Origin of the sequence: Streptacidiphilus carbonis, from assembly GCF_000787775.1 — a bacterium.
Classification (GTDB): Bacteria; Actinomycetota; Actinomycetes; order Streptomycetales; family Streptomycetaceae; genus Streptacidiphilus; species Streptacidiphilus carbonis.
Map to the genome: position 1 here is coordinate 46507 of NZ_BBPM01000017.1, position 56908 is coordinate 103414.

General features: G+C 70.9%; 50 protein-coding genes, 1 tRNA gene and 1 pseudogene (1 of these 52 cut by a window edge). 29 read left to right on the plus strand and 23 right to left on the minus strand.

The window, feature by feature from the left end:
* Positions 1-217: 217 nt before the first annotated feature.
* The 5 genes from TR46_RS15775 (at position 218) to TR46_RS15795 (ending at position 5687) form a co-directional block, all read left to right on the plus strand.
* The gene (locus TR46_RS15775) at positions 218-901 is read left to right on the plus strand and encodes an SCO2322 family protein (protein ID WP_042400722.1); all 684 of its coding nucleotides are present in this window, start codon (positions 218-220) and stop codon (positions 899-901) included.
* A 6-nt stretch (positions 902-907) separates the two neighbouring features.
* Positions 908-2023, plus strand: coding sequence for an energy-coupling factor transporter transmembrane component T (locus TR46_RS15780; RefSeq protein WP_042400725.1), 1116 nt, complete (start codon positions 908-910; stop codon positions 2021-2023).
* Positions 2020-3753, plus strand: coding sequence for an ABC transporter ATP-binding protein (locus tag TR46_RS15785; RefSeq protein ID WP_042400728.1), 1734 nt, complete (start codon positions 2020-2022; stop codon positions 3751-3753). The genes TR46_RS15780 and TR46_RS15785 overlap by 4 nt, the downstream gene beginning before the upstream one ends.
* Positions 3750-4634 carry an ECF transporter S component gene (locus TR46_RS15790; protein ID WP_042400732.1) on the plus strand — a complete coding sequence of 295 codons (885 nt, stop codon included), beginning with the start codon at positions 3750-3752 and terminating at the stop codon, positions 4632-4634. Before TR46_RS15785 ends, TR46_RS15790 begins: the two co-directional genes overlap by 4 nt.
* Before the next feature lie 237 nt (positions 4635-4871).
* Positions 4872-5687, plus strand: a complete 816-nt coding sequence (locus tag TR46_RS15795; protein WP_042400735.1) for an alpha/beta fold hydrolase — start codon at positions 4872-4874, stop codon at positions 5685-5687.
* Positions 5688-5746: 59 nt separating this feature from the next.
* Here the strand turns inward: TR46_RS15795 and TR46_RS15800 are convergent, their stop codons facing one another.
* Entirely contained in the window at positions 5747-6916 is a 1170-nt protein-coding gene (locus tag TR46_RS15800; protein ID WP_042400737.1) for a steroid 3-ketoacyl-CoA thiolase, read from the minus strand.
* 226 nt (positions 6917-7142) lie between these two features.
* Here TR46_RS15800 and TR46_RS15805 point away from each other — a divergent pair, with 226 nt between their 5' ends.
* The 3 genes from TR46_RS15805 (at position 7143) to TR46_RS15815 (ending at position 11772) form a co-directional block, all read left to right on the plus strand.
* Positions 7143-8375: a cytochrome P450 gene (locus tag TR46_RS15805; protein ID WP_042400741.1), complete on the plus strand. Its 1233-nt coding sequence runs from the start codon at positions 7143-7145 to the stop codon at positions 8373-8375.
* Between the two features lie 256 nt (positions 8376-8631).
* On the plus strand, positions 8632-10656 hold the full coding sequence (locus TR46_RS15810) for an MFS transporter (RefSeq protein WP_042400744.1): 2025 nt from the start codon (positions 8632-8634) through the stop codon (positions 10654-10656).
* 111 nt (positions 10657-10767) lie between these two features.
* Positions 10768-11772 carry a peptidoglycan-binding domain-containing protein gene (locus TR46_RS15815; RefSeq protein ID WP_052432846.1) on the plus strand — a complete coding sequence of 335 codons (1005 nt, stop codon included), beginning with the start codon at positions 10768-10770 and terminating at the stop codon, positions 11770-11772.
* A gap of 40 nt (positions 11773-11812) precedes the next feature.
* Here the strand turns inward: TR46_RS15815 and TR46_RS15820 are convergent, their stop codons facing one another.
* Entirely contained in the window at positions 11813-12382 is a 570-nt protein-coding gene (locus tag TR46_RS15820; protein ID WP_042400941.1) for a TMEM165/GDT1 family protein, read from the minus strand.
* 348 nt (positions 12383-12730) lie between these two features.
* Between TR46_RS15820 and TR46_RS15825 the strand changes: the two genes are divergently transcribed.
* The 4 genes and pseudogenes from TR46_RS15825 (at position 12731) to TR46_RS45055 (ending at position 16219) form a co-directional block, all read left to right on the plus strand.
* Positions 12731-13717: an aldo/keto reductase gene (locus TR46_RS15825; protein WP_042400746.1), complete on the plus strand. Its 987-nt coding sequence runs from the start codon at positions 12731-12733 to the stop codon at positions 13715-13717.
* Between the two features lie 303 nt (positions 13718-14020).
* Complete coding sequence (locus tag TR46_RS15830; RefSeq protein ID WP_052432847.1) at positions 14021-15643, plus strand: glycosyltransferase family 39 protein; 1623 nt, start codon at positions 14021-14023, stop codon at positions 15641-15643.
* A gap of 4 nt (positions 15644-15647) precedes the next feature.
* Positions 15648-16022: pseudogene (locus tag TR46_RS44280) on the plus strand (DUF1697 domain-containing protein); the annotation flags it as partial.
* Between the two features lie 65 nt (positions 16023-16087).
* Complete coding sequence (locus TR46_RS45055; RefSeq protein WP_269084261.1) at positions 16088-16219, plus strand: hypothetical protein; 132 nt, start codon at positions 16088-16090, stop codon at positions 16217-16219.
* Positions 16220-16375: 156 nt separating this feature from the next.
* Here the strand turns inward: TR46_RS45055 and TR46_RS15835 are convergent, their stop codons facing one another.
* Entirely contained in the window at positions 16376-16867 is a 492-nt protein-coding gene (locus TR46_RS15835) for a MarR family winged helix-turn-helix transcriptional regulator (protein WP_369405993.1), read from the minus strand.
* A gap of 82 nt (positions 16868-16949) precedes the next feature.
* On the opposite strand from TR46_RS15835, the gene TR46_RS15840 reads away from it, so the two are divergent.
* Positions 16950-18410 carry a DHA2 family efflux MFS transporter permease subunit gene (locus TR46_RS15840; RefSeq protein WP_042400748.1) on the plus strand — a complete coding sequence of 487 codons (1461 nt, stop codon included), beginning with the start codon at positions 16950-16952 and terminating at the stop codon, positions 18408-18410.
* 25 nt (positions 18411-18435) lie between these two features.
* Here TR46_RS15840 and TR46_RS15845 read toward each other — a convergent pair whose 3' ends face one another.
* Genes TR46_RS15845 through TR46_RS15855 form a run of 3 tightly spaced genes read right to left on the minus strand, consistent with a single transcriptional unit; the run spans position 18436 to position 20535 of the window.
* Positions 18436-19035 (minus strand): methylated-DNA--[protein]-cysteine S-methyltransferase, encoded by a 600-nt coding sequence (locus TR46_RS15845; protein WP_052432848.1) that lies wholly within the window; start codon positions 19033-19035, stop codon positions 18436-18438.
* Positions 19036-19080: 45 nt separating this feature from the next.
* Positions 19081-19779 carry a class I SAM-dependent methyltransferase gene (locus tag TR46_RS15850; protein ID WP_042400752.1) on the minus strand — a complete coding sequence of 233 codons (699 nt, stop codon included), beginning with the start codon at positions 19777-19779 and terminating at the stop codon, positions 19081-19083.
* A 36-nt stretch (positions 19780-19815) separates the two neighbouring features.
* Positions 19816-20535 carry an SDR family oxidoreductase gene (locus tag TR46_RS15855; protein WP_042400755.1) on the minus strand — a complete coding sequence of 240 codons (720 nt, stop codon included), beginning with the start codon at positions 20533-20535 and terminating at the stop codon, positions 19816-19818.
* Between the two features lie 114 nt (positions 20536-20649).
* Between TR46_RS15855 and TR46_RS42340 the strand changes: the two genes are divergently transcribed.
* The 4 genes from TR46_RS42340 (at position 20650) to TR46_RS15870 (ending at position 24074) form a co-directional block, all read left to right on the plus strand.
* A complete protein-coding gene (locus tag TR46_RS42340) occupies positions 20650-20799 on the plus strand; it encodes a hypothetical protein (RefSeq protein WP_161790141.1) in 150 nt (49 codons plus the stop codon).
* Between the two features lie 123 nt (positions 20800-20922).
* A complete protein-coding gene (gene tuf, locus TR46_RS15860; protein ID WP_042400758.1) occupies positions 20923-22116 on the plus strand; it encodes an elongation factor Tu in 1194 nt (397 codons plus the stop codon).
* Positions 22117-22259: 143 nt separating this feature from the next.
* Positions 22260-23372, plus strand: coding sequence for an LLM class flavin-dependent oxidoreductase (locus TR46_RS15865; RefSeq protein ID WP_042400951.1), 1113 nt, complete (start codon positions 22260-22262; stop codon positions 23370-23372).
* Between the two features lie 54 nt (positions 23373-23426).
* Positions 23427-24074 carry an FMN reductase gene (locus TR46_RS15870; protein WP_236655344.1) on the plus strand — a complete coding sequence of 216 codons (648 nt, stop codon included), beginning with the start codon at positions 23427-23429 and terminating at the stop codon, positions 24072-24074.
* A gap of 7 nt (positions 24075-24081) precedes the next feature.
* On the opposite strand, the gene TR46_RS15875 is transcribed toward TR46_RS15870, so the two are convergent.
* The gene (locus tag TR46_RS15875) at positions 24082-24636 is read right to left on the minus strand and encodes a YbaK/EbsC family protein (RefSeq protein ID WP_042400764.1); all 555 of its coding nucleotides are present in this window, start codon (positions 24634-24636) and stop codon (positions 24082-24084) included.
* A gap of 404 nt (positions 24637-25040) precedes the next feature.
* Between TR46_RS15875 and TR46_RS39480 the strand changes: the two genes are divergently transcribed.
* Both TR46_RS39480 and TR46_RS41135 read left to right on the plus strand, forming a co-directional pair.
* A complete protein-coding gene (locus TR46_RS39480; protein WP_161790142.1) occupies positions 25041-26024 on the plus strand; it encodes a thymidylate synthase in 984 nt (327 codons plus the stop codon).
* A complete protein-coding gene (locus TR46_RS41135) occupies positions 26021-26959 on the plus strand; it encodes a dCTP deaminase domain-containing protein (protein WP_152626516.1) in 939 nt (312 codons plus the stop codon). Before TR46_RS39480 ends, TR46_RS41135 begins: the two co-directional genes overlap by 4 nt.
* A gap of 575 nt (positions 26960-27534) precedes the next feature.
* Here TR46_RS41135 and TR46_RS15880 read toward each other — a convergent pair.
* The 5 genes from TR46_RS15880 to TR46_RS15900 all read right to left on the minus strand — a co-directional run bounded on the left by TR46_RS15880 (position 27535) and on the right by TR46_RS15900 (position 34095).
* Positions 27535-28425 (minus strand): aminoglycoside phosphotransferase family protein, encoded by an 891-nt coding sequence (locus TR46_RS15880; protein WP_042400767.1) that lies wholly within the window; start codon positions 28423-28425, stop codon positions 27535-27537.
* 154 nt (positions 28426-28579) lie between these two features.
* Positions 28580-29608 carry an aldo/keto reductase gene (locus TR46_RS15885; protein ID WP_042400770.1) on the minus strand — a complete coding sequence of 343 codons (1029 nt, stop codon included), beginning with the start codon at positions 29606-29608 and terminating at the stop codon, positions 28580-28582.
* Positions 29609-29775: 167 nt separating this feature from the next.
* A complete protein-coding gene (locus TR46_RS15890) occupies positions 29776-31029 on the minus strand; it encodes a sugar ABC transporter substrate-binding protein (protein WP_042400772.1) in 1254 nt (417 codons plus the stop codon).
* Positions 31030-31573: 544 nt separating this feature from the next.
* The gene (locus tag TR46_RS15895) at positions 31574-33544 is read right to left on the minus strand and encodes a S9 family peptidase (RefSeq protein ID WP_042400775.1); all 1971 of its coding nucleotides are present in this window, start codon (positions 33542-33544) and stop codon (positions 31574-31576) included.
* 107 nt (positions 33545-33651) lie between these two features.
* Positions 33652-34095, minus strand: a complete 444-nt coding sequence (locus TR46_RS15900) for an Lrp/AsnC family transcriptional regulator (RefSeq protein WP_042400779.1) — start codon at positions 34093-34095, stop codon at positions 33652-33654.
* A 168-nt stretch (positions 34096-34263) separates the two neighbouring features.
* Between TR46_RS15900 and TR46_RS15905 the strand changes: the two genes are divergently transcribed.
* Positions 34264-35562: an amidohydrolase family protein gene (locus TR46_RS15905; protein WP_042400782.1), complete on the plus strand. Its 1299-nt coding sequence runs from the start codon at positions 34264-34266 to the stop codon at positions 35560-35562.
* 123 nt (positions 35563-35685) lie between these two features.
* Positions 35686-36387, plus strand: coding sequence for a 2-phosphosulfolactate phosphatase (locus TR46_RS15910; protein WP_042400785.1), 702 nt, complete (start codon positions 35686-35688; stop codon positions 36385-36387).
* A 137-nt stretch (positions 36388-36524) separates the two neighbouring features.
* Here the strand turns inward: TR46_RS15910 and TR46_RS15915 are convergent.
* Positions 36525-36596 (minus strand) — tRNA-Val (locus tag TR46_RS15915).
* Between the two features lie 237 nt (positions 36597-36833).
* Here TR46_RS15915 and TR46_RS15920 point away from each other — a divergent pair.
* Both TR46_RS15920 and TR46_RS15925 read left to right on the plus strand, forming a co-directional pair.
* On the plus strand, positions 36834-38078 hold the full coding sequence (locus TR46_RS15920; protein ID WP_042400788.1) for a hypothetical protein: 1245 nt from the start codon (positions 36834-36836) through the stop codon (positions 38076-38078).
* Between the two features lie 70 nt (positions 38079-38148).
* Positions 38149-38370: an FmdB family zinc ribbon protein gene (locus TR46_RS15925; RefSeq protein ID WP_042400791.1), complete on the plus strand. Its 222-nt coding sequence runs from the start codon at positions 38149-38151 to the stop codon at positions 38368-38370.
* 58 nt (positions 38371-38428) lie between these two features.
* On the opposite strand, the gene TR46_RS15930 is transcribed toward TR46_RS15925, so the two are convergent.
* The 3 genes from TR46_RS15930 to TR46_RS15940 form a co-directional block, all read right to left on the minus strand.
* Positions 38429-39295 (minus strand): HAD family hydrolase, encoded by an 867-nt coding sequence (locus tag TR46_RS15930; protein ID WP_042400794.1) that lies wholly within the window; start codon positions 39293-39295, stop codon positions 38429-38431.
* Entirely contained in the window at positions 39292-41820 is a 2529-nt protein-coding gene (locus TR46_RS15935) for a phosphoribosyltransferase (protein ID WP_042400796.1), read from the minus strand. Before TR46_RS15935 ends, TR46_RS15930 begins: the two co-directional genes overlap by 4 nt.
* Positions 41821-41927: 107 nt before the next feature.
* A complete protein-coding gene (locus TR46_RS15940) occupies positions 41928-43106 on the minus strand; it encodes an HpcH/HpaI aldolase/citrate lyase family protein (protein WP_042400799.1) in 1179 nt (392 codons plus the stop codon).
* 295 nt (positions 43107-43401) lie between these two features.
* Here TR46_RS15940 and TR46_RS15945 point away from each other — a divergent pair, with 295 nt between their 5' ends.
* Positions 43402-44214 carry a TerD family protein gene (locus TR46_RS15945; RefSeq protein WP_042400803.1) on the plus strand — a complete coding sequence of 271 codons (813 nt, stop codon included), beginning with the start codon at positions 43402-43404 and terminating at the stop codon, positions 44212-44214.
* A 163-nt stretch (positions 44215-44377) separates the two neighbouring features.
* On the opposite strand, the gene TR46_RS15950 is transcribed toward TR46_RS15945, so the two are convergent.
* Entirely contained in the window at positions 44378-45085 is a 708-nt protein-coding gene (locus tag TR46_RS15950; protein WP_042400955.1) for a Tellurium resistance, read from the minus strand.
* Positions 45086-45371: 286 nt separating this feature from the next.
* On the opposite strand from TR46_RS15950, the gene TR46_RS15955 reads away from it, so the two are divergent.
* Complete coding sequence (locus tag TR46_RS15955) at positions 45372-46376, plus strand: DUF2637 domain-containing protein (protein WP_042400806.1); 1005 nt, start codon at positions 45372-45374, stop codon at positions 46374-46376.
* 80 nt (positions 46377-46456) lie between these two features.
* Positions 46457-47632, plus strand: coding sequence for an ROK family transcriptional regulator (locus tag TR46_RS15960; protein WP_042400809.1), 1176 nt, complete (start codon positions 46457-46459; stop codon positions 47630-47632).
* A gap of 13 nt (positions 47633-47645) precedes the next feature.
* On the opposite strand, the gene TR46_RS15965 is transcribed toward TR46_RS15960, so the two are convergent.
* The 6 genes from TR46_RS15965 to TR46_RS15990 form a co-directional block, all read right to left on the minus strand.
* The gene (locus tag TR46_RS15965) at positions 47646-48773 is read right to left on the minus strand and encodes a DUF475 domain-containing protein (RefSeq protein ID WP_042400812.1); all 1128 of its coding nucleotides are present in this window, start codon (positions 48771-48773) and stop codon (positions 47646-47648) included.
* A gap of 121 nt (positions 48774-48894) precedes the next feature.
* A complete protein-coding gene (locus TR46_RS15970; protein WP_042400814.1) occupies positions 48895-49473 on the minus strand; it encodes a TerD family protein in 579 nt (192 codons plus the stop codon).
* Between the two features lie 97 nt (positions 49474-49570).
* Positions 49571-50146, minus strand: a complete 576-nt coding sequence (locus TR46_RS15975) for a TerD family protein (RefSeq protein ID WP_042400816.1) — start codon at positions 50144-50146, stop codon at positions 49571-49573.
* Between the two features lie 141 nt (positions 50147-50287).
* Positions 50288-50746 (minus strand): peroxiredoxin, encoded by a 459-nt coding sequence (locus TR46_RS15980; RefSeq protein WP_042400818.1) that lies wholly within the window; start codon positions 50744-50746, stop codon positions 50288-50290.
* Positions 50747-50862: 116 nt separating this feature from the next.
* A complete protein-coding gene (locus TR46_RS15985) occupies positions 50863-51741 on the minus strand; it encodes a hypothetical protein (RefSeq protein WP_042400819.1) in 879 nt (292 codons plus the stop codon).
* Positions 51742-51865: 124 nt separating this feature from the next.
* Positions 51866-52312, minus strand: coding sequence for a DUF3052 domain-containing protein (locus TR46_RS15990; RefSeq protein WP_042400822.1), 447 nt, complete (start codon positions 52310-52312; stop codon positions 51866-51868).
* Between the two features lie 553 nt (positions 52313-52865).
* Between TR46_RS15990 and aceE the strand changes: the two genes are divergently transcribed.
* From aceE to TR46_RS16005, 3 genes are all read left to right on the plus strand, one after another.
* Positions 52866-55616, plus strand: coding sequence for a pyruvate dehydrogenase (acetyl-transferring), homodimeric type (gene aceE, locus TR46_RS15995; protein WP_042400826.1), 2751 nt, complete (start codon positions 52866-52868; stop codon positions 55614-55616).
* Positions 55617-55792: 176 nt separating this feature from the next.
* Positions 55793-56560 (plus strand): G1 family glutamic endopeptidase, encoded by a 768-nt coding sequence (locus TR46_RS16000; RefSeq protein ID WP_042400829.1) that lies wholly within the window; start codon positions 55793-55795, stop codon positions 56558-56560.
* 117 nt (positions 56561-56677) lie between these two features.
* On the plus strand, positions 56678-56908 hold the beginning of the coding sequence (locus TR46_RS16005) for a 2'-5' RNA ligase family protein (protein ID WP_236655345.1). Its footprint extends 309 nt past the window's final position; 231 of the gene's 540 nt are visible here — the first part of the coding sequence; its start codon is at positions 56678-56680; its stop codon lies beyond the right edge, outside the window.

Sequence of the window (56908 nt, forward strand, 5' to 3'; positions counted from 1 at the left end):
CGGCCCCGGCCGGGACCGGCGCGGCGAGCGCAACCGCCGCCGCCGCCACCACCACCACCACCACCACCACCACCACCGCTTCCGCTTCCGCTTCCGCTTCCGCTTCCGCCAAGAAGTCCTCCAGCAGCTTCAACCCCTGGTGGCTCCTCGGCGTCGGCCTGATCGCGGGCGCGGGCATCGGCATGTACATCAGCTTCAACCGGAGTAGGCGACGGGTATGACGGTACGTCGAAGTGGCACGGTGGCCGGACTGCTGGCCACCGCACTCCTCCTGGTCCTGGCAGCGGTCACCCCCGCCGCCGCCAGCAGCTACCGCTACTGGTCCTTCTGGCAGGGCTCGGGCAGCAACTGGACCTATCAGCAGGCAGGCCCCAACACCTACCGCCCGGCCGACGGCTCGGTCGACGGCTGGCGCTTCGGCGTCAGCGCCGACAGCGCGAGCGCGGCCAAGCCGGAAGCGGCCCCCGACTTCGCCGCCATCTGCGGCGGTACCCCCGCCGTCAGCGGCAAGAAGCGCGTCGCCGTGGTCATCGACTACGGCACCGCCGCGGAAGCGCCCTCCGGCTCCACCCCGCCCAGCACCACCCCGCGCAGCAGTTGCGCCGTCCTGGCCACCGACGCCACCTCGGCCCAACTCCTCGCTCAGGTGGCGCCCCCGCTGCGGTACGACAGCAACGGCATCCTGTGCGCCGTCGACGGCTACCCGAGGACCGGCTGCGGCGAGGTGGTCAGCGGCGCAGCCGCGACCAGCACCGCCACCGCGGCCGCCACCGGCAGCGCGACCGCCGCCCCCGCACCCGCCAAGTCCTCCAAGGGCGCAGGCTGGGTGATCGGCGCCGTGCTGCTCCTCGTCCTGATCGGGGCCGGGTACTTCCGGACCCGTCGCCGCAAGTCCGAGTAACCGACTGTGCCGCAGCGCAACCTGCACCCGGGCGCCTGGTGGCTCTGGGCCCTCGGCCTGGCCACCGCCGCCTCCCGCACCACCAACCCGCTGCTGCTGCTCCTGATCACCGCCGTGGCCGGCTATGTCGTGGCAGCCCGCAGGACGGACGCGCCCTGGGCCCGCTCCTACAGCGTGTTCCTCAAGCTCGGCCTCCTCGTCCTGGCCATCCGCATGGTGTTCTTCACCGTCCTCGGCTCATCGATCCCCGGTATCCACATCCTGTTCACGCTCCCGCAGATCCCGCTCCCCTCCTGGGCCCCGGGCGTCCAACTCGGGGGTCCGGTCAGCCTCGAAGGGCTGTGCTTCGCCCTGTACGACGCCCTGCGGCTGGCCGTCCTGCTGGCCTGCATCGGCGCGGCCAACGCTCTGGCCAACCCGGCCCGGCTGCTCCGCAGCCTGCCCGGCGCGCTGTACGAGGCCGGGGTCGCCGTCGTGGTCGCGCTCACCTTCGCGCCGAACCTGGTCGCGGACGTGGGCCGGCTCCGCGCCGCCCGCAGGCTGCGCGGCCGTACCGAGCGCGGCGCCAAGGCGCTGCTCACCGTCGGCGTCCCGGTTCTGGAGAACGCCCTCGAACGCTCCGTCAGCCTGGCCGCGGCCATGGACACCCGCGGCTTCGGCCGCACCGCGGACGTACCCACCGCCGTCCGCCGCACCACCGCAGCCCTCACCCTCGCCGGGCTGCTGGGCGTCTGCGTCGCCGCCTACGGCCTGCTCGGCGCGGACGGCAGCGTCTGGGCGCTGCCGCTGCTCATCGTCGGAGCGCTGGCAGCAGCCGGCGGACTGCTGCTCGGCGGCCGACGAGCCGTCAGAACCCGCTACCGCCCCGACCCCTGGGCCTGGCGGGAATGGACCGTAGCCGGCTGCGGTATCGCGGTAGCAGTGATCATGGTCAGTCTGGGCCCGGCCTTCGCCGACGCCCTCAATCCCCCAGCCGTACCGCTCGCGGCTCCCACGCTGCCCCTCCTTCCCGCAGCGGCGATCCTGGTCGGGCTGCTGCCCGCCGTCACCGCCCCCGTAGCACCCCGTGCCGCTTCCGTCTCCCGTCCAGCTTCCGTCTCCCGCTCGAAGGAAACCCCGTGATCACCTTCGAACAGGTCTCAGTCACGTATCCCGAAGCATCGCACCCGGCACTGACATCCCTCGATCTCACCGTCCCCGAGGGCGAGCTCTGCCTGCTGGTCGGCCCCTCGGGATCGGGCAAGTCCACCCTGCTGGGCACCGTCAGCGGCCTGGTCCCGCACTTCACCGGCGGCGTGCTGCACGGCCGGGTCACCGTCGCCGGACGCGACACCCGTACCCACCGCCCCCGCGACCTCGCGGACGTCGTCGGCACGGTGGGCCAGGACCCGCCGGCGCACTTCGTCACCGACACCGTCGAGGACGAACTCGCCTACGGCATGGAGTCCCTGGGCCTCGCCCCCGAGGTGATGCGGCGCCGGGTCGAGGAGACCCTGGACCTGCTCGGCCTCGCCGAACTGCGCAACCGCCCGCTGGCCACTCTCTCCGGCGGCCAGCAGCAGCGGGTCGCCATCGGCTCCGTACTGACGGTCCATCCGAAGGTCCTGGTGCTGGACGAGCCCACCTCGGCACTGGACCCCGGCGCCGCCGAGGAGGTCCTCGCCGTCCTCCAGCGCCTGGTCCACGACCTGGGCACCACGGTGCTGCTCGCCGAGCACCGGCTGGAACGCGTCGTCCAGTACGCCGACCAGGTCATCCTGCTCCCCGGCGGCGGCCAGGCGGCCCGCTTCGGCGAGACGGCCGACATCATGGCCGTCTCCCCGGTGCACCCCCCGGTGGTCGCCCTGGGACGGGCGGTCGGCTGGTCCCCGCTCCCCCTCTCGGTCCGCGACGCCCGCCGCCGAGCCGCCCCGCTGCGCGCCCGGCTGGCCGACCTGAAGCCCGCACCGGCGCCGTCACCGTCCGGACGATCCGCCGGGTCCGCTCCGTCCTCTGGGTCCGACGCGTCCACCGCGTCCACTCCGTCCGCTCCGTCCCCTTCGCCCGCTCCGGGCTCAGCCCTCGCCGACGTCACCGCCCTCGCCGTCCGCCGAGGCGGCGTTGAAGCCCTTCGCCGAGTGGACCTCACCCTCCATCCCGGCCAGATCACCGCCCTGATGGGCCGCAACGGAGCGGGCAAGTCCACCCTGCTCAACTCGCTCGTCGGACTGCACGCTCCCACCTCGGGCCGGGTCGACGTCGCAGGCCTGACCCCGCACAAGGCCAAGCCCGCCGTCCTGCTCAAGCAGGTGGGCCTGGTTCCGCAGGAACCCCGCGACCTGCTCTACTGCGACAGCGTCGGCGCCGAGTGCGCGGCCGCCGACCGGGACACCGGCGCAGCTCCCGGCACCTGCCGGGCCCTGGTCGAACGCCTGCTCCCCGGCATCCCGGACGCCGTCCACCCGCGCGACCTCTCCGAGGGCCAGCGGCTCACTCTCGCCCTGGCCGTCGTGCTCACCGCGCGACCCGGCCTGATCCTGCTGGACGAGCCCACCCGGGGGCTCGACTACGCCGCCAAGTCCCGCCTGGTGGACATCCTCCGCGACCTCGCCGCCACCGGCCACGGCGTCCTGCTGGCCACCCACGACGTGGAACTCGCCGCCGAACTGGCCCACCGCACCGTCATCCTGGCCGAGGGCGAGATCGTCGCGGACGGCCTGACACCCGAGATCGTCGTCTCCTCCCCGGCCTTCGCCCCCCAAGTCGCCAAGATCCTCAACCCGGAGCCCTGGCTGACGGTCCGCCAGGTCACCGAGGCGCTGGCAGGCAGCGAAGGCAGCCCAGGCAGTGTAGACATCGCAGGCCAGATATGAGTGCCGAGCGGAGCACCGACCGCCTCGCCCTCTCCCGCCCGGTCCCCCTCGGCCGCCGCTCCACCGCCATGCTGCTGCTGGTCTCCGCGATCGGCGTGGTCGGCTTCGGCTGGCCCCTGCTCGCCGCCCCCACCTCCGGCCTGGCCCATTCCGGCGACGCCCCCTGGCTGTTCGCACTGCTGCTCCCGCTGCTGCTCGCGGTCGTGGTCGCGCAGATCGCCGAGGGCCGGGTCACCACCGGCGGCCAGGCCGGGCTCCAGACCAAGTCCATCGCCCTGCTCGGCGTCCTCGCCGCAGCAGGCGCCGCACTCCGACCCCTGGGCGCGGGCACAGCCGGCCTGGAACCCACCTTCTTCCTGATGGTGCTCTCAGGACGGGTCCTCGGTCCAGGCTTCGGCTTCGTCCTCGGCAACCTCTCCCTTTTCGCCTCCGCCCTGCTGACCGGCGGCGTCGGCCCCTGGCTCCCGTTCCAGATGCTCGCCATGGGCTGGGTCTGCCTGGGCGCCGGCCTGCTACCCGCCCCCGCCACCCTGCGCGGCCGCCGCGAGTTGTGGACCCTGGCCGTATACGGGGCGGTCTCGGCCGAGCTGTACGGACTGGTGATGGACCTCCAGGGCTGGCCCTACATCGCCGGCCTGGGCACGGCCGTCTCCTACGTCCCCGGCGACCCCCTCGGCGCCAACTTCGCCCGCTTCCTCGCCTACCACTTCACCACGGCCCTGGGCTGGGACATCCCCCGTAGCCTCCTCACCGCCGTCCTCTGCCTCACCCTCGGCCACCCCCTCCTCGCCGCCCTCCGCCGAGCCTCCCGCCGAGCAGCCTTCGACGCCCCGACCACTTTCCGCCCGCCACCGCCGCCTCCGCCGCCGCCACTGCGTTGACGCCCCACGCCTGCAACGGCATTCGCCCTGACGCGACCTTGCCATTCACGCACCGATTTCCACCGAACCCCCGCCACTGGGGGGCGCACGCCCGGCCCCGCGCCCGGGCCCCCGCTTGTCGCTGCCTTGCGGCGGAGCCGCGAGACGGCGCATGTTTCGGAGGTCGGCCGCACCCCGGCAACTCGGCCGCGGAGGAATCCCGTGTCCCCCTCCCCGGCGCCTCCCTATGATCACCGCATGGCTACCGCTTCCCTGAACGGCGTCTCCGTCAGCTACACCGACGAGGGGGACCGCAGCGCCCCCGTCCTCCTCCTGATCCACGGGCATCCGTTCGACCGCTCCATGTGGGAACCCCAACTGGCAGCAGCCGTCGCGGCCGGGCGTCGCGTCGTCGCGCCCGACCTGCGCGGATACGGTGGGACGAGCGTCGTCCCCGGCGTGACCGGCTTCGAGGCGTTCGCCGCCGACCTGGCCGCCCTCCTCGACCATCTCGGCGTCGCCTCCGCCGTGGTGGGCGGGCTGTCGATGGGCGGTCAGATCGCCATGGAGTTCTGTCGTCTCCACGCGGACCGCGTCCAGGGGTTGATCCTCGCGGACACCTTCCCGCGCGCCGAGACCCCGGAAGGGAAGGTCTTCCGCAACAACCTGGCGGACCGCCTGCTCAAGGAGGGCATGGACGGCTACGCGGCCGAGGTGATCGACAAGATGGTCGCGCCGGCGACCATCGCCGCACGGCCCGAGGTCGCAGCGCACGTCCTGCGGATGATGCGTTCGACCTCGCCCGAGGGTGCCGCCGCGGCCCTCCGCGGGCGGGCCGAGCGGCCCGACTACTGCGAGCTGCTGAGCCGGACGGCCGTCCCCGCCTGGGTCGTGGTCGGCTCGGACGACACCTACACCCCGGTCAGCGACGCCGAGTTCATGCACCGGCAGCTGCCGCACTCCACCCTCACCGTCATCGAGGGAGCGGGCCACATGCCCAACCTGGAGTACCCGGCGGAGTTCAACGCCGCGCTGACCGCCTATCTGGAAGGCCCCGCCGCCTCCACCCGTTAGCCCTGGCGGCACCGGTGGCTCGGGTGGGCAGAAGAGACGACGGACCCGGCCTCCCCTGCTCAGATCCGCTGCAGGATCGTCCCGGTCGCCAGCGCGCCGCCCGCGCACATGGTGACCAGGGCGAACTCCTTCCCCGTGCGCTCCAGTTCGTGCAGCGCCGTGGTGATCAGGCGGGCGCCGGTCGAGCCGACCGGGTGGCCCAGGGCGATGGCGCCGCCGTTGACGTTGACCTTGTCCATGTCGGCCTCCATCACCTGCGCCCAGGACAGCACGACCGACGCGAAGGCCTCGTTGATCTCCACCACGTCGATGTCGGAGAGCTTCATCCCGGCCTTGCCCAGCACCGCCCTGGTCGCGTCGATCGGGCCGTCCAGGTGGTAGTGCGGGTCGGTGCCGACGACGGCCTGGGCGACGATGCGGGCGCGCGGGGTCAGCCCCAGCGCCCGTGCCGCGCGCCGGGACGCCCACATCACCGCGGCCGCGCCGTCGGAGATCTGCGAGGACGTGCCCGCCGTGTGCATCGCGTTGGGGAGCACCGGGCGCAGCCCGGCCAGCGCCTCCAGCGAGGTGTCCCGCAGCCCCTCGTCCCGGTCGAACAGGCGCCACATGCCGTGGCCGGCGAGCTGCTCCGCCTCGGTGGTCGGCACCTGCACGGCGTACGTCTCGCGCTTGAACCGCTCCTCGGCCCAGGCGTTGGCGGCGCGCTGCTGCGAGGCCTCGCCGAAGCGGTCCAGGTCGATACGGCTGAGGCCGCGCCGCCGCGCGATCCGCTCGGCGGCCTCGAACTGGTTGGGCAGGTCGACGTTCCACTCCTCAGGGAACGGGCGCCCGGGCCCGTGCGCGGAGGCGGCGCCGAGCGGCACCCTGGTCATCGACTCGACGCCGCAGGCGATGCCGACGTCGATCACCCCGGCCGCGACCATGTTGGCGACCATGTGGTTGGCCTGCTGCGAGGAGCCGCACTGGCAGTCGACCGTGGTGGCGGCGACCTCGTACGGCAGGCCCATCGCCAGCCAGGCGGTGCGGGCGGGGTTCATCGACTGCTCGCCGGCGTGGGTGACCGTCCCGCTGACGATCTGCTCGACGACGTCCGGCTGCACGCCCGTGCGGGCGAGCAGCTCCCTGAAGGTCTCCCCGAGCAGATAGCCGGGGTGGAGGTTGGCGAGGGCTCCGCCTCGCTTACCGATGGGGGTGCGCACTGCTTCGACGATGACGGGTTCAGCGGCCATGACTCGCCCTCCGGAAGCTCCGGCGCCCTCGGACGCCGGAGAGAACTGATACGCGTTCTAGTTCTGGCCACCTTTGTATTCGCCGTGAGCACTGTCACGCAAGGCTCTTGCGCGGACCAGAACTCCGCGGCGGTCCCAGGGCTTCCCCCCGGGAAGTCGCGGCACTACGGTCGTGGGTGTATCTGACGATGCGTCAGCTGACTCGTCGGTAGCTTTGGAGGCCCCGATGACCTGCCCGGCCCTGCCCGACGGCTTCGACTTCACCGATCCCGACCTCAACCAGCAGCGGGTCCCCCTCCCGGAACTCGCACTGCTGCGCAGCACCGCCCCGGTGCAGTGGATCGCCCAGCCGCACGGCACCACCGGCTTCGACGACGGGGGCTACTGGGCGGTGACCCGGCACGCCGACGTCAAGGAGGTGTCCGTCCACCCGGAGACCTTCTCCTCCAGCCTCAACACCGCGATCATCCGCTTCAACCCGGAGATCACCCAGGAGGGCAAGGACGGCCAGAAGCTGATCATGCTCAACATGGACCCGCCGGAGCACACCCGGCTTCGCCAGATCGTCCAGCGCGGGTTCACGCCGCGGGCGATCAACGCGATGCAGCAGGCGCTGCGGGACCGGGCCGAGCGGATCGTGGCCTCGGCGCTCAAGGAGGGCACCGGCGACTTCGTCCGCGACATCGCCTGCGAACTGCCGCTGCAGGCCATCGCCGAGCTGCTCGGGATACCCCAGCAGGACCGGGCCAAGATCTTCGAGTGGACCAACAAGATGGTCGCCTACGACGACCCGGAGCTGGCCGTCACCCAGGACGTCGGCATGCAGTCCGCGTTCGAGCTGATGATGTACTCGATGGGGATCGCCGAGGAGCGGAAGGGCTGCCCGGCCCACGACATCGTCACCCAGCTGGTCAGCGCCGAGGGGCAGGGCAACCTCAGCTCGGACGAGTTCGGCTTCTTCGTGCTGCTGCTGGCCGTCGCCGGGAACGAGACCACCCGCAACGCCACCAGCCACGGGATGCACGCCATGCTCACCCACCCCGAGCAGTGGGAGCTCTACAAGGAGCGCCGGCCGCAGACGGCCGCCGACGAGATCGTCCGCTGGGCCACCCCCGTGATGTCCTTCCAGCGCACCGCGACCCAGGACACCGAGCTCGGCGGGGTAGCCATCGGCGCTGGTCAGCGCGTCGGCATCTTCTACAGCTCGGCCAACAACGACCCCGAGGTGTTCGACCGCCCGGAGCACTTCGACATCCTCCGCGACCCCAATCCGCACCTGGGGTTCGGCGGCGGCGGACCGCACTTCTGCCTGGGCGCGAACCTGGCCCGGGTGGAACTGGACCTGATCTTCAACGCGATCGCCGACACGCTCCCGGCGATCCGGCTCGCCGGCGAGCCGCGGCGGCTGCGGTCCGCGTGGCTCAACGGGGTGAAGGAGCTGCCCGTCCGGTACGTGTAGCGGTGGGACCTCGGCTGCGGCATGTGCCGGGCCGACCGCGCAGTTCCCCGCGCCCCTGGGGGCTGCAACTGAACCACAGTGAGCAAGCTGCACCATCAGGGGCGCGGGGAACTGCGCGACAAACCATGCACACGCCGCGGCCAAAAGCGGGAGACTAGCCCGTTCGGACCCCACCGCAGGCAGCCCCGCTGCTCCGCTGAAAGCCTGATGACCGGTCCGTTCGGACCGCATCGGTACAGCGGACAGCGGAGGGTCGATGGCCCAGCAGCAGGCAACCGCGGGGGCGCCGGACAGAGCACCGATCGAGGAGAGCTCAGGCCGGGTCAGGCTGGTGTTCCTCGGCGTGATGCTGGGCATGTTCCTGGCCGCCCTCGACCAGACCATCGTCTCCACCGCGCTGCCCACCATCGTCGGCGACCTCGGCGGGGCCAACCACCTCTCCTGGGTGGTCACCGCCTACCTGCTCGCCGCCACCGCCACCACCCCGCTGTGGGGCAAGCTCGGCGACCTCTTCGGCCGCAAGTACGTCTTCATCATCTGCATCGTCATCTTCCTGATCGGCTCGGCCCTCTGCGGCGTGTCGCAGAACATGCTCCAGCTGATCATCTTCCGGGCCCTGCAGGGCCTGGGCGGCGGCGGGCTGATGGTGCTGGCCATGGCGGTCATCGCGGACGTCGTGCCGCCCCGGGACCGGGGCCGCTACCAGGGCGTCATCGGCGCCGTCTTCGGCGTCTCCTCGGTGGTCGGACCGCTGCTCGGCGGCTTCCTGGTGGACAACCTCAACTGGCACTGGGTCTTCTACGTCAACCTGCCGGTCGGCATCGTCGCGCTGTTCGTGATCGCGACAGCGCTCAAGGCCAAGAACCCGGACGTCCGCCCGAAGATCGACTACCTGGGCACCTTCCTGCTGGCCGCCGCCTCCACCTGCCTGGTCCTGATCGCCAGCCTCGGCGGCACCACCTGGTCCTGGAACTCCGTCGAGGTGTGGGGCTGTGCCGTCGGCGCGGCCCTGCTGATCGGCGCCTTCATCCTGGTCGAGCAGCGGGTGGACGAGCCGGTGCTGCCGCTGCGGCTGTTCCGCAACCCGGTCTTCACGGTCTGCTCGGGCATGGGCTTCGTCATCGGCCTGTGCATGTTCGGCGCGCTGTCCTACATCCCGCTCTACATGCAGGTCGTCAACGGCAACTCGCCGACCGTCTCCGGGCTGCGGCTGCTGCCGATGATGGCGGGCGTGCTGATCACCTCGATCGGCACCGGCCAGCTGATCAGCAGGACCGGGAAGTACAAGATCTACCCGATCATGGGCACCGCGCTGACCGCGGTCTCCCTGGTGCTGCTGGCCCAGGTGGACGACACCACCAGCGACACGATCATGGGTCTGTACATGCTGATCCTGGGTCTGGGACTGGGCCTGGTGATGCAGGTGCTGATCATCGCGGTGCAGAACGCCACCGACTTCTCCGACCTCGGCACCGCGACCTCCGGCGTCACCTACTTCCGCTCGATCGGCGGCTCCTTCGGCGCGTCCATCTTCGGCACCGTGCTGAACAACCAGCTGAACCACAAGATCAGCTCGGCCCAGGCGAACGGCACCCTGTCGCCGCAGTTCCCGGCGAAGGAGGTGCTGGCCGACCCGACCATCGTGCACAAGGCGCCCGCCGCACAGCGACCGCTGCTGGAGCCGTTCCTGCACATCTACGCCGTCTCGCTGCAGACGGTCTACCTGGTTGCGGCCGCGATCGCGGTGATCGCCTTCCTGCTGGCGCTGTTCCTGCGCGAGGTGCCGCTGCGCACCTCGACCCGTACCGCGGAGAGCGGCGAGGCGGCCGGACTGCCGACCTTCCGCACCTCGGCCGAAGAGATCGAGGGCATGGTCACCCGGCTCTCCAGCCGCGAGAACATCTGGGAGCGCTACGGGCGGGCCATCGACAGGGCCGGCCTCGACATCAGCGTGCCGATGGCCTACGGACTGTTCCGGCTGCACCACGCCGGTCCGGTGACGGTGGAGGAGATCTGCCGTCGCAACAAGTTCAAGGCGGACGAGATCCGGCCCAAGCTGGACGCCATGGAGCAGTCGGGACGGATCCGGACGGACCCGGACGGGACGATCCGGCTGACCCCCCAGGGCGACGAGGTCATCACCAAGCTCAGTGAGGCACGACTCGCCCTGCTCAACGAGAAGTTGGAGGGCTGGTCGCCGGAGCAGCACGCAGAGCTGGTGGCGATGCTGAGGGAGCTGGCGGACAACTCGATGGACGCCCCGGGACAGGTGATGAACTGACGCTCCCGGCGCCCTGACCGCGACCGCATCGTTGTTCTCGCTGGACACGGCTGCCACAGTGAACTGATGTCCTGCATAATCGTCCCCTGTTCGACTTGGCACAGGGAGCTGATGGTGGGACAGATCTGCGGCAGATGCGGCCTGGCGTTGTCGAGCGGCGGCTGCGGCTGCCGTCCGGACGACGCCGAGACGGCGGTGCTGCCGGTCATCGGCGGCCCTGAGCTGGTACGTCCCTACGTGCACCCGGCCGACGCCGCCGACAACGCCGAAGCGCGGAACGAACCGGCGGCCCCCGGGACCGCCCTCGAACCCCTGCTCCCGGCCGCCCGCTATCTGCCGGCCACCGCGCGGATGCCCGAACGGGGCGGCTCCGGGCATCACCGGGCCGAGCCGCGCGACAACCTGCCGGTGCTGCGCACCGCCCCGCTGCCGGCAGTCCGGCACCGCGCGGGCCCCCCGAGCGCGGGGCGGCGCAGACGGCGCGGTCTGCTGATCGCCGCGGGTGCGCTGGCAGTGGCCGGTCTGGGAACCGTGGCGGCAGCCGTCCCGCACATATTCAACGGCGGCACCACGGACCAGTCGCTGCCGGGGCCCGGGGTGACCGTGGCGATGGCCTCGTCGGACCCGGACACCGCCACCGCGGACGCCCCGTCCGCGTCCGCCGCCGCCACCTCCCCGTCGGCGGCGGCATCCGCCGCGGCGACCCGGCGCGCGGCGGCGCAGACCTCGACCTCCGCGCGTCCCGCACCGAGCTCGCCGCCCTCGCAGACCCGGTCGCAGTCGCAGTCGCAGTCGCGGAGCAGCAGCGCCTCGCCGAGCCCCACGCCGCCCAGCAGCACGCCGTCCGCCTCGGCCGCCGCGTCGGCGTCCGCCGCCCTGGCCGGCGGGTCGACCAGCCTCCAGTTCGGCGACTCCGGCTCGGCCGTGGCGACGCTGCAGTCGCAGTTGCGCGCGCTGTGGATCGACCCCGGCCTCAAGGTCGACGGCGACTACGGATCCCGTACCGAGCAGGATGTGGCGACGTTTCAGGTCTGGTTCGGCGTCCAGGGCGACCCCAGCGGCGTGTACGGGCCCAACTCCCAGGCCAAGATGGCCCAGCTGCAGCACCAGCACTGACCCGAGCCGACCCGCGCCGACCGCACCGGGCCGGGCGGCGTCAGCCGGTGATCGCACCGAACAGGCTGACGCCGGCCATTACGACCATGATGACGGCGGCCACCTTGGTGATCACCGCCAGCGGTACATGCTTCATCAGCTTCTGGCCGCCCACGATCGCGATCGCCGCCACCGCGCACAGCCCCAGCCAGGAGCCCAGGAACACGGACAGCGGGTCCGCGTACTTCGCGGCCAGGTTCGCGGTGGTGATCTGGGTCAGGTCGCCGAACTCGGCGATCAGCACCATCAGGAAGCCCGCCCCGGCGACCCGCCAGAACCCGGTCGACCTGGGCTCCTTCACCGACTCGTCGTCCTCGTCCTCCTCCTTCTGCAGGAGCAGCATCAGCGCGCCGCCGAGGAACAGCAGGCCGACGACCAGCTCCACCCAGCGCTGCGGCAGCAGGGTGAGCAGACTGCCGGCCGCGACGGCCAGCGCGGCGTGGACCGCGAAGGCGGCGGCGATTCCGGCGAAGACATAGCTCGCGCGGTAGCGGGTGCCCAGGACCAGACTGGCCAGCGCCGTCTTGTCGGGCAGTTCGGCCAGGAAGATGATGCCGAACGTGATCGCCATGATGGTGATGTTCACGGTGGTGTGCGTCCTTGGGAGGTCATGAGCGCTGCCCCGGCTTCATGATCCGTTCCCGGAGTCGCTTCGGCCCGGCAGGACTCGGGGCCGAAGACGTCCGCATCCGTCGGGGTACGACGAGGCGGACGGGGAACCTGGAGTGACTGCGCGGCCGAAGGTCTCACCAGCACCAGCCGCCGTTGGACGCTCAGCGGTGCCCCGGGCGCCGGGCGGCCCGCGTGGAGCGGGGCTGCCGGTATGTCGACGGTCCGGTGGGGGCTACTCCCCTTCGATCAGCGACAAGCCTACCTGACATGCTCGACAATCCATGCCCCCAAGGGTGAGGGTGAGGGTATGGAGTACACCTCACTCGGCCGCACCGGCCTGTCCGTGTCCCGCCTGTGCCTGGGCACGATGAACTTCGGCCCGCTGACGGCCGAGACCGAAGCCCACCAGATCATGGATGCCGCCCACGAGAGCGGCATCAACTTCTTCGACACCGCCAACGTCTACGGATGGGGTGAGAACAAGGGCCGCACCGAGGAGATCGTCGGGACCTGGTTCGCGCAGGGCGGCGGACGCCGCGAGCGGACCGTGCTGGCCACCAAGCTCTACGGCCGGATGGCCCCGGACGGGGCGGCCCACTGGCCCAACGAGGACAAGCTGTCCGCGCTGAACATCCGCCGCGCGGTGGACGCCAGCCTCAAGCGGCTGCAGACCGACTACATCGACCTCTACCAGATGCACCACGTCGACCGGGCGACTCCGTGGGAGGAGATCTGGCAGGCGATGGAGGTGCTGACCGCCCAGGGCAAGATCCTCTACGTGGGCAGCAGCAACTTCGCCGGCTGGCACATCGCCACCGCGCAGGCGGCCGCGGCCAAGCGCAACTTCCTCGGCCTGGTCGCCGAGCAGTCCCTCTACAACCTGCTGGCCCGCACCGTCGAACTGGAGGTGCTGCCCTCGGCCGAGTACCACGGCCTGGGCGTCATCCCCTGGTCCCCGCTCCAGGGCGGTCTGCTCGGCGGCGTGCTGCGCAAGGCCGGCGAGCAGGGCGGTCGCAGCGCCGACCGTGCCAAGAAGCTGTCGGCCGCCGAGCGCGACCAGCTGCAGGCGTACGAGGACTTCTGCGACAAGCTGGGCCAGGAGCCCGGCACCGTCGCGCTGTCCTGGCTGCTGCACCAGCCGACCGTCACCGCTCCGATCATCGGACCGCGCACCCCCGGCCAGCTCGAAACCGCCCTCAAGGCGGTGGAGGTCAAGCTGGACCAGAGCGACCTCGACCGGCTGGACGAGATCTTCCCGGGCCACCGCACCGCCCCGGAGGACTACGCCTGGTAGCCGTGGCCGACACGGCGGCGGCAGCACAGGAGACCGGTAAGAGCACCACAGCCCGTTGACGCCCCGACAGGTGTGCAACGGGCTGGTCCGGGAGCTGATCACGGCCTCCGGGCATGCCGGAGTCGGCCGACAGTGGCCGGCTCCGGCATTTCCATAGCGCACACACAGCCCGAGCGCCACGGTTCGCCCGTGTCATCGTTGTACGATCCGTCACGCCCGCCTACGTCATCGAGTCGGCGCATTCGACGATCACCGAGGTGGCGTGTGCCTCAGCAAGCAGATCTCAGCCTTCGGCCCCGGACCGTGAAGCGTCCCGGACCCGAATCCCGGCTGGCCCAGCGGACCGTGTGGGTGCTTCCCACCCTGGCGACGCTCCTCCTCGGCCTGTTCCAGTCGCCCCACCCCGAGCTGTGGCGGGACGAACTGGCGAGCGTCGACGCGTCCAGCCGCAGCATCGGCCAGCTGTTCGACCTGCTCGGCAATGTCGACGCCTCAACCGGCTTCTACTACGTGGTCCTGCACTTCTGGACGGCGGTGTTCGGCGACTCGCCGGCCGTCCTGCGGCTGCCCTCGGTGCTGGCGATGGCCGGCGCTGCCGCCTGTGTCGCGCTGACCGGCAGACGCCTCTTCGGGCGCTGGGCCGGGATCTGCGGGGGCCTGCTGTTCGCACTCGTCCCCAGCATCTCCCGGTACGGCCAGGAGGCCCGCGCCTACGCTTTCGCCGTCTGCGCGGTGGCCCTGGCCACCCTGCTGCTGCTCCGTGCGTTGGACGGCGCGACGGCACGGGTCCCGGACGAGCGGGCCCCGAGGATTCCCGAGCAGGGCCCGACGGACGTCCGCCGGAAGACGTCGTGGGGCCGCTGGGTCGGCTACGGCGCCGCGCTGCTGCTGATCGGGCTGTGCCACATCGTCGCGCTGGCCTGCCTGGCCGGGCATCTGGTGCTCCTGCTGCTGCACTGGCTCCGGACCCGCGACAACCGCGCGCTCCGCTGGTGGGCGGGCAATGTCGTGGCGGCCCTGGCGCTGCTGTCGCCGCTGGTGGTCCTCGGCCAGTCCCAGGTGGGCAACCAGCTCAACTGGCTGCAGGCGCCCAGCCTGGCGCATCCGGGGACGACCCTCAAGTGGATGCTCGCCTCGCTGTTCGCCTCGACCGGTGTCACCGTGCTCTTCCTCGTGCTGAGCCTGTTCGCGCTGCTGCTCCGGCGCCGCTACCGCGACCAGCTGCTCTTCGTGGTCGCGAGCGTGGTCCTGCCGATCCTCGCCATTCTGGTGATCTCCCGTCTGGGCACCTCCTACTGGCTCGGCCGCTATCTGATGTTCACCCTGCCGGCCTGGTCGGTCCTGGCCGGCGCGGGCACGATCGCGGTGGCACGGCTGCTCGCGGACCGGCTCGCCCCCGGCTCCCGCCGGGTCAGGCGACGCATCTTCGCCGGCGCCACCGCGCTGAGCGTCGCCGTCGCCGTCCTGGTCGGCTACTCGGACCAGGCCGCGATTCGCTCCTACACCTCGCACAGCGACACCCTGTACCCGAGGATCTGGCCGGGCTCCGACTGGGACTACCAGGGAGTGGCGCGGGTGCTGAAGCAGCACGCCCGATCCGGGGACGGCGTCTACTACGGCGGGTCCCCCATCTACTTCGCGGGCGCCGGCGTCGAGTTCTACCTCGACGGCGCAGTGCGGCTGGACCAGTTCCTGGTGACCCGACCGGCCGCCGAGACCGGCAGCTACAGCCCGGGCTACTGCACCGACGTCTCGGCCTGCGTCGCCAAGGCTCCCGACCGGGTGTGGCTGGTCACCGCACCCGACCGGCCGGGGCCGGAGGACTCGAAGGCCCTGCGTGCACTGCTGGGGTCGGGTACGTTCAAGGTCACCGCCCGGTACTCGATGGACAACGTGGTCCTGACCCTCGTGGAGCGAAAGGGCTGACACCATGGCCGACCGCACCGACCCCGGCCCGTACATCGCCTTCCTGCGGGCGGTCAACGTCGGCGGCCGCAAGGCGCCGATGGCCACGGTGCGTGAGCTGTTCGGCGAGCTGGGACTGAAGGACGTCCGCTCCTACATCGCCAGCGGCAACGTCTTCTTCCGACCGGCGGACACCGGGCGCGGCGCCGTCGACCGCTCCGCGCTGACCTCGTCCATCGAGGCCCAGCTCGCCGAGGGGCTCGGCTTCGAGGTGCCGGTGATGGTCAGGACCGCCGGCGAACTGGAGGCGGCCCTGTCAGCCGCCCCGTTCGACGGAATCGAGGTCGCCCCGGAGATCCGCCTGAGCCTGGCCTTCAGCTCACAGCCGCTGACGGGCCTTCAACTCCCGCAGCGCTCCCCAAGGGCGACTGGGAGATCCTCGGGGCGACCGCGGGGGAACTCTTCGTGGTCCTGCACCTGCCCAACGGCCGTATGGAGGGCAACCCGATGGCCTCCATCGAGAAGACCCTCGGCGTACGGCTCACCTCCCGCTTCCACCACACCGCCGCGAAGATCCTGGCAGCGGCCCGGGGGTAGCCGTTCGGCTCCGGCGTGTGCCTGGCAGGTCGCGCAGTGCCCCGCGCCGCTGATAGTGCGACTTACTCACCATGGTCCAGTTGCAGGACCATAGGGGCGCGGGGAACTGCGCGCCCAGCCCGGACGTCCCGCAGCCGAGCTCCGGCAGAAGTCCTGCTAACCCTCGACCGCCTCCCGGATCACAGCCAAAAGCTCCCGCAACCTCTCCCGATCCGCCGCATCCAACCCCCGCGTCGCCGCCGCCAGCGCCTCCCGGTCCACCGCCTCCGCCTCCAGGTGCCGCTCGCGGCCGACCTCCGTCAGCGTCAGCAGGAACGCCCTGCGGTCGACCGGGTGGCGCACCCGCGCCACCAGCCCCTCCCGCTCCAGACTGTCCACCACCGTGGTGGTGGTCCGCGCGGCCACGCCCAGCATCTCGCTGAGATCCCGCATCCGCAGCGGCTCCGGGGACGCCGCCAGCATCCGCATGGCCCGCACCCGGGCCACCGACGCGCCGCACTCCCGCAGCCGCGCGTCGGTGAAGGCGCGCAGCCGCACCGTGGTCGCGAAGAGCTCGTCCACCAGGATGTCGCTGCTGCCGGGTGCCTTCATCAGCACGCCCCTTTTCTGCATCCGCTTCTTGGCGCGAAAAATCTTGTGAGCACGCACATAGTGAGTATGCTCAGTACTATGTTCCTGCGCTGACACTGCCGTCACGATCATCCACCATGCGCCCACAGGACCGTTCCCCATGGCTCACCGCCACCTCAGCCAGCGCGTCGTCGTCCCCGTCATGTTCGTCGCCACCGTCTTCATCGTCATCGTGGACGGCGCGATCACCACCGTCGCCCTCCCCGCCATCGCCCGACAGTTCCAGCTGGCACCCGCCCGGCTGGACGCCGTGGTCGTCGTCTACCCGGTCTGCGTGGGAGTGGCCGTCCCCGCCTCCGCCTGGCTCGGCGACCGCTTCGGCGGCAAACGCCTGCTGCTGGCGTCGATGGCCCTCTTCGCCGCATCGTCCGCCCTGTGCGGGGCCGCAGGCAATCTCGGCACCCTGGTCGCCTTCCGGGCGCTGCAGGGCCTGGCCGGCGGACTGCTCACGCCCGTGGCCGGCGCCCTGCTGTTCCGTACCTTCTCGGCACGGGAACGGGTCCGCGCCTCCCGGGTGCTGATCTTCCCTCAGCAGATCGCCCCGGCCGTGGCCCCCATCCTGGGCGGAGTGCTGGTCGACGGCCTGTCCTGGCGCTGGGTGTTCTACGTCAACCTGCCGCTGGGGCTGGCCGCCGTGCTCTTCGGCCTCGCCTTCCTCGAACCGCACCGCCCCGAGCAGCACGGACCCGAGCAGCACGGCCGACGCCGCTTCGACCTGCCCGGACTGCTGCTCTCGGCCGGCGGTCTGGCCGGGCTGACCTACGGCATCTGCGCCGGCTCCGACCACGGCTGGACCTCGCCGGGCATCCTGCTCTCGCTGCTGACGGGGGCCGCCCTCCTCGCCGCCACGGTCCACGTCGAACTCCGCACCCGGGACCCGATCCTGCGGCTCACCCTGTTCCGCGACCGGCTGTTCCGCGACTGCAGCGTGATCTCGCTGATCGGGCTCATCCCCATCCTGGGGGCGATGTTCCTCGGCCCGCTGTTCATCCAGGACGCGCTGGGCGGCAGCGCGATGGACTCGGGCACCAGCACCTTCACCGAGGCCTTCGGCGTGCTGCTCACCGTGCAGGTCGCCGGGGCCCTCTACGCCAGGGTCGGGCCGCGCGCGATCATCGGCGGCGGGCTGCTGGGGGTGGCCGCCGTCCTGGTGCTCTTCTCCACCTGCGATCTGCACACCAGCCTGTGGACCTTCCGGCTCTACATGTTCCTGCTCGGCGTGGCCATGGGCGGGGTGTTCATGCCCACCACGGTGGCCTCGATGAGCACCATCTCCAAGGCCGACATGGCGCAGGCCTCGACCCTGAACACGGTCGTCCGGCAGACCGCGGGGGCCCTGGCACCCGCGGTGGTGACCACCCTGCTGGTCGCGGGCGGCTCCGGGGCAGCCGGCTCCGGCGGCGCCGGCCCCTCGGTGTCGACGTACCAGGACGCCTACCTGGTGCTCGCCGGGATCGCCCTGCTGTCGGCACTGTATGCGTTCACCTTGCGGGACGGCCCCGCCCGGCAGGCCGCGACCAGCGGAATCCCCGAGCCCGCCGAACCCGCGCCGGTGGGCTGACCCCCGCGGCTCCCGCGCCGACGTCTCAGCCGGGCCCGCCCCAGTCGAGCGTCGGCGCGAGGACCCCTTCCAGGGTCAGCAGCCAGCGCTTCACCTCCATGCCGAGCGCTCCTCCGCCGAACCCGCCGATGCCGTCCGCCGCCACCACGCGGTGGCACGGCACCAGCAGGAACAGCGGGTTGGAGCCCATGATCTGGCCCACCGCGCGCGCGGCCAGCCCGCCCTGGTCCAGCACATCGTCGAAGACGCCGCTGCGGGCGGCCAGTTGGCCGTAGGCGATGGTCTGCCCGTAGCGCACGGTCCGCTGCAGCGTCTGCAGCACGGACCGCTGCGGCCCGGCCGCCGTCGCACGCCAGTCGATCGGCAGGTCGAAGGCCTGCCGCCGCCCGGCGAAGTACTCCCCGAGCCGGGCGGCGACCAGGGCGGCCTTCTCCTCGTCCCCGGCCCGGACCGCGTCCGCCCGGCCCCCGTCAGCGCCGACGCCGTCGCCGAAGGTCATCCCGACCACCCCGCCGTCGGTTATCCCGACCCGGACCGCGCCGCTGGGCAACGGCGTCGGCACGGAGAACCACGACGCGGGTACGGATCCGGCGGAAACAGGCCCGGTGGAGACGGGAACGGACATGGGCGCGACCCCCTTCAGGCTCTCAAAGCCGCTGCAGCCACCACGCTACTTCGCGGCACTGACAACCGGCCGGGCCCGCACCCAGGTCCGGTCCTCGGTCAGGTAGGTCTCGACCGACAGCCCGGCTCCGGCCAGCGCCTCGGCGAAGGCCTCGTCGGTGAGCGGTCGGGAGAGGAACACCTGGGTCCAGGCCGCGTCCGGGAAGACATAGTCGAACTGGACCGACCGCACCCCGTCCCCCACCGGCTCGGACGAGGCCAGCCGGAAGACCGCCTTCCCGCCGTAGGCCGGACGTTCCCAGGGGGCCCTCTCGTGCCACCCCTCGCCCTCCTTCTGGAACAGCACGCAGCCGTCGTCGGCGACATACCGGCGGCAGGTGCGCAGCAGCCCCTCGCGCACCGCCAGGTCGCCCGCGTGCACCAGGAAGGAGGCGAGCATCACCACGTCGAAGCGCTCGCCGCCGAGGTCGAGGTCCTCGATCGGGCTGCGCACGGTCCTGGCCCCGTGCACCCGCTCCAGCATCTCCGCCGACTCGTCCACGGCCGTGACCGTGAAGCCGCGCTCCAGCAGCGGATGCGTCACCCGGCCGACGCCGCACCCCAGTTCCAGGATCGAGGCGCCGGCCGGGACCGCCGCCTCGATCACGTCCGGTTCCTCACCGATCGGCAGCCGCTCGTACAGCTCCACCGCGCAGCCGTCCGGGGTGATCGGCCCCGGCCCCGTGCCCGCATAACCGGTCCGCATCCGTCGAGTCGTCATGCAGGCCATCCCAACATGCCGTCAGTGGGTCTGGCCAGTGGGCCGGACCACGACCGTGTTCACCTCGACCCCGGCCGGCTGCCCGAGCGCCCACACCACCGCGTCAGCGATATGATTCGGCGTCAGCACCGGTCCTGCGGGCACCTCGTGGCTGGGGTGACTGCTCCAGAACGGGGTGTCCACCCGCCCCGGTGCGATCAGGGTGACGCCGACCCCGGAGCCGGTCACCAGCACCCGGGCGTTCTCCGCGAGCGAGGTGAGCGCCGTCTTGGAGACCGAGTACATGTTCCCCGGAGTGTTCTTGATCCCGGCGGTGCTGCCGATCAGGACGATCCGGCCGCCGCTGCGGGTCAGCTCCGGCAGCGCGGCCTTGATCAGCACGGCCGGGGCCAACACGTTGACCAGCAGCATCTCCCGCCACTGCTCGGGGTCGCCGTCGGCGAGGTTGTCGTGCGTCGAGAAGCCCGCGTTGGCGATCACCGCGTCCAGCCGGCCGAACTCCTGGACGGTGGCGCGTACGGCGCCGCCCACGGAGGCGTAGTCGGTCGGGTCGGCAGCGATCGGCAGCAGCACATCCCGTCCCGCTCCGATCTCCGCGGCGAACCGTTCCAACCGCCCCTCGTCCCGCCCGGTGACCCCGACCCGGTGCCCGGCGGCGAGCAGGTGTCCGACCGTGGCGGCGCCGATGCCGGTGGCACCGCCGGTGATCAAGGTGACGGGCTTGGCGGTGGTGTCACTCATCCTGACTGCTCCCCCTGGTAAGGATCTTCAAAGCAGTCATTGTGCAGCACGACCGCCGACGCACCACCGAAAACCAGTCGCATCCGGCACACCGCACCCTGCATGATGCTCGACATGTCCAGCTACGTCATCGCACTCGAGCCCGCAGTCGCGGGCGCGATGACCGCTGCCCTGGCACTGGCCCTGGCACTGGCAATCGCGCCGGCACCCGCGTTCGCGGACGCCGCAGCAGCAGCCGCGGCCTTCGACGGCGCGCGAAGCTGACCTTCCCCGGGATGTCCCGGGACCTCGGACGGGGAAGGTCGGCCCCGCCCCTGAGGTCCCCACCCGCCAGTCCTCGGAGTCAGCCGCTGAGCTTCCCGAGGCCAGTCACCACCAGGATCCAGCATGTCCAAGCAGAACTACCTGCGCACCAAGCCGCACCTCAACATCGGCACCATGGGCCACGTCGACCACGGCAAGACCACCCTCACCGCCGCCATCACCAGGGTCCTCGCCGACCGGGGCAGCGGCAGCTTCGTGCCGTTCGACCGGATCGACCGGGCCCCGGAGGAGGCCGCCCGCGGGATCACCATCAACATCGCCCACGTCGAGTACGAGACCGCGACCAGGCACTACGCCCACATCGACATGCCGGGGCACGCCGACTTCGTGAAGAACATGATCACCGGCGCCTCCCAGCTGGACGGGGCGATCCTGGTCGTGTCCGCCCAGGACGGGGTGATGCCGCAGACCGCCGAGCACGTCCTGCTGGCGCGTCAGGTCGGGGTCGGGCACATCGTCGTCGCGCTGAACAAGGCCGACGCCGGCGACCCCGAGTTGCTGGACCTGGTCGAGCTGGAGGTGCGCGAGCTGCTCACCACCCAGGGCTACGACGGCGCCGGGCTCCCGGTGGTCCGGGTGTCCGGACTGCGGGCGCTGGAGGGCGACCCGCAGTGGACGGCGGCGATCGGCGAGCTGCTGGACGCGGTGGACACCGCCGTGCCCACGCCGGTCCGCTACACCGACGCACCTTTCCTGCTGCCGGTGGAGAACGTACTGACCATCACCGGTCGCGGCACGGTCGTCACCGGTGCGGTCGAGCGCGGCCGGGTGCGGATGGGCGACCGGGTGGAGGTGCTCGGCCTCGGCGGCGAGCAGCTGACCTCGGTGGTCACCGGCGTGGAGACGTTCGGACGCACGATGGAGTACGCCGAGGCGGGAGACAACGTCGCGCTGCTGCTGCGCGGCGTCCAGCGCGGGCAGGTCCGCCGCGGTCAGGTGGTCGCCGAGCCGGGTTCCATCGCCACCCACACCCGCTTCAGCGCGCGGGTGTACCTGCTGGGCACCGCCGAGGGTGGCCGGCGCACGCCGGTCAGCAGCGGCTACCGCCCGCAGTTCTACCTGCGGACCGGTGACGTGGTCGGCGACGTGACGCTGGCCGGCGAGCACGAGGCGATCGGGGTGGCCCGGCCCGGGGAGACGGTCGAGCTGACCGTCGAGCTGGGGCGGCCGGTCCCGCTTGAGCCCGGTCTGGGCTTCGCCGTCCGCGAGGGCGGCCGGACGGTCGGCGCGGGCAACGTGACCGCGCTGCTGGACTGAGCAGGGCCTGCCGGGCAGAACCCGCTGGTGGAAGGCCCTCCGGGCCGATACGGGCGGCACAGGAATAGATCACCTGGGCCGCCCGTTATTCGGCCTGTATAGTTGAAGCATCAACTAGCTAGGAGAAGTCAGCCATGGCCGCCATGCAGTTCGGGATCTTCTCGGTCGGGGACGTCACCGTCGACCCCACCAACGGTGTCAAGCCGACCGAACACGAGCGGATCAAGGCCATGGTGGCCATCGCGCTCAAGGCCGAGGAGGTGGGCCTGGACGTCTTCGCCACCGGCGAGCACCACAACCCGCCCTTCGTCCCGTCCTCCCCCACCACCATGCTCGGCAACATCGCGGGCCGCACCGAGAACCTGATCCTCTCCACCGCGACCACGCTGATCACCACCAACGACCCGGTGAAGATCGCCGAGGACTACGCGATGCTGCAGCACCTCGCCGACGGCCGCGTCGACCTGGTGATGGGCCGCGGCAACACCGGCCCGGTCTACCCCTGGTTCGGCAAGGACATCCGCGAGGGCATCAACCTGGCCGTCGAGAACTACGCCCTGCTGCGGCAGCTGTGGGACAACGACGTGGTCGACTGGCAGGGCAAGTTCCGCACCCCGCTGCAGGGCTTCACCGCCACCCCGCGCCCGCTGGACGGCGTCGCGCCCTTCGTCTGGCACGGCTCCATCCGCAGCCCCGAGATCGCCGAGCAGGCCGCGTACTACGGCGACGGCTTCTTCGCCAACAACATCTTCTGGCCCAAGGAGCACTACCAGAAGCTGATCGCCTTCTACCGCAAGCGCTTCGCGCACTACGGCCACGGCACCCCGGAGCAGGCCATCGTCGGCCTCGGCGGCCAGGCGTTCATGGCGAAGAACTCGCAGGACGCGGTGCGGCAGTTCCGTCCGTACTTCGACAACGCGCCGGTCTACGGCCACGGCCCCTCGATGGAGGAGTTCATGGCCGAGACGCCGCTGGTGGTCGGCAGCCCCCAGCAGGTGATCGAGCGCACCCTGGCCTTCCGTGAGCACTTCGGCCACTACCAGCGCCAGCTGTTCCTGATGGACCACGCCGGGCTGCCGCTGAAGACCGTGCTGGAGCAGCTCGACTTCCTCGGCGAGGAGGTCGTCCCGGTGCTCCGCAAGGAGTTCGCGATCGGCCGCCCGGCCGGCGTCCCGGACGCGCCCACCCACGCGGCCCGGGTGGCCGCGAAGGCCGCCGAGGCCGAGGCGACCGAGCCCGACGCCGCCACCGTCTGACAGCCGCACATCCGTTCAACCGTTCAACCGTTCGCTCGACCGTTGGAGGACCCCGTGACCGCCCCCGTCCGGATAGCCGTCGTCTCGGCCGGCCTCAGCCAGCCCTCGTCCACCCGGCTGCTCGCCGACCGCCTGGCCGAGGCGGTCCGGCTGGGGCTGGACGGGCAGGGCCGCGAGGTGGAGATCCAGATGGTCGAGCTGCGCGAACTGGCGCACGCGATCGCCGACAACCTGGTCACCGGCTTCCCCGGCCGCGCCCTGCGCGACGCCGTGGAGACGGTGACCGGCGCGGACGGGATCATCGCGGTCACCCCGGTGTTCAGCGCCTCGTACAGCGGGCTGTTCAAGTCCTTCTTCGACGTCATCGAGAACACCGCGCTCGCCGGGAAGCCGGTGCTGATCGCCGCCACCGGCGGTACCGCCCGGCACTCGCTGGTGCTGGACCACGCCCTCCGCCCGCTGTTCTCCTACCTGCGCGCGGTCGTCCTGCCCACCGGCGTCTACGCGGCCTCGGAGGACTGGGGCTCCGGCGACACCGCGCTGACGGACAGCCTGCCCGGACGGATCACCCGCGCCGCGGGCGAGCTCACCGCCCTGCTCGGCCGTGCCGCCCCGGCCGCGCCGTCGCACTCCGCCGACGACGAGGACCTCGAGTTCCTCCCCTTCGACCAGCAGCTCGCCGCCCTGCGCCCGAACGCCTGATCCGCCGTCAAGCCGACTGCACCAACGGGAGCCCGAGTCCCTCCAGGACCTGGGCTCCCGGCAGTTCCGCGAGCAACTCCCCCGGAATCCACAGTTTCGACCCCCGGATCCCGGACCCCACCACGACCCGCGAGTGCGCCGCGACGGTCGCGTCGACCAGCACCGGCCAGTCGTCGGGCAGCCCGATCGGGGTGATGCCGCCGTATTCCATCCCCGTCACCGCCAGCACCGCGTCCACCGGCGCGAACGACGCCTTCCGCGCGTCCAGCAGCCTGCGCACCCGGCCGTTGACGTCCGCCCTGCTGGTCGCGGTGACCACACAGGCCGCGTAGCTGGTGGCCCCACCCCGCTTCCCGGCCACCACCACGCAGTTGGCCGAATCGGCGAGGGCGACCCCGTAGCGCTCGCAGAAGGCGGCGGTGTCGGCCAGCTCCGGATCGATCCCGGCAACCTCCACCCGGGCAGCGGCCGCCTCCGGCCAACCGCGCAGAGCGGCGGCCACCGGCGGCGCCAGCAGTTCGGGACGGGTCAGCGCCGGGGCGAGATCAAGTGCGGTGTCCATCCCCCCATGCCATCAGCTCCACCCCTCCGACGCCAAGTCCCGCCCCAACCCCGCCGACCCCTTCAACCGGCCGGACGGATGCGCACCACACCCTGCCCGGTCCCAGGCGGCATCGTCAGCTGCCGATACGGCAACTGCGCCACCGCCGCCCAACTACCGGCCCCGCCGCCCCCACCCGGGTCAGCCGCCCTAAGTAGCTTTGCGAATCTTCCCCCAAGGCAAGCGAAAAGTGCCGCCGAGTGGCAGACTGACATCTCGCAGTCATGAATCAGTGAAGCGGTGATTGTAGCACTTCATCACCCGAGAGTACGATACGAATAAGACGTTTACAGAAGCGATCTTCACCAGTGCCCAAATGCAACCATAAAGGGAATGCGGCTTACGAGATGCGCTCTTTTCCGAACTTGGCCGACGCCATGGAAGAAATGGCGGTCGCGCTTGCAAAGGAAGGCGAGTTGGTTCCGCCTGTTCGAGACGGATCCTCCGTCGGGTCATCCTTCGGGCAGTCCGCCAGGGCCACACTTGAGCTTGTGGGTCATGCATTCAGGCTTGAAGATCCACAGGCTGTTCTGATTGATCGCCCCAGCCGCCCCATCAATGTTCCCTACGTTTTCGCCAACACGCTTTGGGCGACTTCACGATCCGACCTGGTCGAGGACATCGGTTATTGGAACTCGCGGGCGCCGAGCTTTTCGGATGATGGCCGCACCGTGCGGAGTGCGGCGGGCCCACGGGTCTTCGGTGGGCAATTCCAGTCTGCACTGAAGCGCCTGCGCGATGATCCTTCGACCCGACGCGCCGTGATCATTCTCCTCACCCCTGATGACCTTATGGCGGATACACGAGACATTCCTTGCACTTGTTCACTGCAACTCATCATCAGAAAGTCGCGCCTGGAGGCAGTCGCCACGATGAGATCCCAATCGGCAGTCATGGTGATGCCCTATGACATTCCTTTGCTGACCAGCATCCAGTGTATCGCGGCAGCGGAACTCGGAATTGAACCGGGATCTTTCGTCCACTTCTCCTCGTCGCTGCATGTGTATGAGGATGAGATTGCCACCCTGGAAGAGGCAGCGAGCGGAGGCGTCTCCTCGGTTTCAATTCCCCCGATCCCCTCCTTGGCTGAATTTGACAGGCTTGCCGGATTTTCAAGCGACATGCGCCAGTCGATCAGCAATGGAACGATCCGCGAACTTGCCTCCAGTATCACGTCGGGCGACGAAATGGATTACGGCTCAATTGTCCGACTAGTACTCCTGGGCGAAGCTCTTTGGCAGGAAGGGGCCACGGGCGAAGCCGCGCATATTTGGTCAATGGCAGGCCGGGTGGGGAAGTTGGCCGCAGCGAGGCACGCTAGCGAGGATGCTGCACGGGGACGGGCATGAACAGGCGCAGAAGAGAATCGCGGGACGGCGGTGGAATTCTGGCTCGATCTGCAATCCTTGAACGATTGGAGACAGGTGAGATCTTCGCCCCCGACACCTGGACCGAAAGCCAACTCGGGAACGCAGCTTACGAAGTGCGACTCGCCGGTGACCTCATGTTCATCCCGGGTCCAACGGGGGAGCATGTCAAGTACAACGTCGGCGAATACCACCCCGACGCGATAATTCTGAAGGAAGGAGAGGTGGCCCTCGTCTCCACGGTCGAACGATTTCGACTTCCAGCGGATATCGGCGCCTACATAGGCACCAAATGGAGCCTCGTCCGACGTGGATTACTCGTACTGACTGGAAGCTTCGTCAATCCTAGGTTCGGACTGCAACTGGTAGGGAATTCCTGGGAGCCAAAACCCGATGAACGCCTGCACTTTTTAATCGTCAACCTCGGATCCGAACCGCAGGCAATTTCTCCCGGAATTACATCGCTGGTATCGCTGCAGTTTCACAGGGTGCTCGGGGATCCGGGGACTGATGCGACTCCGTCGACCCAGAGACTGATCGCCGATGATTACGAACCCAATGCCCCCGCCGCAGCTCTCTCCTTGTTCCCGGAGCTGAAGCGGCAGCGTGAAGCCATCGAGGAGCTGAGAGTCGGCGTCGAGAAAATTGAGAACGGATTCTCACCGCTCATCACATTCGGTGTATATCTTCTCGCCGTAACGTTTCTCGGTGTCGTCCTGAATTCGTCGCTGCAGCTTGCCACGGATCATCGGGTAGCCGCTTTGGCGAGAGACATTCCCCACGACTGGCCCTTTACCCTTGTGGCAGTATCAGCAATTGCAGGTATCGCATTGGTCATCAAGAAGATCGTGGATGCCCTGGTTGCGGTACTGACTGCGGCGACCACAGCGTTCGGCAATCGGAGAAGGCCACGGTAGTGCCGGCTATGTGAGCCACTGGCCAGGAAAGCTCCCCAGGGGTCTGGGGCGGAGTGGGTGCTCAGGGCGTTGCCGGCGGCGGAGGTGTGCCGGCTGCCTCGCCTGCGTGGGGGGCGAAGAGGTGGAAGATCTCTACGGCGGTGGTGCTCGCAGGGGCGCACCACTGGAGCAGCCTGGCCTCGCGGGGAGCCAGCAGGTGTTTGAAGACCCTGCGGCCCGGCGGACACCTGGTGATCTCCGACGCCCACCCGCTTGTGCCCTACCTCGTGCCCACGCTCCCCCGCCGCCCCGGTCCGGACGGCCGCCCCTCCTGGCCGAGTACCACCGCCCGCTCAGCGCCTACCTCACGGCTGCGCTCCCGCTCGGCTTCCAGGTGCGGCAGTGCAAGGAACCCCGCCGTCCAGGGGAGTTCGTCGGCAGCGACAACGACACCACGGCGGAGCCTCTCCCCGTCTCCATGTCCTGGGACCTGCTGCGCCGGTACCCACGAGCCACGGACGCAGCGCTGGGCGGCATGCCGGCCGCGGTCGTCTGGCACTTCCAACTCGAAGGCCTGCCGAGGAGTTGACCCGGGTCTACTCCATCGACTCCCGAATGCGGTCCAGTGTCCGACGGCCCATGGTGCTCACCGTCGGGTTGCTCTCGGCGTAGTACCAGACCAGGCCCATCGCCTGCTCGAAGGCCCAGGCCTTGCCGCGCTCCCACTCGAGGTCGTCGCTTTCCAGTTCCCGCCGGAGCACCTCCCGCGGGCCCCGCCGCAGCAGGTGCCAGGCGCTGACCAGGTCCAGCGCGGGGTCGGCCGGGCCGAAGCCGCCGGTGTCGAGCACGCCGCCGAGCCGGTCGCCCGCGACCAGCACATTGCCGGGGATCAGGTCACGGTGGCTCATCACATCCGGGCTCGTGCGCGGTAGTTCTCGCAGCTGGCTCCACATCGCGCGCAGCCGGTCCACGTCAAGCAGCCGCTCGCTCTCCTGGAAGCACTTCTCCATCCAGGCGTCATGGTGCGTGAGGACGCCGCCGCGACCTCCACCGCTGAAGTGCCGCCCCTGCGTATCGGCGTTCCGGAGAGCGGCGATGAAGGACGCGAGGTCCGCCGCGAAGGTGTGCGAACGACTAGGGTCCGCGTCCGAGGCGACCGTGCCCGGCAGCCACGTCTGCACCGACCAGGGCATGGGGTAGCCGGCTCCCGGCCCTCCCAGGGCGACGGGTTCCGGGACGGGGAACGGCGACACCTGCGCCAGCTCCGCGCCCGCCCGGGCTTCCCGCTCCAGCGCCGCCAGCACCTCGGCGGCATCGGCCCGCCGCAGCGGGAAACGTGCGGAGAGGTCGTTCCCGATGCGGAAGACGGCGTTGACCGTGCCGGACGACCGCAGGGGCCGGATCTCCCTGCCGCTCCACTGCGGGAACTGGTCCCCGATCAGGTTCGCCACTGTCCCGGTGGTCACATCCACTTGATCATCGTGCATGGTCGTCCCTCGTTCGGGGACGGCCCTGCGCCCGGAGGCCGGTGGGCTTCCGGGCGCAGGGCCGTCGGCGGGTCGGGCGCAGTGCAGGCGGCGGCTCAGACGCAGGGCCGTCGGCGGGTCGGGCCGCAGTACAGGCGGCGGTGCAGGCCGCGGTTCAGACCGCCGTGCGCTGGTCGGTCGGGCGGCGGCGCAGCGGGGGGTGCTGGAGGGCGGGCGAGCTGTGGCCCATGTCGAGCGCCCCGACGTCGGTGCCAGGGGGCACGATAGCGTCGATCTCGTCGAGGAGGTCGTCGCTCAGGGTGGTCTCGGCGCCGGCGAGCACGTCGTCGAGGTGCTCCATGGTGCGCGGCCCGATGATCGCCGAGGTGACGCCCGGGTGGGCGATCGCGAAGGCCATGGCCATGTGGGTCAGCGGGAGCCCCGCCTTCGCTGCGGTGAGCAGCAGTTGTTCCACGGCGTCGAGCCGCTGCTCGTCCCGCATGTGCTGGAAGCCGAAGCCGGCCCGGTGGGTGTCGGCCGGCCGGTCCTTGCGGTAGCGGCCGGTGAGCAGGCCGCCCGCGAGCGGGCTCCAGACCATGGTCCCCATGCCGTAGCGCTCGGTGACGGGCAGGACCTCGCGCTCGATGCCGCGATTGAGGATCGAGTACGGCGGCTGCTCGGTGCGGAACCGCACCAGGCCGCGCCGCTCGGCGACCCACTGCGCCTCGACGATGTCCGAGGCGGGGAAGGTCGAGGTGCCGATGGCCCGGACCTTGCCCGCGCGGACCAGGTCGGAGAGGGCGGAGAGGGTCTCCTCGATGTCGGTGTCGGGGTCGGGACGGTGCACCTGGAAGAGGTCGACGTGGTCCGTCCCCAGTCGGCGCAGCGAGTCCTCGACCGCGCGGACCAGCCAACGCCGGGAATTGCCACGCTGGTTGGGGTCGTCGCCCATCGGCAGATGGGCCTTGGTGGCGAGGACGACATTGTCCCGGCGACCCTTGAGGGCCTTGCCGACGATCTCCTCGGACTCGCCGCGCGAGTAGGCGTCGGCGGTGTCGACGAAGTTGATGCCGGCGTCGAGCGCCTTGTGGATGATGCGTACGGAATCGTCGTGGTCGGGGTTGCCGATGGCGCCGAACATCATCGCGCCGAGGCAGTACGGGCTGACCTTGATACCGGTTCGGCCAAGCGTGCGGTACTTCACGGTTCTCCTCATCGGTGGCCTGGGTCCGCCGCGCACACCATGCTCGCGCAAGCGGAGCGCCGTTCAGTATCGACAATACGGAACGGTGTTCCTGTTAGCAAGGAGATGCTGCCGCGATGCGCGAACCCGTCCCGGAAGGAGCCGTCCCGGAAGGAGCCGTCCGGTTCTCAGCCCCGCTGGCCGGGGGAGGCCTTCCCGGCGACGGTCAGCGCGACCTGCGGGCTCTGGAAGCCGGACAGGGCGGAGTCCAGTGCGGTCCACACCTGCCGTGATATTTCCGGGTAGTCGGCGCCCAGTCCGTTGCTGGTACGACCGCGCGCGGTGGCGAGAGCGGACAGCCACGGCCCCAACTCGGGGTTCTGAGCGGCCTGCTGGGCCTGCACCGCGGCGGTGGGCGCGAGATACGACAGCGTGGTGTCGGTGGACAGCAGGTTCTTCGAGGTGGTCAGGCATTCGATGATCTTCTTGTCCGTCGCGTACCTGGAGGTGTCCGCCTGCTCGGGGACGGTGACGAACTCGCCCCCGGTCGGCGTCGGAGCCGCTCCCCCGCCCTTCGCCGGGATGCTGATGACCCCGTACGGGAACCCCGCCTTGTCCGCGTTGGCCAGCTGCCAGGTGCCGTTCTCGCCGAAGGCGTACTGGCCGGTGGCGAACTCCTTCCAGGCGGCGGTCTGGTTGTTCCCCAGCACGTCCTTGGGCGCCAGCCCCTGGGAGACCCAGTCCTTCCACAGCGTCAGCGCGGCCACGCCGTCGGCCCTGGCGAGTCGGGTCAGATCGCCGCCGGCGCCCCAGAACCAGGGCTCGAACTGGAAACTGCCCTCCTCCGTGCCGATCGCGGCGAAGGTGATGCCCTTCTTCCCGGCGGCCTTGGCCTTCCGCAGGGCGGCGGTGAGCGAGGCCCAGTCCGTCACGGTGGATATGTCGACGCCCGCGGCACTGAGGACGTTCTTGTTGTAGTACAGGGCCAGGGTGTTGGCGCCGATCGGGATGCCGTAGGCGGCGCCGTCGACCACGCCCGCGCCGAGGACGTTCTTCTGCAGCTGCGCGGTGCTGAGGCCGAGGTCGCTGGTCCTGGTGAGCACCTTGGTCTTCACCAGGGTGGCGACCAGCGGGTTGTCCACCAGCATGACGTCGGGCGCCTGGCCCTCCTGCGAGGCGAGCGTCGCCCTCTCGCCGAGGTAGGTGGTGTCCATGGCGCTGCGCTGAATGGTCACGCCGGCCTGGGTCCCGCAGGTGCTGACGGTCTTCGCCCAGGCGGAGGAGGCGTCGAACTGCGGATAGGGGTCCCAGAACGTGTAGACCGAGGCGTTGGCAGCGCCGGAGTCGGCCGTGGCGGAACCGCCGGAGGAGGAACAGCCGGCCAGGGAGGCCAGCGTCCCGGTGGCGAGCACAGCAGCGATGACGGCGCGCGGATGTCTCATGGGGACCTTCGTTGTCAGGTTCGATGCCTGTACGGCGGTCGGGGACGCCCGCGCTGCGCACCAGGCCGAGCGAGTGAGCAAACCTTTTCGAGCCGGAAACGTATGGGCAACCTGAGGTGACGTCAAGACTGTGCGCAAAATGGATTTTTGTTTGCCCACGACTGGTGGGCGCGGGGACCAGCTGCTCCCTCTGGCCGGAGAAGACAGAGAGCAATGCATTGCGCATCGCGAACCCGGTCGAGCGAGGCGAGGGCCGCGGCGCCGTCATGGGTGAAGCTGCGTCGACCATCTCGCCGGCTGCTGCGCGCTGCGGACCGGCGCCGACCCGGTAGATGCCGCGGACGCCTGCTGGGCCCTCACGACGAACGCGGTGTTCTCCGAGCTCACCGCAGAGGCCGGGTGGGACGGCGCCGCCTACCAGCGACGGCTGGCCGACATGCTCAACGCCACCCTGCTGTGAGCCGGCCGGCCTGAGCCGACCCGCAGCGGGCGCCGCTGTCCCTCCAGGGGGCCGCTGTCGCACCAGGGGGCCGCGGGGGCGGGCCTACAGCCAGTGGTCGTACCAGGCGCGGATGCGTCGCAGGGCGTCGAGTTCATGGGTGCGCTCCTGCAGCCCGTGGCCCTCCCGGGGGTAGACCACGAACTCGTGCTCGACCCCGAAGTGGCGAAGCGCGCGATGGAAGTGGATCGCCTGGCCGAGCGGGACGTTGGTGTCCTCCTCGCCGTGCAGGATCAGTACCGGGGTGCTGATCCGGGAGGCGTAGGAGATCGGGCTGTTCCGGTCGTGGACGTGTGGTCCCGGGCCGTCCCAGCCGGTACTGCCGCCGAGCGCTCCGTCGAGGACTCCCCAGTCGCCGGTGCCGGCCTGCATGCCCCAGTCGCTGATGCCCGCGCCGACCATGGCGGCCTTGAAGCGGTCCGTGCGGCCTATCGCCCAGGCCGCCATGAAACCACCGTGGCTCCACCCGGAGATCCCCAGCCGCCCAGGATCGGCGACTCCCTGCGCGACCAGCAGGTCGATCCCGCTGAGGATGTCGGTCCACTCGTCGCCGCCGACCGCGCCCGCGACCGTGGCGGCGAACGCCTGGCCGTGACCGGAGCCTCCGCGGGGGTTGGGCAGGAAGACCGCGAACCCGGCGGTCGCCAGCCACTGCCCGCAGTCGACCGCATTGAGCGCGAAAGCGTCGGCGTAGCGGGAGTAAGGACCGCCGTTGACCATCGTGACCAGCGGAAACGGCCCCTCGTCCCGAGTCCGGCCGGCCGGCCGGATCAACAGTCCGTCCAACTGGAGTCCGTCGCAGGCCTGGTAGCTGAGGCGCTCCTGGACGCCCCAGCAGATCCTGCGCAGTTCGGGCCTGGTGTCGCTGAGCCGGAGCAGGGGTCCGCCGGTGGGTCCCGCGTAGATGTTCCTGGGCTCGTAGGCAGTGCTCCCCATCACAGCGAAGGCTTCCCCGGAACGGCTCGCGGTGAGCTCGGCGAGTACGCCGGGAGCGGAGGACACCAGGTGGAAGCGCAGGGACTGCGGGTCGAGCCGGTAGAGCGCGGTGTCCAGGCCGTCGGCGAACAGGGCGAGCGGGGGCCCGCCCGCTGTCTGCACCAGTTCGGCCGGGCTGACGGACATGCCGGCAGTGAGGTTGCGGTGTTCGACGGCCGGGCCGGTGGCGGGCGCGACGGTGTCCATCACGGCGAGGGCGCCGACCAAGTGCCCAGGGGTCACTGCCAGGTGGGCCAGATGCCAGACGCCGTCGTGGTTCCACCAGACCGGGGACTGGGCATCGAATCCGACCGGCCCCAGGGCGTGCACGGCTGCTGTGCCCGGATCGACCAGATGGAGTTCCGCCGTCATGACGCCGGGGTCGAGCTCGGGGGTGGACCAGCTCAGTACCGCCAGCGGGCCGCCGTCCGGGCGCTGGGCCAGACCGACCACGTGCCGGCCACCGAGACCGTCCACGGTGCGGACGATGCCGGTGCCCACGTCGAGCAGGCGCAGCCGGGTGGCGGGGAGATGCTCGCCCCAGATCTTGGCGTCGTCGCGCTCGGCCTCCCGGCGTTCGTCCTCGGCGGTGGGTTCGTCCTCGGCGAGCAGGGCGACGGTGCTGCCGTCCAGGAGCGGGTAGTGGTCACCGATGCCACCGCGCCAGCTGGTCAGGGACTTGGCGATGTCCTCGCCGCCGTCCACGGGGATCCGCCGGAGCTGGGCGACGCCCCGCTCCTCGCGGTCGGAGGTGAAGAAGAGGGAGGCCGAGTCCGGCGCCCACTTCGGGTCGAGGTCGCGGGCCGTGCCGTCGGTCAGCCTGCGCGGCGCTGTGCTGCCGTCGGCGGCGGCGACCCAGAGGGAGCCGTACGGGGAGCTGTGCGGGTACCCGTCCTTTCCACCGTTCGCGACCACCGCGTAGGCGACCAGGCGGCCGTCCGGCGAGATGGCCGGTGCAACAGCGGCGGCCACGTCCACCACCATCTCGGCGGTGAGCGGGACGGTCGGTTCGGAAGTCGGCTGCGGTGCGCGGTGCGGCATGCGGATTACCTCTCGGCCGTCGGTGCGACAAGCGGACATCCTGTCGCACGGTCGGGCCGGTGTCAGTCGGATTTCGGACGAGGACGGGGCGGCGGCAGGACCGGCTGTCACGCGTTGCCGCGGCGGAGGGTCTTCATGGTGACGTAGCTGGACACCGTGGCGACGTTGGGCAGTTCAGCGAGTTGGTGGGCGTGAAAGTGCTCGTAGGCCGGGAGGTCGGCGACCTCGACCTGGAGGAGGTAGTCGAAGTTGCCGGTGATGTGGTGGGCGTTGACGACCTCGGACAGCTCGGTGACCGCCTGCTCGAAGGCGGCCACGTCGGCGCGGGCGTGCCTGGCCAGCCGGACGCCGATGAAGACCCGGAGGCTGCGCCCGACCGCGGCCGGGTCGATCACGGCCCGATATCCACGGATCACCCCGGACTGCTCCAGGCGGTTCACCCGGCGCAGGCAGGGCGAGGGCGACAGCCCCACCCGGGCAGCGAGGTCGGCGTTGCTGATCCGGCCTTCCCTCGCCAGTACGGACAGAATCGCACGGTCCACGTCATCCATATGGGCAGAATATTGCTCTCAACGGCCGTCTAGCACTCCACCTCACCCCTGATCGAGCGCAATTTATTGCCAAGATTGCCGCACGCGGCCGGATCGGGAGCCCGCAGGAGGGATGATCGATTCGTACCCGACTGGACCGAATCGACCCATTGGCGGAGGAGTCCCACCATGCGCACCCTGATCACCGGCGGCACCGTACTCACCATGGACCCGGGCGTCGGGGACCTCGTCCGGGGCGATGTGCTGATCGAGGACGGCGCAGTCGTCGAGGTGGCCGCCCGGATCGAAGCGCCCGACGCCGAGGTGATCGACGCAACCGACCGGATCGTCATGCCCGGCTTCGTCGACACCCACCGCCACACCTGGCAGACCGCCTTCCGGGGACTGGGCGCGGACTGGACCTTCCCGCAGTGGTCGGTCGCCATGCACGACACCCTCAAGCCCCACTACCGGCCCGAGGACGTCTATCTGGGCACCCTGCTGGGTCGTCTGGAGGCGTTGCACTCCGGGATCACCACCATGCTCGACTGGTTCCACTGCGCCCAGAGCCCCGAGCACGCCGACGCCGCCGTCGCCGCGCTGCGCGACGCGCCCGCCCGCTCGGTCTTCTGCCACGGCGCGGGCTGGGGCACCGCCGACCCCGTCGAAGCCGAGATCCGCCGCGTGCGCGAGACCCTTCCCGACCGGGGCCCGGTCACCATGGCCCTCGGCCTCCGCGGCGTGGACGACACCAGCATCGACACCGTCGCCCAGGAACTGAAGCTGGCCGAGGAACTCGGCCTGCGCACCAGCCTCCACATCGCCTCCGACGGCACCCAGCGCCCCGTCGCCGAACTGCGCGAGCACGGGCTGCTGCGCGAGACCACGACCTTCGTCCATGCCAACGGCGTCGCCGACGACGAACTGCGGATGCTGGCCGACGCCGGCAGCACCCTCTCCCTCAGCCCCGACGTCGAACTGCGCATGGGCTTCGGCTGGCCGATGACCGGCCGCGCCCTGGCAGCCGGCCTGCGCCCGACCCTGTCCATCGACGACGTCCCCTCCGTCGGCGGCGACATGTTCTCCACCATGCGCACCGCCTACGTCGTCCAGCGCGGCCTGGACGGCAGCCTCAACTCCCGCGACCTGCTGGAGTTCGCCACCCTCGACGGCGCCCACGCCCTCGGCCTCGCACCACAGACCGGCAGCCTCGCCGCCGGCAAGCAGGCCGACGTCGTCCTGCTGCGCACCGACGACCTGACCGTCTTCCCCGTCACCGACCCGGCCGGAACGATCGTGGCCGCCGGACATCCCGGCCTGGTCGACACCGTCCTGGTCGCCGGGCGGGTGGTCAAGCGCGACGGGGCGCTGGTCGACGTCGACCTGGCCGATCTGAGGGCCCGCCTGCTGAGCTCCCGGGACCGTGTTGCCGCCGCAGCCGGCGTGCCGCTCGACGGAACCTGGACTCCCGGCCCCGCAGCCGTCTGAAGCACCTGCGTCCTGCCTGCGGTCCTGCCCGATCTCATTGACCTACGAGGTTCAAGGAGCCACATCGGCGGTGTGGTTCCGCGCGCTCCTCGGGGGGCTGCGCGGGCATGCGATCATGACCGGGTGAACGCTCGTTTCCTTGGGATCGCCGAGCTCGTCGACGCCCCGTCCGTGGCGGTCGTGGTCGACGTCATGCGTGCCTTCACGGTGGCCGCCTGGGCCTTCGCCCAGGGGGCAGAAAAGATCGTTCTCGCCGAGTCGCTGGACGAAGCCCTGGAGCTCAGGACCCGGTACCCGGACTGGGTGGCGCTCAAGGACGGTCCGCCCGCGCCCGGGTTCGACACCGTCAACTCGCCGGGCCTGCTGCGGTCCATCGACCTCGGCGGACGGACCGTCGTGCAGAAGACCACGGCAGGTACGGTCGGCGCCCTGGCGGTCAAGGAAGCGTCGCTGGTGCTGTGCGCCGCCTTCGTGGTGGCGGAGGCGACGGCTCAGCTCTTGCAGCGACGCGGGTGTGACAGCGTCACGTTCGTGGTCACCGGCGAGGACGGACGGGCCGACGAAGACCTGGCGTGCGCCCAGTACATCGCTCGCAGGGCCGCCGGGGCCGGGACGGACGCGACCGAGTTCCTCCGCCGCGCCGGCGGGTCCCGTGCCGCCGCCGAGCTGGCGGAAGGGGTGCGTCAAGGAGTCCATCCCGATGACGTCGCACTCTGCCTCGAACTCGACAGGTTCCCCTTCGCCATGGTGGCGACCCTGGAGGACACGCTCATGGTCCTGCGTCCCCACGCCGCGCCTTCGCGGACCGACGGGGCTACGACCTGATCGCCGGCGGATCCGACTCCCGCCGTGCGAGCGCCGGTATCCGATCGGCCACGCGGCATCAGCTGCGGGCGCGGGGGAAACAAGTGATGCCCCGTATGACCGAGTCAGGTCATACGGGGCATCCAGCACCAACCGTGTGGGCGCAGACGGTTTCGAACCGCCGACATCCGCCTTGTAAGGGCGGCGCTCTACCACTGAGCTATGCGCCCGTGCGAGAGGTAAGGATACCTGGTCCGGTGGGTGCCCGTGGTCGGGCGGTGGCCGGGCCGCAGTCGGGCGCGGGCCGGGGCGGCGGGGCGGGTGGACGTCGGGCGTCGGGGCCGGTGGAGAACCGGGGCGGTCGGGGCGGCGTGTCATGGTGAGTGCGGGGGTGCGGGGCAGGGTGCGAGGATGGGGACGGCGGGCCGACGCGGCCTGGTGGCAGGGTATGCGGAGCAGGAGAAGACGTGGCGTCGGGATCAGCGCGATGGGGGCGTGGCGATGCTGGGCGCGCTGCCGCGCAGGCCGCGAAGGACGCGGCCGCGCAGGCGTTCTACGAGCTGGACACGGTGCAGCGGGACGTGCGCATCTCGGTGGAGGCCGTGGCCGCCTCCGACAACTCGCCGGGGGCCCGCCGGGCCATCGCCGACTTCGCCGCGCTCGGCACCAGGATCGACCAGGTCAGCGGCGAGTACATCACCGCCCTGGACGCCCATGACCTGGACGCCGAGGACCTCGACCACGGCGCGGCCAACCAGGCCCGGCAGCAGCTGGACCGCGCCAAGCAGCAGCTGCTCGCCGTCAAGGCGGACCTGGAGCGCTTCGCCACCTTCCTGCAGCCGCTGGTGGCCGCCGCCGAGACCCAGCTGGCCCAGGTGGGGCCGGCCGTCGAGCGGGCCAAGCGGGCCTGGCTGGCCGCCAGCAACGCCCTGGACGAGGTCAAGGCCGCCAGGATCGGCGCCGAGGACCTGTCCCGGCGGCTGGCCGCGCTCGGGCCGCAGCTGCAGCTGCTCGGCGAGGGCGCGGGCAGGCACGGCGTGCAGACGATCCTGCGCACCGCCGCGGACGCGCAGCGCAGCGCCGAGACGATCCGGGCCGAGGCCGAGCGGCTGCCCGAGCAGGCCCGGGAGATCGACCAGCGGCTGGCCTCGCTGCGTACCCGCACCCAGGCGCTGGAGACCCGGGCCGGCAATATCGCGCCCACCTTGAGCGAGCTGCGGCGCCGTTTCAGCTCGGCCTGCTGGGTGGATCTGCAGAACGTCCCCGAGCAGACCGAGGCGGCGGTCCGCAACGCCCAGCAGCGGCTGGCCGAGGCGGCCAAGGCCAGGGACGAGCAGCGCTGGCCGGACGCGATCAGCATCCTGGCCACCACCCGTACCCTGCTGAACACCGCGGACGGGGCCGTCGCCACCGTCAATGAGCGGCTGCACTCCCTCAACGAGGCCCAGCGCGCGCCCGAGGCCGATATCGAGCGCACCCGCTTCGCGCTGCGGGACGCCCAGCGGCTGGCGATGTCGGGGCGCAGCGCCCCCGACCCGCGCCATGCCGGCCCGCTGGACGCCGCCGTGGAGCGGCTGGACCGGGCCGCCGCCGGGCTGACCGGGCGTCACCCCGACTACTGGCACTTCCTCACCGAACTGGCCGCGGTCCGGGAGACCGCGGCGCAGGTGGTCCAGGCGATCCGCGAGGAGCGCGGAGCGGGACACCGCTAGGCCGTTCCTGGCGGACAGCGGGCAGCGAACATGCGGCTGCGGGCCGGAGCCGAGGCCGTACAGTAGCGGCATGCCTCGCTATGACTACCGCTGCCGCACCTGCGGTGCCACGTTCGAACTCCGCCGCCCGATGTCCCAGTCGGACGCCCCGGCGATGTGCCCGGCCGGCCACGACGACGTCGCCAAGCTGATGTCGATGGTCGCCGTGACCGGAACGGCCTCCGGCGGCGCGGCAGCCGCGCCCGCCGAGGGCGGGGGCGGCGGCTGCTGCGGCGGAGGCTGCTGCGGCTGAGCCGGTACGCGGCAGCACACACAAGCACGCAGCAGCGCCCCGCAGCACACGGGGAGCGTCAGCGCACCGGTGTGCGCACCCGGGCCCGGGCGAGGAGCAGGCGGACGATCTCCTCGCCCGCCGCCACGCCGACCTGCTGCAGGGCGGTGACACCCGGAGCCGTCCAGCCGGTGTCGGCCAGCTCGCCGTGGCCGGGCCGGAAGCCGGCGTCCGCGGCCAGCAGCAGTTCCGCGTCCAGCAGCGAGTCCCCGGCGCTGAGCACCGTGGACGCGCCGGTGCGCCGTTCGACCTCGGCCAGGGCCGCCGACTTGGTCAGCGGCTGCGGCACCAGGTAGATCTTCCGGCCCTGCAGCGAGACGGTGTAGCCGCGCTCGTCGGCCCAGCCGGTCAGCTCGGCGACCCAACCCTCGGGCAGTAGCTCCCGCTCGACCACCAGGTAGGCGAAGAGGTCCTCGGCGACCCGCCGCTTCAGCGTCCACTCCGGGTCGGCGTCCAGCGCCAGATGGTGCACGATCTCGTCCAGCGGCGCGCAGCCGGCCGCCAGGGTGGAGGCGATGTGCGCGCTCCAGTCCTCGTCGGTCTCCCCCTCGACCAGCAGCCGCCCGCCGTTGGCGCAGATGGCGTAGTGCGGGGTCCAACCGGGCACCGGTCCCGGCAGGTGCACCCGCTGGTACTGGGCCCGGGTCCGGGTGGTCACCGGGACGAACTCCGCCACCGTGATCAGCTCGGCCAGCAGCTCGGCGCAGTGCTCGGTCATGAAGGACAGCGGCTTGCCGTTGTGGACCTCGACGGCCAGCAGCCGGGGCGCCGTCTCGTCGGACATGTCCAGGGCCAGCGCCCGGGGCGAGTAGATCAGGGTCCGGTCCAGGTCGCTGCCGACCAGGTAGCGGGTGTCGCGGTGGGCGGGATTCAGGGCGTCGCTCATACGGCGGTGCCCCCGTCCCCGGTGGCGCCCCGGGTGTACTGCGGATGGATCAGCCCGACGCAGCTGTAGGGCAGCCCGTCGACCACCTCCACCGGTACGCCGCGCTGCTCGGCCAGCAGCCGGACGTGACGCAGCTCGGCCTCCGCGCCACGCCGCACCAGCACCTTCCAGGGCACGCGCCGCAGCAGGACCCGGGTGGTCTCGCCCACACCCGGTTTGACCAGGTTCACACTGTTGATGCCGTACTCCTCGCTGATGCGCTCCACGGCGGCCCAGCCGGACCAGTCGGGTTCGCGGTCGGGGCTGTCGGCGGCGGCACTGGCGCTGACATCGGGGCTGCTGACGTTCTCGAACTGCTCGGTGATCGCGTCCAGGAACTGCTCGGAGACGTCGCCGCCGGCCAGCTCGCGGTAGAACTTGGCGCCGTGGAAGTCGTCCGGGCCGATCAGGTCGGCGCGCAGCACGGTGCGCGAGACCAGCCCGGAAACCGTGGAGTTGAGGCAGGCCGAGGGGATCAGGAAGTCCTCCCTGGTCCCGAAGGTGCGCACGCAGTGGCCGGGGTCGGCGAGGACGGCCATCTCCGGGTCGAACCCGGTGCCGGCCAGCGCCTCGGCGAGCTCGCGGGTGATCGCGCCCTTGCCGGTCCAGCCGTCGACGAACACCACGTCGGCGGCGTTGTGACGGTCCGCCAGATAGCGCAGCGCGACGGTGTCGATGCCCCGTCCGCGGACGATGGAGACCGCGTAGTGCGGCAGGTCGATGCCGTGCGCGTACTGCGCCCAGCGGCGCATCAGCACGCCGACCGGCGTCCCGGCCCGGGCCAGCGAGGCCAGCACCACGCCCTGGCCGCGCTCGGCCAGCACGGTCTCGGTGACCACGGCCACGGCCTGCGCCATACGGACCGCCGAATCGCGCAGGGCCTGCCGGAACAGCTCCTGGTACTCGGCGCTGGGCTGGTACTCGACCGGCAGCGACTCGGCGTAGTGGGCGCCGCCCTGCTGGATGGCCTCCTCGCGCTCCTCGGTGGGGGCCTCCAGAACGACCTCGGAGAGGTCCTTGAGCAGCCAGGCCACCTCGTCGGCGCGGTACGAGGAGAAGTCGGGACCGTGGAGCGGCTGCGGGAGCGTACTGGCCGGGGCAGCACCGTCCGAAGCCTGCGCCGGGCGCGCGGGCCGGTGCGCCGGTACGACGGCCAGCAGTACGCGGTCGGTCACGCCGCGCAGCCGGTCCAGCAGTCCGCGCCCGGGGGTGTGCAGCGGCGCCCGGTCGCCGTGGTCGTCGACGACCAGCACGATCGCGTCGAAGCGGCGGGACGGGTCGCTGCCGGGGGCGACGTTGTAGGCGTAGCGGCGGCCCTCGCCGTCGGCGGGGGCGTCGTGCGAGGGGAAGGCGAGCCGGGTGCGCAGGGCGTAGCCGGGGTGGTCCACGGTCAGCGCCGGGGAGCGGGTGGTGGTGGAGAAGCGCACCTCGCTGTCGGCGCCCAGCCGCTCGGCGAGCGCCCCGGCGAGCCGCAGCGGCGCGTACATCAGCTCCTCCTGGCCGAGCACCAGCACCCGCTTCGGGAATTCGCCCGGCTGCGTGGGGTCCGGCTGCCCGGGGTCCAGCTGCTCGGCGAGCCGTGCTGCCATCCCCGGCAGCGCCTGCTCCAGCCGGGCCCGGTCGGCGGCGGTGAAACCGTGCCGGCCGCCGTCCGGCAGCCCGGCCGGCCAGCCCAGCTCCACCCGGACCAGCGGGGCCGGCGAACCGGCTGCCGGAACCCCGCAGCCCTGCCTGGCCTCCTCGGCCGCGACCAGCGCCGCCCCGCGTTCCAGCACGCCCTCCGGCAGCCGGACCGGGCCGGTGGCGGTGGCCACGACGTCGATGCGCACGCCCAGGTCGGCGGCGGTCTTGGCGAATCCCTCGCGGTCCTCGGCGCTGCGGGTGTCGATCAGCGCGGCGACCACGTAGTGGCCGCGCGGGTGGCGGCCGTGCAGGGCGGCGACGGTGTTCAGCACGGTGCGGCCGGTGGACAGCTCGTCGTCGACCAGCACCAGAGGTCCGGCGCCGCCGAGGAAGCCGGGGTCGGCGGGCAGCAGCAGATGGGAGGTGGCGTGCGAGTGCTCCTCCTCGAACCCGACCGCCTCGACGCCCGCGACCGGGCGGCGGGTCGAGTGCAGATACGGCGCGGCCGCACCGGAGGCGCCGCCCAGACCGTCCGCCACGCAGTGGCCGAGGCCGGTCGCCGTCTCCGCATAGCCCAGCACCACCGGCTGCGCCTCGGCGCCGAGCAGCTCCCGCACCGCCTCGCCGAGCCGGTAGCCGGCCCCGTAGACCACCTCGGGCCGCTGCGGCACATGCTTGCCCAGCACCTGCGACACCAGCAGATGCGCCCGGCGCGGGTTGTGCCGAAGCGCCAGGCCCAGCAGTTCCCGCACGGACGGCTCCGGCAGCCGGACGCCGAGCCGCTGCTCGACCCACGCCCCCGGCCACTCCTCGCCGCTGTCCCGTCCCTGGACCTGTCCCGGGGTCTGAGCCTCAGCCGTCATCGTCCTGCTTCCGTCGATCGTTCATCCGTGCACAAGCGCATGCGCACGCCTGTCCACTCCCCCAGTCCATCACAGGGGAGTGACGCGCAGGTGACCCGCTGCCCTCCTCAGGGGCACAGGCAGGCAGCCAGCAGTTCCGCGAAGGTCACGTCCTCGCGCGCCACCCCGAAGACCGAGGCCCGCAGCATCACCCGCTGCGCCCAGGCGCGGTGCGGCTTAACTTCGTTCATCTTGTTGGTGTATGCCGACCGCATCACCCCGCCGCCGGACCGGTCCTGGTGCAGGATGTCCGCGGCGTCCGACCACTCCTCGTGGGTGGCCACGGACAGTGCGTGCACCGCGGGGACATGGCTCGGGTGGATGCAGGTCTTGCCGAGCAGGCCGTTGGCGCGGTCCAGCTCGATCTCCCTGATCAGCCCGTCCAGGTCGTGCGCGATCAGCCGGCGCCGGACCTCCTCGGAGGGCGGCTCCGTGCCGGCGAACGGCGTGCTGCGCAGCTGCGGTTTGAACTTACGCTGCTGGACCGGGAAGTACTCCCAGACCGGACCGGTGACGGTGTATCCGGTGCCGTCCGCGCGGCCCAGCACATTGACCACGTCGCCGATCACCGAAGCGACCAGCTGCACGTCGTAGGCGGTCAGGTCCGGCGGCCGGCGCAGCCCGTACGCGGAGCTGAGGTCGGTGACGCCGAGGCGGACCGCGAGCACCTGCTCACGGTGCTTCTCCAGCACCAGCGCGATCCCGGCCAGGGTCTCCCGACGGGTCTCCAGATGGGCCAGTTCCGGGGACTCCAGCACCGGCATGGAGAACAGCCGCAGGCCGGTGCTGCCGCGCACCCGGTCCAGCGCCTCCAGGAACGGCAGGCCGCTCTCCTCGGTGAACTTGGGCATCACGAAGCCCGACAGCACCGCCAGCGCGGGGCCCAGCCGGGCCGCCAGATCGACGATCTGCTCCGGACGGCGCACCCGGACGAAGAGCAGCGGCAACTGCTCGCCGGCCTCGGCGTGTTCCAGCAGCAGCGGCAGCTGCCTGACCAGGTTGTCCTCGGCTGCCGCGACCTCGTTGTCGTCGATCGCGTCCTCCAGGCAGAGCACCATCGACACCACACCCTGGGCCGCCTGCTTCCGGATGTCGTCGTACAACCGGGGCCTGGTGGCCGGCGAGTAGAGGGTGGCGCCGAGGGCGGTGGACAGCACCATGGGGTCGCTGGAGCGGTCGAATTCGACGGGTTCGCGCAGGAAGAGGCGCGCGCGGGTCTCGGCGTCGAGTTGACTGAAATGGCGCATGGCCCCTCCTCGGGATTCCTGGGCGTGACAGCACTGTTGTTCTCTGCTGCGGAGAGTGGGACGTCCGGGACCGCCGGGGCCGTTGGCGATAATCGTACGGATCCTGCGGTAAGAATCCAGTCAGGAAACCAGCTGTTCTCGGAAGCGTGGCGTCCGGTTAACACGCGGAGCGCGCAGACCCGCGGCACCGGCCCGGTTCCACCGGCGCCGCCCCGCCGCCTACCCTGGTGCCTCGACACGTTTCCCGCCAGTTGGGACCGCAGCAGCGCTCAGACAGAGGGAGAGCTCAACCGCGATGACCAAGGTCATGCCCAAGGGCTCCAACACACCGCTGACCAAGGTGGACGCGGTGCGCGCGGTGCTGCGCTGGCGCCTGGTGCCCGGCGCTCCGGACGTGGACGTGTCGGCGCTGCTGCTCGGCCCGGACGGCAGGGTCAGCTCGGACGACGACTTCGTCTTCTACAACCAGCCCCGGCACCCCTCCGGGCTGGTCCGGCACCGCTCCAGGGCCAGGATCGGCGACGACGTCACCGAGACCGTCGACATCGACCTGGCGCTGCTGCCCACCGAGATCGACCGGGTGGTGGTGGGCGGCTCGGTCGAGCACGGCGACTTCGACGAGATCCCCGAGTTGCGGATCCTGCTGTTCGACATCGCCCTCGGCCCCGGCGCGGAGGCGCTGGCCCGCTTCGACATCGCCGACACCGGCGGGGTCACCGCGCTGCTCTGCGGCGAGCTCTACCGGCGCAGCGGGGGTTGGAAGTTCCGGGCCATCGGGCAGGGGTACTCCTCCGGGCTGGTCGGGCTGGCCACCGACTTCGGCATCACCATCGACGAGGACGAGGACGATGACGAGCCTGCGGCTCCGGCCCCCGCGCCGGAGCCCACCCCCGAGCCCGAGCTGGTCATCCCCCCGCCGCCGAGCCACCCGCCGACGCCCCCGGCCCCCCAGCCCGCGGTCGAGCCTGCGGCAGCCGCCGCCTCCCACGGCTACGGCTACCCGCCGCCGTACCAGCCGGCGCAGCCCGTGCAGCCCGCGCTGCTCCCCGAGCCGGAGGGGTTCGCGCTTCCGCTCCAGGGGCCCCAGTTCCAGGGTGGCCAGCGGTAGGTCGGTCTCGGGTGCGGGCCGCAGGGGGCTGGTCGCGCAGTTCCCCGCGCCCCTGGGGGACTGCGATTTGACCACCCTGGGTCACCTGCACGTGCAGGGGCGCGGGGAACTGCGCGACCGGCCAGGCGCACGCCGCACCCGGGAACAGACCCGCGGTGCCCCCCTACGCCCCCGACTTCACCCCGCGCTGCCACTGCAGCCCCCACCCGTACAGCCGGTCGAGCTCCGCCTGGAACCCGTAGACGTACTTGGCCTCCCGCCGCACCGTCAGGTTCCCCCCCTTGTTCTCGATCAGCGCCACCGCGCACGACCTGGCCTGCGACGCCCGCTGGTCCAGTCGGACCTCGATCGGCCTGCCGCCCGGAGGGGCCAGCGTGACCACCGCGTGGGTGCGGTCGAAGGCAGGGGTCTCGTCGTAGATGTAGACGAAGATCAGGATCCGCTTGAACAGGTCCTTCTTCTCCAGGTCGATGTAGAGCATCTCCCCGGAGGGCGCGCCGGACCGGTCGTCCCGGCTGAGCCGGATGTACGGCGAGTGCTGCAGGTCGCCGTAGTAGTTGCCCAGCGGCTGCACCACCCCCTTGGTGCCGTCCTGCAGCTCGTAGAGCGCGCCGAGGTCCAGGTCCACCGCCAGGATCTGGTTGGCCGGCTGAGGCATCGTCATCGGCCGGAACAGGGTGGGGTGCAGCAGCCCGCGCAACCGCTCACCGGCCGGCCGGGCCGCCGGCTCCGCCTCCCGCGCCGTCCAGTGCAGGTTGACCTGCATGGTCCCGTGCACCGCGCCCAGATCGCTCAACGACACCAGGGGTGACCCCTTGGTGAGTGTCAGCCGGTCCACCCCCGGACCGAAGGTCTGGTCCGTTCTGCGCATGAAGTCCCGAATCCCCGCCATTGTCCGCGCCCCTCCGCACTCATCCCTGGCATCCACCAGCGAATTACCCATCCCCCGGGCTTCCCGCACCCCTGACTAGTGGTCACAACAGGCTCAGGCGTACGATGCGTTCTCTGCTGACGCGATATCGTCATGCACGCACGCGTGTCGAGGCGTCAACTCCGCCGCCTCCGGGGGACACCGTGGTCGCTACACTGCCCGACCGCTGACCCCCCAGTCCATGGCCCCCCGTGCCGCCCGACCCGAAGCCGAGGCTGTCCCACCTATGAACCTATCCTCCATACAGCTGGTGTGGCTGGCCGTCGGGTGTGCGATCGCCCTGGTCATAGCAGTCGTGATGGGCCTGCTGCGCACCAAGAAGCCCAAGCACGCCGCCGAGCCGGCCGACTCCTGGGAGCGCAGCGAAGCACGTCGCCGCCGCAAGGAGACCATCTACGGCAGTGCGTCCTACGTCCTGCTGTTCGCCTGCGCCTCGGTCGCGGCCGCGCTCTCGTTCCACGGTCTGGTCGGCTTCGGTCAGCAGAACCTCAACCTCTCCGGGGGCTGGGAGTACCTGGTCCCGTTCGGCCTCGACGGCGCCGCGATGTTCTGCTCGGTGCTCGCGGTCCGCGAGGCCAGCCACGGTGACGCCGCGCTCGGATCCCGCATGCTGGTCTGGCTCTTCGCCGGTGCCTCCGCCTGGTTCAACTGGGTGCACGCGCCGCGCGGCGGCGACCACAACGGCGCCCCGCAGTTCTTCGCGGGCATGTCGCTCTCGGCGGCCGTGCTGTTCGACCGGGCGCTGAAGCAGACCCGCCGGGCCGCCCTGCGCGAGCAGGGCCTGGTGCCCCGCCCGCTGCCGCAGATCCGGATGGTCCGCTGGCTCCGCGCCCCCGTCGAGACCTACCAGGCCTGGTCGTTGATGCTGCTGGAGAACGTCCGCACGCTGGACGACGCGGTCGAGGAGGTCCGCGAGGACAAGCGCGAGCGGGAGGCCGCCGCGGCCCGGCAGCGCAGCGAGAACCGGCGCGAGCGCGCCGAGTTGAAGGCCATCTCGCGCTCCGCCCCGCTGCGCGAGCTGACCACGCTGGAGGCCTCCGGCAGCGCCGAGAACGCCGCCGCGCTGGAGCCCGCCTCCACCCGCGGCGTGCTGCCCCGCCGACGCCGCGCCGACGCGCTGGAGAGCACCGCCCCGGTGTCATCGTCCGGCTCCGACGACGGCGACTCCCCGCTGCCCCGGCTCGACTCGCTGGAGAAGAAGCTCAAGGACCTGGAGCAGCAGTTCGGCTGAGCTCCGGACGGGGCCGCCTACCGGGCCGGACCGCGCTCGGGCATGGAGGAACCCCTGCCCAGGGGCACTAAGGTGTGGGCATGATTGCCAGGCCCGCGACCTCCTCCACGCTCAAGGAGATCAATCTCAGGACCGTCCTCGACGTGATCCGCGCCGAGGCCCCGGTCTCCCGCGCGGAGATCGCCCGGCGGACCGGAATCTCCAAGCCGACCGTCTCCGCCCTGCTCCAGGACCTGTTGGAGATGGGCCTGGTGTCGGAGACGGTCAGGGCCGAATTCGGCCCCACCTACGGCGCGTTGTTCTTCGCCCCGCGCCCCGAGGCCGCCTATGTGCTGGCTCTGGACGTCGGCGCCCGGCGCCTCCGGGGCGCGCTCGCGGACCTGGACGGCACCGTCAGGATCCGCCGCGACGTGCTGGTCGAGGGCCTGGACGCGCCCCGGATCGTGCAGACCGGCGCCGAGCTCGCCGAGGAGATGTGCGCCGAGGCCGGTATCCCCCGCGAGGCACTGCAGCACGCCGCCGTGGGCGTGCCCGGGGTCGTCGACCGCAGGGACGGGCGGATCTGGCAGGGCGCCAACATCCCCTCCCTGGACGGCTTCGCGGTGCAGGAGGCGTTCGAGGAAGCCCTCTCCATGCCGGCCACCGTGGAGAACGACATCCACCTGGCGGCGCTCGGCGAGCAGCGCCGCGGCAACGGCACCGCGGCCGAGAGCTTCACCTTCCTCTCGGTGGGTACCGGCGTCGGCGCCGGCCTGGTGCTGCACGGCGAGCTGCACCGGGGCTTCGCCGGCGCGGCCGGCGAGTTGGACTGCGCGGTGGAGCCCGACGAGTTCGACGCCCAGGACCCCTGCGCCGCCTCACTGCTGCGGTACGCGGTCACCCGGCTCCCGGAGGAGGCCGCGCGGGGCGCGCTGACGACCGAGCAGGTCTTCGCGCTGGCCCGTGACGGCCATCCGGGCGCCTGCGCGGTGGTGGACGAGGAGGCCAGGCGGATCACCGGCTACCTGGCCCCGGTCGCCGCGGTGGCGGACGTGGAACTGGTGGTCCTCGGCGGCGGGATCGGCCTCAACGGCGACCTGCTGCTGGACCGGATCCGGGAGCGGCTGGCCGCCCGGGTCCCCTACCCGCCACGGATCGAGGTCTCGGCGCTGGGCAACGCGGCCGTGCTGACCGGCGCGGTCTCGGTGGCCACCCGCGCCGCCCTGGAGCAGATCCTGACACTGCGTTTCGCCGCTCCAGGGCATCGCAGACCGTAGGGCGACAGCCCCTCTACAGCGCGGGTACGTCCACCGACTCCGACTCCCCCTCGGCCGCCAACCGCTTGTTGCGCAGCACCGAGGACAACAGTGCCAGCCCGATGAAGGCCACCCCGATCAGACCGGTGACGATCTCCGGGATCGTGTACTTGATGGACACCATCAGGATGATGGCCAGCGCGCCGATGGCGTAGTGCGCGCCGTGCTCCAGGTAGACGTAGTCGTCCAGGGTGCCCTGGCGGACCAGGTAGACCGTCAGCGAGCGGATGTACATCGCGCCGATGCCCAGGCCCAGGGTGATCTGGAAGATGTCCTGGCTGATGGCGAAGGCGCCGACGACGCCGTCGAAGGAGAACGAGGCGTCCAGCACCTCCAGGTACAGGAACAGGAAGAACGCGGCCTTGCCGGCCACCAGGATGGCGGGCTTCCCGTTCTTGCCGTTCCTGCCGGCCGGAGCGGCCGCAGCCTCCTCGGCGCCGTCCTCGTCCTCGTCGTCCTCGCCCGCGCTCTCGAACAGGTTGGACAGTCCGCCCACGGCCAGGTAGGTGGTGAGCCCGGCGACCCCGGCCAGCAGAACCGTCTCTGCGCCGCCCTCGGCGAAGAAGCGGGCGGACAGCATCAGCACGATCAGCGAGACGACCACCGACAGCTGGTCCAGCTTGCCGATCTTCTCCAGCGGCTTCTCCAGCCATTCGAGCCACTGGATCTCCTTCTCGCCGAGGATGAAGTCCAGGAAGATCATCAGCAGGAACATCCCGCCGAAGGCGGCGATCGCGGGGTGCGCGGCGTCCAGGTGCTGGGCGTAGGTCAGCCCGGCCTCGGTCTTGGTGGAGTCCAGCGCCAGCTGCACCACGCTGACCGGGCTGATGTGCGCGGTCAGCGCCACCACCAGCAGCGGGAAGATCAGGCGCATGCCGAACACGGCGATCAGCACGCCGACGGTGAGGAAGATCTTCTGCCAGAACGGCGTCATCCGCTTCAGGATGGTCGCGTTGATGACGGCATTGTCGAAGGACAGTGAGATCTCGAGAACGGAGAGGATCAGGACGACGCCGATGCCGTCCGCCCCCCAGAAATACGCGGCGGCTGCGAGGCCGATCACAGTGATCCCGAAGGACCACCCGAAGGTACGGAGGAGCACGGAGGGGCCTGAACCTTTCTGGAACGCGTGCAGCCACAGTCGCGGGGACCGCTCCGCACGCCGTGTCCGTCACGTCGTGGGAGCGATCCCCGACAATCCCCGCCCTGCCCGCAAGATTTTCTTACTGAACGTTAACTCCGAAGTCTAGGGCGATGCCCCGGAGACCCGACGCGTACCCCTGCCCCACAGCGCGGAACTTCCATTCGGCGTTGTAGCGGTAGAGCTCGCCGAAGATCATCGCGGTCTCGTTGGAGGCGTCCTCGGAGAGGTCGTAGCGCGCCAACTCGGCGCCGTCGGCCTGGTTCAGGACCCGGATGTAGGCGTTGCGGACCTGGCCGAAGTTCTGCAGCCGGGACTCGGCGTCATAGATCGACACCGGAAAGACGATCTTGTCCACCTGCGGCGGAACCTGCGTCAGATTGACCTTGACGACCTCGTCGTCGTCCGCGCCGGTGCCGCCCACGAGCTCGTCGCCCATGTGCTCGACCGAACCCTCGGGGCTCTTGAGGTTGTTGTAGAAGATGAAGTACTCATCCCCCAGCACCCGGCCGTTGGAGCAGAGCAGGGCGCTGGCGTCCAGGTCGAAGTCGGCACCGGTGGTCGCCCTCGCCTCCCAGCCCAACCCGATCTGCACGGCGGTGAGGTTGGGGGCGGCCTTGGACAACGAGACGTTGCCGCCCTTGGCGAGCGTGACACCCATCTGTTCTTCCCTCCCTGGGAGTCCTACTGATGGAAGCGGGCCGCCCGCGGCCGTGCTTGGCACCGCTGCGGGCGGCCGGTGCTGCTGGTACCGACCGTCAGACGTTGACGCCGAAGTCCTGGGCGATACCGCGCAGGCCGGAGGCGTAGCCCTGGCCGATGGCCCGGAACTTCCACTCGGCGCCGTTGCGGTACAGCTCGCCGAAGACCATGGCGGTCTCGGTGGAGGCGTCCTCGGTGAGGTCGTAACGCGCGATCTCCTGGCCGCCCGCCTGGTTGACGATCCGGATGTAGGCGCTGCGGACCTGGCCGAAGCTCTGCAGCCGGGTCTCGGCGTCGTAGATGGAGACCGGGAAGACGATCTTGGCGACATTGGCGGGGACGCCCGCCAGGTTCACCTTGATGACCTCGTCGTCGCCCTCGCCCTCACCGGTGGTGTTGTCACCGGTGTGCTCGACCGAGCCGTCCGCGGACTTCAGGTTGTTGTAGAAGACGAAGTCCTTGTCCGAGACGACCTTGCCGGTTTCGGACGTGAGGATGGCGCTGGCGTCCAGGTCGAAGTCTGCGCCGGTGGTGGTACGAGCGTCCCAGCCCAGGCCGACGAGGACCGCGGTCAGGCCGGGCGCCTCCTTGCTGAGCGAGACGTTGCCACCCTTGCTGAGGCTGACACCCACGAGTCCTCCAGATGCAGGGGGAGCACTTCGCCGTGCCCCCGTTGGTGCGGTTGCGGTTTCTGTCCAGCCAACGAATCGATCGTAGTGGCCCGTTCCCGAATACCGCAGCCGCACCGCACGAGGGTCTTACCCCGTTTGCGCTCAGATCGCGGCGAGCGCCTTCAGGTACTCCTGCTGGTCGCGAGCGTCCGGCAGACCGTTGACGACGGTCCAGCGGACCACGCCGGCCTTGTCGATGACGAAGGTCCCGCGCACCGCGCAGCCCTTCTCGTCGTCGAACACGCCGTAGGCGGTGGAGACGGCGCCGTGCGGCCAGAAGTCGGACAGCAGCGGGTACTCCAGGCCCTCCTTCTCGGAGAACACACGCAGCGTGAACGGCGAGTCGTTGGAGACGGCCAGGATCTGCACGTCGTCGTTCTGGAACTGCGGCAGCTCCTTCTCCAGGCTGCAGAGCTCGCCGGTGCAGACGCCGGTGAAGGCGAAGGGATAGAAGACCAGCACGACGTTCTTCTCGCCGCGGAAGTCGGAGAGCTTGACCAGCTCACCGTGCTGGTTCTTGAGCTCGAAGTCCGGAGCCTCGGTACCGACCTCGATAGCCATGCTTACCTCTCAGGGATGCTTGCGGGCCGCCGGCTCAGCGCCGGCGGAACCCTCGCGGACCGTCGTGCCCGCGCTCATCCTGCCACTTCGCGCGGACTCACCCGGAGGCCGGGCACTCACTGGAGCCCGGGCAGCCGCCCGAGCAGTCCCACCACGCCCACCGCGCGCCGCAGCAGCGCGCCGCCCGGCAGTCCCGGCACCTGCTCCACCAGCGGGGCCAGCGCCATCAGCCCGCCGATCCGGTGCAGCCGGATCTCCCCCTTCGCCAGCAGCGAGGGCAGCGCCGCGCGCCCGGTCGGCACGCCGAGCACGGTCGCCGCCGCGCCCTCGATACCGGGCACGCCGCCGTTCCCCCGTTCGGTGCGCCACCCCTCGGCATCGGCGTGGAACACCCACCCGCTGGTCCCGGGCCCCCACACCCCGGCGTCCGCACGCACCCCCTGCCGGTACGCCAGCGCCCCGACCACGTCGACCAGCGCGGCGGTCCCGGCGTCGCCGACCGCCCGGGGCAGCCCGGCGCGCGCGGCGGCGCGCTCTGGGAAGCAGTCCAGCGCCGCCACCGCGAGCTCATGGGCGGAGGCGTGGACCTGGGTGAGCAGCGGCAGCGGCCCCAGTGCCGAGTCCAGCTCCACCAGGGCCAGCGCGGGCTCCGCCGCGATCTCCGCCAGCGCGTCGGCGACCCTGCGCCGCGCCTCGCCGAGCGCCGCCAGCACCTCGGCCCGCGGCTCACCCGAGTGGTCCAGCCGCGGCGCCTCGGCCGGCGCGGCGGCGCCGTCCGCGGCGGCATCCCCGGTCCGGTCCGCGACGGCCGCCCCGGCCTGCGCCATCAGCCGTCCCAGCACCGGGCGCTCGGGCCAGGAGCCCAGCTCCGCCAGCCGGCCGAGTTGCTCGGACCGCAGCGTCCCGGCCAGCTCCAGGACTGCGTCCCAGGCCCCCAGGGTCCGCTCCGCGAGCTCTCCGGGTGGGCCGGTGGCGACGCCGCGATGATGGTCCATCCCAGCATTCTGCCCGCAGGAGAACGCAACGGCCCGCCGTATCGGCCGACCCGTCGAGCGGGCGACCGTACGGCGAGCCGTCACGTGTTGAGCTGTCGGGTCCCTCTGCTACGCCGTCAGCTGATCAGCGCTTGCCTGCCTTGGCGGCCTTGGGGGTGGCCAGCCGGACCGCCTGCCAGTCCTTGCTGACGGCGACGGTGCTGGTCTGGGAGAGGCCGGCGGTCTGCGCCGCATCGGCGATGTCGCTGGCCTCGACGTGCCCGGTACGCCCCGTCTTGGGGGTGAGCAGCCAGACCAGGCCGCCCTCCACCAGGTACTCCTGGGCGTCGACGAGGGCGTCGGTGAGGTCGCCGTCCTCGCTGTCCTCGCGGAACCACATCAGCACGGCGTCTGCGACGTCGTCGTAGTCCTCGTCGACCAGTTCGCTGCCGGTGAGGTCCTCCACGGCCTCACGCACATCCTGGTCGACGTCGTCGTCGTAGCCGAGCTCCTGGACCACCTGTCCGGGCTGGAAACCCAACCGGTTTACCGGGTTGGACCTGTCCTCCGCGGGGTCCGCGGTCGCGCTCACGGGAATTGCCTCCTATATCCGCCCCTGCCCCCTGAGGGCAGGGCTGTGGCCGTAGTCCACACGGGCGGGGCGTTCAGCGCAAGTACCCGCTGCCCGATCCCGTACCGACGACGATGCGCCGCAACGCGACACGCCGCCGAGCGTGACACACATCACGCCCATTTGCCCCAGTATCAAGCGGTGCGGCGGTTCCGCGCAGCGGATTGCGGACTCACCTACCCCTCGCGCCGCCCGCTCACTCCACGGACACCTGTTCCAGAGCACCCCCTGCCCGGGCGTACAGTTCTTGATTGGCCCTCCCCAGCCTCCCACCACCACAGCGCCGTGGTTCGGTCGGGCCGCTAGTCACAGGCCGGGACTCCCACCCAAGGGTCCCGACCGCTCAGCAGGGCCGGATTCACCCAATAGGGGAAACCCTGATGGGAGCCTTTGGACGGAGACGTCCAGCGGCGCGAACCGGTTACCCACTGGTAGAGATGACGTTTCTCGACCTGCGGTCCACGATGGAGGCGGCGCGACACCACCTCAGTTCGACCGACAGTGAAGGAACAGCGTGGCTTCCGGATCCGATCGCAACCCGATCATCATTGGCGGCCTGCCCAGCCAGGTCCCGGACTTCGATCCCGAGGAGACCAGCGAGTGGCTGGAATCGCTCGATGCCGCCATCGACGAGCGGGGCCGTGAACGCGCCCGCTACCTGATGCTGCGGCTGATCGAGCGCGCCCGCGAGAAGCGCGTCGCCGTGCCCGAGATGCGCAGCACGGACTACATCAACACCATCGCGACCAAGAACGAGCCGTTCTTCCCCGGCAACGAGGAGATCGAGCGCAAGGTCCTGAACGCGACCCGCTGGAACGCGGCCGTGATGGTATCCCGCGCGCAGCGCCCCGGTATCGGCGTGGGCGGCCACATCGCCACCTTCGCCTCCTCCGCGTCCCTCTACGACGTGGGCTTCAACTACTTCTTCCGGGGCAAGGACGCCGACGGCGAGTCCGGCGACCAGATCTTCTTCCAGGGCCACGCCTCCCCCGGCATCTACGCCCGCGCCTTCCTGCTGGACCGGCTGAGCGAGCAGCAGCTCGACGCCTTCCGCCAGGAGAAGTCGAAGGCCCCCTACGGCCTGTCGAGCTACCCGCACCCGCGGCTGATGCCGGACTTCTGGGAGTTCCCGACCGTCTCCATGGGCCTCGGCCCGCTGGGCGCGATCTACCAGGCCCGGATGAACCGCTACCTGCAGGACCGCGGCATCAAGGACACCTCGCAGTCGCACGTCTACGCCTTCCTGGGCGACGGCGAGATGGACGAGCCGGAGTCGCTGGGCCAGCTGTCCCTCGCGGCCCGCGAGAACCTGGACAACCTGACCTTCGTGGTCAACTGCAACCTGCAGCGGCTGGACGGCCCGGTCCGCGGCAATGGCAAGATCATCCAGGAGCTGGAGTCGCAGTTCCGCGGCGCCGGCTGGAACGTGATCAAGCTGATCTGGGACCGCAACTGGGACCCGCTGCTGGCCCAGGACCGCGACGGCGTCCTGGTCAACAAGCTGAACACCACCCCGGACGGCCAGTTCCAGACCTATGCGACCGAGTCCGGCGCGTACATCCGGGAGAACTTCTTCGGCGGCGACCTGCGGCTGCGGAAGATGGTCGAGGACCTGACCGACCAGCAGATCCAGCACCTCGGCCGCGGCGGCCACGACCACGCCAAGGTGTACGCGGCGTTCAAGGCCGCCCGCGAGCACGTCGGCCAGCCGACCGTGATCCTGGCCCAGACCGTCAAGGGTTGGACCCTCGGCCCCAACTTCGAGGGCCGCAACGCGACCCACCAGATGAAGAAGCTGACCACCGAGGACCTCAAGCGCTTCCGCGACCGGCTGCACCTGCCGATCACCGACAAGCAGCTGGACGAGGGCTACCCGCCCTACTACCACCCGGGCAAGGACTCGGAGGAGATCCAGTACATGCACGACCGCCGGCACGAGCTGGGCGGCTACATGCCGACCCGCAAGGTGCGGCCGCGCAAGCTGGAGCTCCCCGGCGACGACGCCTACAAGGTGCTCAAGAAGGGTTCGGGCCAGCAGGAGATCGCCACCACCATGGCGTTCGTCCGACTGCTCAAGGACCTGATGCGGGACAAGGAGATCGGCAAGCGCTTCGTGCCGATCGCCCCGGACGAGTACCGCACCTTCGGCATGGACTCGCTGTTCCCCTCGGCGAAGATCTACAACCCGCAGGGCCAGCTGTACGAGTCGGTCGACCGCGAGCTGCTGCTGGCGTACAAGGAGTCGCCGACCGGCCAGATGCTGCACGACGGCATCTCCGAGGCCGGCTGCACCGCTTCGCTGATCGCCGCGGGCTCGTCCTACGCGACCCACGGCGAGCCGCTGATCCCGGTCTACGTCTTCTACTCGATGTTCGGGTTCCAGCGCACCGGCGACCAGTTCTGGCAGATGGCGGACCAGCTGGCGCGCGGCTTCGTGCTCGGCGCCACGGCCGGCCGCACCACGCTGACCGGTGAGGGCCTGCAGCACGCCGACGGCCACAGCCACCTGCTCGCCTCGACCAACCCGGCGGTCGTCGCCTACGACCCGGCCTTCGGGTTCGAGATCGCGCACATCGTCCAGGACGGCATCCGCCGGATGTACGGCAGCAGCGCCGAGCACCCGCACGGCGAGGACGTCTTCTACTACATGACGGTCTACAACGAGCCGATGCGGATGCCCGCGGAGCCCGAGAACGTCGACGTCGAAGGCATCCTCAAGGGCCTGCACAGGTACGCCCCGGCGACCGGCGGCCAGATCCCGGCGCAGATCCTCGCCTCCGGCGTGGGTGTGCCGTGGGCGCTGGAGGCCCAGCGCATCCTGGCCGAGGAGTGGAACGTCAAGGCCGACGTCTGGTCGGCGACGTCCTGGAACGAGCTGCGCCGGGACGCCATCGCGGTGGAGGAGTTCAACCTGCTCCACCCGGAGGAGGAGCAGCGCGTCCCCTACATCACCAGCAAGCTGAGCGGCTCCGAGGGCCCGTTCGTGGCGGTGTCGGACTGGATGCGCGCGGTGCCGGACCAGATCTCGCGCTGGGTCCCGGGCCAGTGGCAGTCGCTGGGCGCGGACGGCTTCGGCTTCGCCGACACCCGTGGCGCGGCCCGTCGCTTCTTCCACATCGACGCGCAGTCGGTGGTCCTGGGCGTGCTCACCGAGCTCGCCAAGCAGGGCAAGATCGACCGCTCGGCGCTGAAGGCGGCCATCGACCGCTACCAGCTGCTGGACGTCTCGGCGGCCCACCCGGGCGCGGCCGGCGGCGACGCGTGACCGTCCGTCAGTTCCGGTAGTACCCGCACGACCCGGCCTCCGCCCGGCGACTCACCAGTCGCCGGGCGGAGGCTTTTTCGGATGAGTTTCCGGGAACCACTGTGCGGGGTGTCACATCGGCGCTACCTTGACCGTACTCCGACAACATCGGGAGCCCATCCGCGAGAAGGAGCACCATGTCGACAACCCGTCGCGTCACCGCTCTGTCCGCCGGCCTGCTGGCCGTCCTCGGCGCCGCCGCCCCCGGGGTGGCCGTGTCGGCCCCCGCGTTCGACGCACCGATGCAACTCTCGTCCCCGGCCGGCCACCACATGGTCGCGCAGGTCGGCGGAATACGGAACAGCACGTCGTCGAACTGGTCCGGTTATGCCGCAACCGGCGCCAAGTTCACCAGTGTGAAGGCCAGTTGGGTGCAGCCCACCGGCCGGTGCGGCAGCGCCACCACCTACTCCAGCTTCTGGATCGGCCTGGACGGCGACGGCAGCAACTCCGTGGAGCAGACCGGCAGCGAGGTCGACTGCTCCGGCGGCTCCCCGCAGTACTACGCCTGGTACGAGATGTACCCGGCCTACCCGGTGAACTTCTCCAACACGGTCCGCCCGGGCGACCACTTCACCTCCTCGGTCACCGAGAGCACCGGCGGCAAGTTCACCCTCGTGCTCTCGGACACCACCCAGGGCTGGACCAGGACGGTCAACAAGACCCTGTCGAGCGCCGCACTGGCCTCCGCGGAGGTCATCGCCGAGGCCCCGTCCAGCAGCAGCGGCGTGCTGCCGCTGACCAACTTCGGCACCGCCTCCTTCACCGGTGCCACCGCCAACGGCCAGCCGATCGGGAACTTCTCGCCCGACCGGATCAACATGGCCTCCGGCTCCACCACCAAGGCCACCACCTCCGCCCTGTCCGGCGGCAGCGCCTTCACGGTGACCTGGAAGCACAGCTGATCCCGCTCCGGTTCCGCTGATCTCCCTTCGGGCCCGCGCCCCCCACCGGGGTGCGGGCCCGACGTGGGTTCCACCGGCGGCTTCCACGGAAGGGCGGGGCGGGGCACCATGGCGGGCATGCCGCAGACCGCTCTGATCATCACGGTGCCCGAGGCCGATCCCCTGGTCGGCGCCTGGCGCAGGCTGTACGACCCCAGGGAGCGGGACGGCGTCCCGGCGCACGTGACCGTGCTGTACCCGTTCCTGGAGCCGGATCGGATCGACGAGGCGACGATCGCCGCACTTCGTGCGCTGTTCGCCTCGCACGATGCCTTCGACCTGGCATTCCGTCGTTGCGCCCGGCTCTCC

Coding starts and splice junctions, on each gene's coding strand:
- TR46_RS15775 (WP_042400722.1), top strand. CDS start 218: ATGACGGTACGTCGAAGTGGCACGGTGGCCGGACTGCTGGCCACCGCA.
- TR46_RS15790 (WP_042400732.1), top strand. CDS start 3,750: ATGAGTGCCGAGCGGAGCACCGACCGCCTCGCCCTCTCCCGCCCGGTC.
- TR46_RS15795 (WP_042400735.1), top strand. CDS start 4,872: ATGGCTACCGCTTCCCTGAACGGCGTCTCCGTCAGCTACACCGACGAG.
- TR46_RS15800 (WP_042400737.1), bottom strand. CDS start 6,916: ATGGCCGCTGAACCCGTCATCGTCGAAGCAGTGCGCACCCCCATCGGT.
- TR46_RS15805 (WP_042400741.1), top strand. CDS start 7,143: ATGACCTGCCCGGCCCTGCCCGACGGCTTCGACTTCACCGATCCCGAC.
- TR46_RS15810 (WP_042400744.1), top strand. CDS start 8,632: ATGGCCCAGCAGCAGGCAACCGCGGGGGCGCCGGACAGAGCACCGATC.
- TR46_RS15815 (WP_052432846.1), top strand. CDS start 10,768: ATGGTGGGACAGATCTGCGGCAGATGCGGCCTGGCGTTGTCGAGCGGC.
- TR46_RS15820 (WP_042400941.1), bottom strand. CDS start 12,382: ATGGCGATCACGTTCGGCATCATCTTCCTGGCCGAACTGCCCGACAAG.
- TR46_RS15825 (WP_042400746.1), top strand. CDS start 12,731: ATGGAGTACACCTCACTCGGCCGCACCGGCCTGTCCGTGTCCCGCCTG.
- TR46_RS15840 (WP_042400748.1), top strand. CDS start 16,950: ATGGCTCACCGCCACCTCAGCCAGCGCGTCGTCGTCCCCGTCATGTTC.
- TR46_RS15845 (WP_052432848.1), bottom strand. CDS start 19,035: ATGTCCGTTCCCGTCTCCACCGGGCCTGTTTCCGCCGGATCCGTACCC.
- TR46_RS15850 (WP_042400752.1), bottom strand. CDS start 19,779: ATGCGGACCGGTTATGCGGGCACGGGGCCGGGGCCGATCACCCCGGAC.
- TR46_RS15855 (WP_042400755.1), bottom strand. CDS start 20,535: ATGAGTGACACCACCGCCAAGCCCGTCACCTTGATCACCGGCGGTGCC.
- TR46_RS42340 (WP_161790141.1), top strand. CDS start 20,650: ATGTCCAGCTACGTCATCGCACTCGAGCCCGCAGTCGCGGGCGCGATG.
- tuf (WP_042400758.1), top strand. CDS start 20,923: ATGTCCAAGCAGAACTACCTGCGCACCAAGCCGCACCTCAACATCGGC.
- TR46_RS15865 (WP_042400951.1), top strand. CDS start 22,260: ATGCAGTTCGGGATCTTCTCGGTCGGGGACGTCACCGTCGACCCCACC.
- TR46_RS15875 (WP_042400764.1), bottom strand. CDS start 24,636: ATGGACACCGCACTTGATCTCGCCCCGGCGCTGACCCGTCCCGAACTG.
- TR46_RS41135 (WP_152626516.1), top strand. CDS start 26,021: ATGAACAGGCGCAGAAGAGAATCGCGGGACGGCGGTGGAATTCTGGCT.
- TR46_RS15880 (WP_042400767.1), bottom strand. CDS start 28,425: ATGCACGATGATCAAGTGGATGTGACCACCGGGACAGTGGCGAACCTG.
- TR46_RS15890 (WP_042400772.1), bottom strand. CDS start 31,029: ATGAGACATCCGCGCGCCGTCATCGCTGCTGTGCTCGCCACCGGGACG.
- TR46_RS15895 (WP_042400775.1), bottom strand. CDS start 33,544: ATGCCGCACCGCGCACCGCAGCCGACTTCCGAACCGACCGTCCCGCTC.
- TR46_RS15900 (WP_042400779.1), bottom strand. CDS start 34,095: ATGGATGACGTGGACCGTGCGATTCTGTCCGTACTGGCGAGGGAAGGC.
- TR46_RS15905 (WP_042400782.1), top strand. CDS start 34,264: ATGCGCACCCTGATCACCGGCGGCACCGTACTCACCATGGACCCGGGC.
- TR46_RS15925 (WP_042400791.1), top strand. CDS start 38,149: ATGCCTCGCTATGACTACCGCTGCCGCACCTGCGGTGCCACGTTCGAA.
- TR46_RS15930 (WP_042400794.1), bottom strand. CDS start 39,295: ATGAGCGACGCCCTGAATCCCGCCCACCGCGACACCCGCTACCTGGTC.
- TR46_RS15935 (WP_042400796.1), bottom strand. CDS start 41,820: ATGACGGCTGAGGCTCAGACCCCGGGACAGGTCCAGGGACGGGACAGC.
- TR46_RS15940 (WP_042400799.1), bottom strand. CDS start 43,106: ATGCGCCATTTCAGTCAACTCGACGCCGAGACCCGCGCGCGCCTCTTC.
- TR46_RS15945 (WP_042400803.1), top strand. CDS start 43,402: ATGACCAAGGTCATGCCCAAGGGCTCCAACACACCGCTGACCAAGGTG.
- TR46_RS15950 (WP_042400955.1), bottom strand. CDS start 45,085: ATGCGCAGAACGGACCAGACCTTCGGTCCGGGGGTGGACCGGCTGACA.
- TR46_RS15955 (WP_042400806.1), top strand. CDS start 45,372: ATGAACCTATCCTCCATACAGCTGGTGTGGCTGGCCGTCGGGTGTGCG.
- TR46_RS15960 (WP_042400809.1), top strand. CDS start 46,457: ATGATTGCCAGGCCCGCGACCTCCTCCACGCTCAAGGAGATCAATCTC.
- TR46_RS15970 (WP_042400814.1), bottom strand. CDS start 49,473: ATGGGTGTCACGCTCGCCAAGGGCGGCAACGTCTCGTTGTCCAAGGCC.
- TR46_RS15980 (WP_042400818.1), bottom strand. CDS start 50,746: ATGGCTATCGAGGTCGGTACCGAGGCTCCGGACTTCGAGCTCAAGAAC.
- TR46_RS15985 (WP_042400819.1), bottom strand. CDS start 51,741: ATGGACCATCATCGCGGCGTCGCCACCGGCCCACCCGGAGAGCTCGCG.
- TR46_RS16000 (WP_042400829.1), top strand. CDS start 55,793: ATGTCGACAACCCGTCGCGTCACCGCTCTGTCCGCCGGCCTGCTGGCC.